Origin of the sequence: Roseofilum halophilum BLCC-M91, assembly GCF_030068445.1 — a bacterium.
Classification (GTDB): domain Bacteria; phylum Cyanobacteriota; class Cyanobacteriia; order Cyanobacteriales; family Desertifilaceae; genus Roseofilum; species Roseofilum halophilum.
This window is the reverse complement of sequence record NZ_JAQPOK010000014.1, coordinates 1-40,688: the sequence shown is the minus strand read 5'-3', so window position 1 is coordinate 40,688 and position 40,688 is coordinate 1. Positions and strand designations below refer to the sequence as shown.

The following is a 40,688-nucleotide window of genomic DNA, read 5'->3' as shown; positions in this document are numbered from 1 at the left end:
GTCAGCACCCCGCTCTAAAGAGACGGCGGCTCACTGCCTCGTTAATTTAGGTAGCTGACCCGCCTAAGCCCCTAAAGGGCTACGTTGCATTTAAGAGCCAAAGTTCTCACCTTGGAATGCCTCGCCAGTTCCGAGCTTCTGAAACCAAATAGTTAAAAGTTTACGAGGGGTAAAGCGGTGCTATTTGGAAGTGCCGAGATGCAACATTGGCAAGGCGAACATTACCCTAGAAATAGGAGTTTTTCAATGAATAACAATTCAGTCTTTGTACTGGATACTAATAGAAAACCCTGCAATTCAGTGCATCCGGCTGTTGCTAGAAAGGTATTAAAGCAAGGGAAAGCAGCAGTATTTCGCAGGTATCCGTTTACGATTATTTTGAAGGAGGAATTAACTTCGGAACCCAAGGAATTAAAAATAAAGATTGACCCTGGTGCTAAGACTACTGGTTTAGCAATAGTTTCTGAAACTAATATCGTTTGGTGCGCTGAGTTAGAGCATCGCGGGCTTCAGATTCGGGAGAAATTAAATGACCGTCGGACGTTAAGAAGGTCAAGACGTAACCGCAAGACCCGTTACCGTAAGCCACGCTTCCTCAATCGCCGCCGCTCCAAAGGATGGTTGCCTCCATCGTTAATGTCCAGAGTTTATAACATCGAATCTTGGGTTAAAAAGCTATGTCGATTAGCTCCAATTTCTGCTATCAGTATGGAATTAGTTAGGTTTGATAGTCAGAAAATGGTCAACCCAGAAATTAATGGAACTGAATACCAGAAAGGTGAACTATTTGGCTACGAGGTCAGGGAATATTTGCTTGAGAAATTTAACAGAACTTGCGTTTATTGCCATACTAAAGAAGGGCATTTTAATCTCGACCACTTTCATCCAAAATCGAAAGGGGGGAGCGATAGAGTTTCCAATTTAGTCTTAAGTTGTGTAAAGTGTAATCAGAAAAAAGACAATCAATTACCTGCTGATTTTCTATCAGATAGACCTAATTTATTAGCAATAATTGAGAAACAACGAAAACAACCTTTGGCTGACGCTGCCGCTGTTAATGCGACTCGTTGGAAACTCAAGGAAATTCTCGAAGCTACCGGACTACCAGTTGAGATTGGTTCTGGAGGATTAACTAAATTTAATCGCAAGCGTTTGGGAATCAGCAAATCTCATTGGACTGATGCAGCCTGCGTGGGCCTGTCAACTCCTAACAGCTTAAATGTTAAAGGTTATCAACCCTTGCTAATCAAAGCTATGGGTAGAGGTACTCGTCAGATGGTTAATTCTGATAAGTACGGTTTTCCTGGATGCGCACCTAAATTAAGACAGAAATCCTTCTTTGGTTTTCAGACTGGAGACATGGTTAAAGCTGTTGTAACTAAAGGAAAGAAAATCGGCACTTATCTCGGTCGAGTTGCTGTTAGAAAAACTGGCAGTTTTAATATCAAAACTAAAACTGAACTTGTCCAGGGTATTAGTCATAAATATTGCGAACATACTCATAAATCTGATGGTTTTAATTATGGATTTGGAGAATGGGTTAAGCAAAAAGTCAAGGTTGTTAAACCCACAATTAATAAACCAATAACTCCAACTCAACTTAACCTCTTTAATACTACTGAGTTTTCCACTCAAACAATCAAAACTAAAATCAAACGTACTCGTAAATCTAAAGGAACAGAAGGAGAGCAACTAAGTTTATTCTAAGATTCACGGCGGTTAAAACCGCCTGAGTCGAACTTCCTCCGCGTACTAAAGTAACCCGGCTTCCGTTCTCCCACTCTTTTTTTTCGTGAAAAAAACCGTAAAAGGGTTAAGATCGAATGAGAGATCTATGGATCAATGGCCAACAGAAAAGGGTTGAAACTAACTCCAATTCTTTAATCCATTGGGGAGGATTTCTAATCCACAAAGCCTAGTTACAGGGTACAATACGGTTCTACCAAAAGAAATCCGAAAATTCCGCAAACTTTTTTCCCAGGCAAGCCATTTCCTCAAAAGCGCCTCTCTTTTTTATCTTTTTTTAATCTTTTCGCAAACAATCCACCTAGGCTAGGCCATGACCCAGGTACAAGAATCCCCAGAATTCCCGCCCACCACTTCTGTCCAGATTATTGGTACAGTGAAAGGCCCAGGTGAAACGGGAAATCAATATGTGTTTATTACAACGAATAATCGCCAAGTCAAAATTGGAGAATTTGTTTATTATTCGTTGATTTCGGGGGATGAAACTCAGAAAATTCTCGGCAAAATCTCAAACATAAGTCTAATCGATCACTTTCCCGATCGCATCTTTGCCGACCCAGAAACCAGTCCAGAGGCGATCGCCGCCTTAGTGGGATTTACAGATAAAAATCCCGAACTCTACGAGGTCACCGTAGACGTGATTGGGTATTTTCACCCGAACTTAGGATTTCTTAACCCTCGCCAGTCCCCCGATCCGGGCGCAAAAGTGATGTTGGCGAGCGATCGCCTCTTACAGTCCGCGATCAACCGCAAACAGCAAGCAGAAATCGGTAGCGCCCACATGGGGTCAATTCTCCTGCGTCCCGGTGGCGATGTGCCCGTGGTTTTAGATGTGAAAGAATTAGTCAGTACCCACCTAGCCATTCTTGCGGGCACGGGTTCAGGAAAATCCTACACGGCTGGGGTACTGATCGAAGAATTTCTCGCCCCCCACAACCGCGCCCCGGTCTTAATTTTCGACCCCCACGGAGAGTATGGAACCTTAGCCGACTTACAAGGGCATTCCGCTTTTCGGGGTGAAGATGGTTATTATCCCCAAGTGAAAATTCTGCTGCCCGAAGACGTGCATATTCGCTTGTCGTCCTTGGACTACTACGATATTTTGATGCTGTTACCGACAATGAGCGATCGCCAACAGTCCATCCTCAGCAAAGCCTTTAACATCCTCAAAAGACACAAAAACTCCGAATATCGCTGGGATGTGCAAGATCTCATTGCCGCCGTCTATGAAGCCGATCGCCAAACTGACGACGAAGGCAACGAAAAAGTCGGCAGTTCAGCCCCTGCTCTAGAATGGAAACTCGAACGCTTAGAGCGATCGCCCCATTTCCACGCCTACAAACACCTCACCCCCCAAAACCTCTTTGAACCCGGCCAAGTCACCGTTCTACAAATGAACGAAATACCCCAAGAAGAACAACAAGTCATCTGTGCCGCCCTTTTGCGCCAAAGCTATCAAGCGCGGATGAACACCCAAAAACAAAAACTTCTCCCCGGCGATGACAACTATCTTCCCTTTCCCGTCTTCATTCTCCTCGAAGAAGCCCATCGCTTCGCCCCCGCTCACGAACCCTCCCGGTGTAAAGCCATGCTGCGAACCATCCTCAGCGAAGGGCGTAAATTTGGCCTCGGAGTCGGTCTGATCACCCAGCGCCCCGGAAAACTCGACTCCGATGTACTCTCCCAATGCATGAGCCAATTTCTACTCCGCATCATCAACCCCGTAGACCAAGATAGCCTCAAACACGGCGTAGAAGCAGCCGGACGAGACCTGCTCAACGAACTCCCCGCCCTCACCAAAGGTCAAGCCATCATTGCTGGAGCTTGTGTCAATACTCCTGTCCTCTGTCGCATCCGTCAACGGCTCACCCGTCACGGAGGCGACACCCTCAACGCCCCCGAACTCTGGCAACATTACTTTCAAAAAGATCAACAGCAACAACGGCAAGCCAGCGCCGCCCCGCCAGCAAAACGAGAAGCCCCCCAAGTCTTCAATGGTCGCAGTATTGATTAAGGTATCGCGATCGGTTTTTAGGTAAGATTTCAAGACTCTGTTCAATGCCCTCCAGGGTCTAGAGTCCTGAGAGCGTTAATATGAGAGGAAACAAGCAAACCAATGCGATCGCGCTACCATGACCCTAGCCATTAAACCCATTACCGATGCAGCATTAATGCAACTCAGTTCCCAAAATCCCGAACTGAGATTTGAACGCAATGCCGATGGAACTTTAATCACAATGCCACCAACTGGAAAAATTTCGGGTAATCGAGAACTAAAAGCAGGTGCCTATTTATTCGCCTTTGCAGACTCTAATGAGTTGGGAGAAGTTTTTAGTTCGAGTACAGGTTTTATACTTCCTAACGGTGCGTTATACTCTCCTGATGCTGCTTTTATTGCCCAAGAACGTCTACCAGAGGGGTGGGATACTGGAGAAGACGAATTTTGCGATATAGTTCCTGATTTTGTCATTGAAATTCGTTCTAAGACGGATAGTTTAACTAAGTTAAAAGGAAAGATGGCAGAATATATCGACAATGGGGTGAAATTAGGATGGTTAATCGATCGCATCAATCGTCGTGCTTTTGTTTATCGTGCTGATGGTTCGATTACCCAATATCCAGAGAATGCAATGTTAGAAGGAGAAGATGTGATTCCCGGTTTTACCGTCGCTTTGCAAAAATTGTTGTAGTTGTAGTAGGGCTGCGTTGACACTCCCCTGGCTGAATGAATGGGTTCTAATGACAATATCCTGAACTTTTACACCAGATGGATCGTCTATAGGAGTATAGAGACAACAACCCGCACCCGGTCTTCCTGAAGTCTGTGAGGATGGGATGAATAGTCAATTAGGTCATGCTGAATGTACCTGAGTTTCTATAGAACTCCCCGATCGATGGGGTGAAGGAGAAGGTTATCATGTGGAATCATCGTAAAATTGCACCGATCGCGATCGTATTCTGTTTAGGGGTTAGTTCTCTGTATGGCGATCGCCTCTCATCTGAACAACCCTTAGATTCATTTTGGACTTCAGATCCAAGTCACCCAAATCTAATACAACCCTTAGTCACTCCAGAAGCCAGAGATCAACGAGGCGGCCGGGGAGATTGTACCTGGTTAGGATGCTAGTATCAATTAACAATTTTCATGTCGGCGACAGCCGAAACAATGGGTCTTGACTGGGGGCCCAATGTTCCCATTCCCCATTCCCTATTCCCTATTCCCCATTCCCTAGCGCGTAGCGCTACACGAACTTATGACCATAGATTTAGGGCAATTTTACCAAGCCTGTAATCCATCCACACCCTTAGACCTAGGCGATCCTGACAATCGTCGTTATTATATTGATTTTTCTTCTGTGCGGGGGGGCAAAATCGTCAAAGCCTTGGGTCGTACCATCATCACCCTATCCCCCGATCGCCCCACCTGCCAACTGTTCACCGGCCATATTGGCTGCGGAAAATCCACCGAACTCTTGCGCTTAAAAGCCTTGCTAGAGCAAGAAAACTTTGAGGTCGTCTACTTTGAGTCCTCAGAAGACCTAGATATGGGCGATATTGACATTACCGATATTTTATTGGCGATCGCCCGTCAAGTCAGCGAACAGTTACAGCAGCACTCCATCCAACTGCAACCGCGCACCTTCAAAACCCTACTCAAAGATGCCGTAGACTTTCTACAAACCCCCATCGATTTTAATGCCGAAGCCTCCATTCCCGGAGTCGGAGACCTCAGCGCCAACAGTAGCGGCGAAATGGAATTCTCCCTTCCCCTCGGTATCGCCAAAATTACCGCCAAAACCAAAGAAAGCCAAAAACTGCGCCATCGTCTTCGCAACTATCTCGAACCCCGCACCGCCAGTATTTTAGAAGCCATTAACCGAGAACTCCTGCAAGTAGCCACTGAACAACTCAAGCAGCAAGGGAAAAAAGGATTAGTCGTCATTATCGATAACCTCGACCGAGTACACAATCAAGCCGGGCCCACCGGACGACTCTTACCCGAATACCTCTTTATTGACCGGGGAGCGCAACTGCGTCAACTCAACTGCCATCTCGTCTATACCATTCCCCTCTCCCTGATTTTTTCCAGTGAATGCGAAACCCTCAAAAATAGACTTGGAGGAGGCATTACCCCCAAAGTCTTACCCATGGTTCCAGTAAAAACCCGCAGCAGCCAACCCTTTCCCCAGGGAATGGAACTCCTGCACCATATGGTCTTAACCCGTGCCTTTCCAGAGCAAACCTTAGAAGAGCAAAAATCCCACATTTTAGACCTCTTTGACCACCCCCATACCTTAGACCGCCTCTGTGAAGTCAGTGGGGGTCACATGCGAAACCTACTCGGAATGCTCTTTAGTTGTTTGCAACAAGAAGACCCACCCTTTTCCCGCGATATACTAGAGGCAGTGATTCGAGACCGTCGAGATTATTTAACCACCTCCATTAAAGATGAAGAATGGGAACTCTTGTATCGCGTGGTCAATAACCAAAGCGTACAGGGAGACCTAGAATACTTGACCCTGTTACGCAGTATGTTTGTCTTTGAATATCGAGATGCAGATGGCTCTTGGTTTGCGCTCAATCCCGCCCTATGCGAGCATCAAAAGTTCAAGCAATGGTTAACACAGAACAACACTGGCAAGATTGCGACTTCATAGACAATGAACCGGCCCTGCAACAGTTGGCGCGAGCCATTACCCTGTCTCAAGGGCAATTTTCCTTAATTTTGGTACGCTGTAACTATGGACACCTGCGAGAGTATCTGTTGAAGCGGTTATCTGAAGTCTTAAAGGAGCGATCGCCCGATTTTCCAGCCTTTCGACAGTTGCAGTTATCCCCCCATGTTACCCATCTCTATCACAGCGTTAAAGCCGATTTAGCCCTAACTGAAACCCAACCCTCTGCACTCTTGGTTGTAGGTCTAGAATCCGTCATTAACTTAGAAGATATCTTAACCTCCACCAACGTTATCCGGGATGAATTTCGCAAACAGCTTAATTGTCCCTTAGTTTTGTGGGTTAACGATCGCCTCTTATATCAATTTTTGCAGCTTGCCCCCGATTTTGCCAATTTCGCCGCCAATCCCATCTCCTTCGATCTCACCACCCAAGCCCTCTCAACCCTGATTATCCAGAAAGCACAAACCTTACTCGACAATCTCTTAAGTCGCGAGCATAAAAAACTGCTAGGGTTTCCCCTGTCGTTTATTTCTCCCCAACGGGGAGGATGCGGTCAACATCGCCAGGAGTTAGAATTAGCCCTTTCCACCCTAGAACGCCGAGAAGCCGTTTTTGATCCAGGTTTAGAAGCCAGGGTAGCGATTCTGTTAGGTCATGACCGACTGATGCAAGGTCAGATTGAAGCTGCGATCGGCTATTATCAAACTGCCTTAAATTATGAACAACACTTATCCTCTAGCCCCAATTTAGAGCATCAAGGTTTACTGCTGTTTTACCTGGGACTCTGTTACTTCTATCCCGCCCAAGAAACCCCCGAACAGAAACACTTATGGGAACAATCTTGGTATTATTTCCATCAGGCTATACAGTGCTTTCAAGACGCTGGACGGCAAGATTTAATGGCACAAATTACCGGACAAGTTAGTGATGTCTTGCAACATTTAAAAGCCTGGGAAACCCTTTTAGAGTTTACCCAAACCGCCCTCGATTTACATCAGCAGTATGGCTTACCCGTGCAGTTAGCCCTTGATTATGGATTTTTAGGAAAATTCGCTTTAGAACAGGAAGAATGGGAAACAGCTCGCGAGCGATTAGAGCAGTGTTTAGAAATCCTATACTCTGTAGCAGACCCCACTGTGGACAAGAGCTTGCAGCCTTTACCCCAGGGATTATATCCTCTGCTCTGGTCTCAGTTATTTCAATTACAATTCGTCCAATGCTTGCGCCATCTGAACCAGTATGAACAGGCGAATCAGAGATTAAATGAAGCAAAGCAGAAGCTAGAACGTGCTATTACCCAAAGCAATTCTCGCCATGACCCCCACCGGTATTTACGCTTATTAGAAGGAGTGCGATCGCTCTATTTCCACGAACACTGTTATCGAGAAGCCTTTTTACTCAAACAAGAACAGCGTGCCGTCCAATCCCAGTATGGATTACGTCCCTTTGTCGGTGCAGCCCAATTAAGACCCACTCAACAAGCCTTAAATCCCCTCCTTGCCAATCCGATAGAAACCGATACACAGGTGGGGGGAGTCGCCGAAGCTATCTCCACCTCGAACCGTCAAAATGATGTCCAAAACCTGCTGTATCGCATTAGCCGTTCCGATTATAAAATCACTGTAATTCATGGCCCCTCTGGAGTCGGAAAAAGTTCCATTGTGAACGCCGGATTAGTCCCTACCCTCCATCGAAAAACCCTCGGCGATCAAATTCCAATTCCGGTAGTGATGCGGGTGTATTCAGATTGGGGAGTGAACTTGGGCAAAGCCTTAAAAGAATCCTTGAAACACTTTCAATTTAGCCATACTCACCTCTCAGATTACACCCCAGACCTCTATCTGCAAACCTTCGATCAAATTGCCGATCAAAATGGGTTAACGGTACTCATCTTTGACCAATTTGAAGAGTTTTTCTTTGTTTGTAACGATCCTGAAAAACGACAAGAGTTTTATGGCTTTTTAGAAGAGTGTCTCCATCAATCAGGACTAAAAATCATTATTTCGATTAGAGAAGATTACTTACATCATCTGCTAGAAATTGAACGCCATCTTTCCCTGGAGGCGATCGCCTGTAATTTACTCGATAAAAGCAATCGCTATGCCTTGGGCAATTTCTCCAAAGCCCATACCTTTGAAGTGATTAAAAATTTGACCCGTCACACTCAATTTGAACTCGATGATGATTTAATTGAAGCCTTAGTCAATGATTTATCGGCGGGTACAAACGAAGTCCGACCGATTGAATTACAAATTGTCGGTTCTCAACTGCAAGACCTAAATATTACCACATTAGAACAATATCGTCAAGTCGAATCCAAACACAAATTAGTCCAGAACTTCTTAGACTCTGTAATTAAGGATTGTGGTCAAAAGAATGAGTATCACGCTCGCAAAATCGTTTACACTTTCATCGATGAAGACAGCAATCGTCCCCTAAAAACCCGGTCAGAAATTTTAGGGGAAATGGGTTCCGATCTCACTTTAGAAACCCTGACGCTAATTTTAGAAATTTTCTGCGGTTCGGGCTTAATTTACCTGATTCCCGAACAACCCGAACCCCGCTATCAGTTAATCCATGATTATCTGGTTGAGTTTATCCAAACCCAGAAAAAACAGTCCATTAATCAGGAGCGATCGCACCTTCAGAAACAAAATGCCCAAAACCAGAAACAAATCGACCAGTTACTTCATCAAAACTCAGAAATTTCTCAATTGGCTCAAGAGCGCTATGAACTGGTAGAAAATGACTTAGCTGATTATATTTCCAATCCTCAAAATCATGCTATTTCTGACTCTGAAGCCCTAGATCAAGAAAAACAACGGCTTTCAGAAGGACAATTTGTCCTCGATAAATTACGCAAAGAGAACAAGTTATTGAGATTATTAAAGCAAGCCAGAGAAAAAGAGAAAAAGAGCGAAAAACAGCGCAAGCTTATTTTGAATTCTCTATTAGTCGGTGCGGGTTGTTTTATTGTTGGGTTAACGGGATTTGCTTGGAATGGGGTGATTAATCAGATTAGAACCTTGGGCACGTCTTCCGAGGCCTTAGTGGGACTCAATAAGGAAATTGAAGGGTTAACCACGGGACTGAAAGCGGGACAACAAATCAAAATTACACCCTTTGTACCTCAATCGGTGTCCGAGACCATTGAGAAAACCTTATCCTATGCGGTTTATAAAATTAGCGAAGAAAATCGCTTACAGGGTCATAAAGATGGAGTTTATGCGGCCACATTTAGCCCCGATGGAAAAGTGATTGCTACCGCAGGGGAAGACAGCACAATTCGCGTTTGGGATGAAGAAGGAAAGCCTTGTTTTACGATTCCCGGTCATGAGGATGTAATTACCAGTTTGGCATTTCTGGAGAATGGAAAATGGTTAGCCTCTGGCAGTTGGGATCGTAGCGTTAAATTGTGGAATTTAGGCAAGTTTTCCGATTTAGGCAATGTAGCGAACTTAGAGCGGATTGAATATATAGAATTACAGGGCCATACTGACCAAATTATTGACCTAGCAGCAAATCTAGATGCACAGAATCCGTTAATTGCTTCAGCGAGTCGGGATAAAACGGTGAAACTCTGGCGTAAAGATGGCTCCGAGCTGGTGACTCTACCTCATGATTCTTCAGTTTTAAGTGTGGTCTTTTCTCCTGATGGTCAGTTGGTAGCAACGGCGAGTTTAGACCGTAAAATTCGCTTTTGGCGCTTGGATGGAACGCTTGTGAAAACCTTTGTGAGTGAGCAAGAAGTGTATAGTATGAGTTGGTCGTCAGAGGGACTTTTAGCGGTGGCTGGCCAGGTAATTGAAGGACAAACGGGCCAGAGAAAAGGAATGGTGAGTTTTTGGACTGAGGAGGGGTTAATTACTGAAATTGAAGCTCATGAGGATACAGTTTTAGATGTGCAATTTAGGGCCGATGGTCAACAGTTTGTGACGGCTAGTAAGGATAAGACGATTAAGATTTGGAGTGGGTTGGATGGGAGTTTGCAAAAAACTTTGATTGGTCATAGCCATTGGGTTCCCAAGGTGGGATTTAGTCCAGATGGGAGTCGTATTGTTTCGGCCAGTTTGGATAAGTCGGTGAAGGTGTGGCGCTTGAATAAGGCCCTGATGGAGGTCTGGGACGGGGGTGGGCCGCTCAATGGGGTGAATGTGAGTCCGAATGGGAGGCACATTTCCACTATCGGTGATAATGGCATGATTACGGTATGGCAGCCGGATGGGAAGGTGCGAAAGTCCTGGAAGGGTCATCAGGGACAGGTTTGGGGGGTGGCGTTTACCCCAGATAGCCAGCAGTTGGTGACCGCAGGGGACGATCGCCAAGTCAAAGTTTGGAACCTGAAAGGGGAGCTGCTGCAAACCCTGGAGGGTCATCGGGATGTGGTTCTCAGTGTGAGTGTGAGTCCTGATGGTAAAACGATTGCTTCTGGGAGTAAGGATTATACGGTGAAGTTATGGCGCAGAGATGGCACATTATTGAAAACGTTGGTTACGGATAGTTCTGCCATTAATTGGGTGAGTTTTAGCCCTGATGGTCAGCTCGTGGCTGCTGCCAGCGATGAGGGACGGGTGAAGCTCTGGCGCACGGATGGTACTCAGGTGGGCACTCTGCGCCATCGAGCGGGAGTTTGGGGGGTAACGTTTGCTCCTGATGGTCAGGCGATCGCCACTGCTAGTTATGATAGCCGAGTCAAACTCTGGAACCGCCAAGGGCAACTCTTGGTTGAACCCCTAGAACATCAGGGAAACACGGTTACCAGTGTTGTTTTTAGCCCAGATGGAGAACGATTAGCGTCCGCCAGCCATAACACCATTCGCCTCTGGCGCAAAGATGGAACCTTACTGCATCTGCTGACCGCAAGTTCCCACCGTTCGATTAATGGACTCAGTTTCACCTCTGATGGCAAAACCCTGATTTCTGTGGGGGGAGATGGACGGGTTACCCTATGGCATTTGGATCGGTTGGAACTTGACCAGTTGTTAGAAACCGGGTGTGAATGGTTACAAGGATATTTACAGAATAATCCCACGGGTCAACAAGAGAGAGTATCTCTGTGCGATTAAAATTATCGAAAAGCGCTGTAACTTGCGCTCCCCATTACCCATTACCCTTCTGCCGCGCGAAGCGCTGTAATTGGGACAGAGCGATCGCACTCAAGAACAATGCCAGTTGTACGATCACAATACTGGGGCCGGACGGGAGGTTAAATAGAGCCGAGAGAACAATGCCACCCAGAGCGCCGATCGCACCAACGACAGCAGAACCGATCGCATAAGTGGTGAAGTTGTGAGTCAGTAAGCGAGCGCAACATGCGGGAATGACGATAAAAGCGCTCACTAATAGGACTCCGATCGCCTTGATCGCAACGCCGACGACTAAGGAAAGGAGGACAATAAAGGCGGTGCGATGGGCCTGGACGGAGACACCACGGGCGATCGCCATCGGTTCATGAAGCGTAACCATCATCTGAGTTCGCACAGTTAAGCTAATAAATCCGACACAGATCGATAACAGAAGGGCACTAAGGATCAGATCGAAGTTTTGCAGGGCTAAAATATCACCAAACAGTAAGTTATTGATGCCCCCTTTGTATTGCCCAATCAGGCTGAGGGTAATAATTGCAAGGGCTAAGGATGAGGAATAAACAATATTGAGTAAAGCATCCGTCCACAGTTGGGTACGTTCTAGAAAAGTATTAACCACCAGGGCAAAAATAACGGCAAAAGGCAAAATCACAAATGATGGATTAAGTCCTAATAATAGCCCTAAACTTAATCCCAATAGGGCCGAGTGCCCTAGAGCATCACTAAAAAATGAGAGTTGCCGCAAAATGGTAAAGCTGCCCAAGAGTCCTCCCATAACTCCCATTAATACTCCTCCCATGAGCGCCCGTTGCATAAAGGCAAATTGGAAGAGTTCGATCGCCCGTGATAATTCCGTTTCTAATACCATAATCAATAATTTTTTACTCTGTACTCTTTGGGCAAGAGTGATGATGGTGATAGCGAGCAAAGGCAGAACCGTAAGCAGCAATGAGGTTTTCCGTGCTGAGGGTAGTTTCTGGTGTGCCTTGACAGAGCAAAGTCCGATTGAGACACAGGACGCGATCGCACTGTTTTCTCACCATCTCTAAATCATGGGAAATTTGTAAAATTGCCCAATGATATTCTTGTTTTAGGTCTTCGAGCAGTTGATAAAATTCCGCTTCTCCACTAATATCTAACCCCGCAGGGGCTTCATCTAGAATGAGTAGTTTTCGCGGCCGGGCGAGACAATAAGCTAACAAGACTCGTTTGGTTTCGCCGCCAGAAAGTTGGCTGATGGGTTTATTTTTTAAATGCCAGGCATCGACTCGCGAAAGGCTCTCTCGGACGGCTTGGCGGCGCTCTCGATAACCTGACCAGGGCCATTGAATACCCAATTTATCCCAACCTAAGCCTACCAGTTCGGCGACGGTTAGGGGAAGACGGCGATCGAAGAGAAAGTTTTGGGGTAAATAGGCAATTTGTTGGCGAATGTGTGCGGGTAGTTTGCCTTGAGAAGTTAGAGGTTTTCCTAATATGGAAATTTTGCCGGATTTCCGGGGTAAAATGCCTAAAATGGCTTGAATGAGGGTACTTTTTCCGGCTCCATTGGGGCCGATTAGGGCGGTATCTGTACCAGGGGACAAGGTAAAGGATACGTCTCGCACGACTCCGGGGGTGCGATCGCGATCGACAATTAAGCCTTCAACTTCCAATACGGGTTCGCTCAAGCTCAATCTCCTGTGTTCTGAGGCACTCTAGGTTTGGGGTTGGTTAGGGGATATGGGGCCAACCCAAGAGTGTTTCGGTAGAATGATTATCATTTTAGAGCAAAAGAGGAGAAAACACAAGCTAATTTCCACTAATATGAACCACCAGTTCTCGATGATGATTGCGACTGCGATGTTCCCATAGATAAATGCCTTGCCAAGTGCCTAAAAGTAAGCGCCCTTGATGAATGGGAATTTGTTCTGAGGTTTTGGTTAATACACTGCGGATATGGGCTGGCATATCATCCGGCCCTTCGGCATCATGAATATAGCTGATCCCATCTTCAGGAACTAATTTAGCAAAAAAATTAGCTAAATCGCGCAAAACATCGGGATCGGCATTTTCTTGAATGACTAAACTGGCGGAAGTGTGCCTCAAAAACAGGGTACATAATCCGGTTTGAATGCCGGATTCTTTGACCACTTGTTTAACTTGAGAGGTGATGGGGGAAAAGTTTTTGCCTGTGGTTTTGATCTGGAGTTGGGTTTGATAGTAAGTCATGGGCAAATGGGGAAAATCCTCAATTATTCATTATCCCTAAAATAGTTGATAATGGCTTGGGCGATCGCCTCACTGCCGTTTTTATCCAACCTTGAATCCGTTCTGGGAGGAGTGGGAGCTTGGTGCAAAAAGCCCCAATCTCCGCTAAAAAAGGCTTCTGGGCTAATAATCTGATGGTGGCCATAATCTTGTAATCCTGCCATTAAAACCGGGGTTTCGGCAAATCCATCTCGCGTTAAGGAAGCAACAGGAGTCCCTAAGCGCAAAGCTTCAGCAAAGGTACTATATCCGGGTTTGGAGATCAGGCGATCGCAAATCGGCATAAAATCGACGGGTCGATATTCATTTCCCCTCACTTGCATCAAATTGGGCAGATCCGGAGCCTGGGCATCGAAAGTGATAAATTGCCAATCGGGGAAGTCTTTCAGGGTATCATAGGGAATCGCTTGCAGACTCAGCCCCCCAAACGTTAATAAAATCGTCCGTTCTTGGGGAGACGAAATCTGTAACTGTTGGCGCAACTGCTCCGGAGTCCATCGGGGAATGCCTCCGGTTAACCCCACATCAACAATTTTTGGGAAGGCACTCATGGGTTCATGGATCGGCAGTCGAAACAGGCGATCGCACTGACGATAAGCACTGCTAATCCAATCCGCTATTTCCATAAATTCCCCTCCCCAAGGGCGATAAATAAAATCCCAGCCAAAATTTCCCATCATCCAACAGGGAAGACCAGCATTATGGGCAATGTCTACGGCTAAATGGGGTAAATCGGCCAACACCAAACCGACTCGATTTTGGCGAATAAAATTCACTTCTCCGGCAATAATTGAGCGTTCATTTTGGCGAATCTCTTTCAGTTTTTCTAAGGTGGGTTGTTTATCCATTTTCAGGCTATCGGATTGGATAACCCCCACATCAAACCCCCTGGGACGGTGGATAAAGTCACCGGGAATATAGGACTCCAGCAACCATCGGGGCACGGTGCTGACCAGAATCAGGAGGATTTCAGGTTGCCGTTGGGCGATCGCGGCGGCGACTGAAGCCATCCTCACCGCATGACCAAAGCCATGATTAGTAATCGCCATATACAAAGCCGGTCTAGACATGGAATTAATTAAAAATTAAAGGTGTGTGGGTAGAGAAAGGGAACGGGGGGTTCACGTTGGCTCGGATAGCAAGGGTTTTTCTTGGACGATGAACACAGAACAGGAAGCTCGATGAACCACATAGTTACTGACACTTCCTAAGAGTACCTCGGTGACTCCATGTCGTCCGCGACGACCCACCACAATTAAGTCCGCTCCCCAGGTTTTGGCCAGATCGCAGATCCAGCGTCCAGTATCGCCCATTTTCCATTCCCACTCACAAGAAACACCAGCCTGCGTAGCCCGATCGCAATAAGATGTGAGCCATTGACGAGTCTGTTCCGTTTCTTCTGCCATCTGTTCCTGTACGGCTTGGGAAAAGTTGGTTAAAGTGTGGCCATAGGGGCCAACATAGGTGAAGAGACCGCTCTCTTCTAAGGCGAGACGGTGAAAGAGCATCATTTGGGCAGAAAACTGTTGAGCTAGAGCGAACCCTTTCTCAAAAACGATTTCTGCTTGAATGGAGCGATCGAGGGCCACTAAAATCTTTTGATAAACCATGTTTCAATCAGCATTTAAAAAGCTTCATTTAAATGATGACACTCTTTCAGGTACAATACCAAGTATAAGCTACAAGAATTAACCGCTTACTTCTAGAAGCAGTGGAAAGGAAGCACGCAAAGAATTGAAGGAAGAACCAATGGCTAACCCGCAACTCCGTCTGATGATCCTGGCCTTTCCCCTTACAAGTTATGTTTTGATAGGACGGATCTTATTAGCGCTCATCGATTTGAGCGGTCACTTGAGTGTTAGGTTGTGGAATTGGGCGATCGGCGATCGGCAGCAGTATCCCTACTCGCTTAAGGATGACCGAGGGTTGATCTTAGGCTTTCCCCTCACGTTTCCCTTGCTCTTTCTGTTGGCTTTGAGTTCTTTGCTCTGGTGTACGGTTTTGGTACTGTTGAAGGTGTTCAAGCGTGAAAGTCTCTTGGAGCAGGTGCAAAAGGTGCTGCAAGATGAAGTGCTGTTAATGATTGCACTGCCGGCCGAATGTTGCCAATGGTTCCAAGGACTGCTAACGGACATTTTTGAGGGGATCGACCGGTTTATGGCTCCGGGAAAATCAGCCAAGTTATCTGAAGCCGTTCCTGCCACTGCTCCTGTGGCATCGGTTGAAGCACAAACTCCGCAAGCCCAAGCTTCTGTGGAGTCTTCTGCTACTCCAGTTTATCCGACGAACCCGGATGTGCCGTTACGTTCTGAAAGTGGTATTGATTATACTCGGTTGCGGGATTTGCTGGCGGATCGTAAGTGGCAAGAGAGTAATGAAGAAACCCTGGTTCTGATTTTGCGAGCCACTCGACGTGAAAGTGATGGTTGGTTAGATGCACTGAATTTGGATGAGCTTCCTTGTACGGAATTAGAAACGATTAATCAGCTTTGGGTGGCCTATAGTGGTGGACAGTTTGGTTTGAGCGTGCAATGTCAGGTGTATGAACAGGTGGGGGGAGATTATGGCCAGTTTTGCGATCGCATTGGCTGGCGAAAAGAGAGTCAATGGGCAAAACCAACAGATTTAAATTACACCGATAGTGCGCCGGAAGGTCACTTACCTTATCTGGGATCGGCGATCGGCTATTCCCTACTGATCCATAAACTCAAAACCTGCCAGATTGAATAGAAGCCGATTCTGAGGGTAGAAAACAGTTTTGAATTCCCAAAACCCTGTACAACAAGACTTTTGCCTTTTGCCGAGCGCGAAGCGCTGTATAATGCGGAAATATTACGTCGCCAGATGCATAGCTCAACTCAAAACAACCTATGGATGTTACCAACCTTGCTGCCTAGCTTAATTCTGGAGTCATATGATTAGCTTCCATGGTATTAATCCACTAACCAAGCAAACAATTGACCTACGGTTAACTGGAATGGGGAAGCAAATGAAGGAACTGAAATAACTTGTCCGGGTTGATCATAGCATTGGGGTTGCTGATGGGGTGCATAAGTAAATAGGGTTTCTTCCTGGGGATCGATTAACCAACCCATTTGTGTTCCATAGTCTAAACAGCGCAGAATTTTTTTGACGATCGCCGTTTGTCCTTGATCTGGAGAAACAATTTCGATCGCCCAATCTGGAGCAATTTCAAAGCTATTGGCAATCTTTCCATCTCTATCGCGAGGAATACGCTCCCAAACCACCACCGATATATCCGGCACAATGGATTTACCACCAAAGGTACAGCGCAATTCTGACCACGCTCGCCCAATTTTAGGGGGTTTCAGAGCCATATTAATGGCTGTAGCTAACTCAGTTTGAATCGTACTGTGTTTTCCTTGAGGCATGGGTTTTTCCAGAATCACCCCATCCATATATTCGCGAATCGGCCGAGTTTCCGGTTGTTGCAGAAACTGCTCTAGAGTTAAGGTTTCAGCACAGATCTGTACCATAACGAGAAATCGACTAACAATAATGTTCTCATGGTAGCGCTAAAGGTAGCAAACTTCAGGTCTAAACTCAATCAACCTATGGTGGGAGACGCGATCGCTATATAATGCGGAAATGTTACGTCGCCAGATGCATAGCTCAACTCAAAACAACCTATGGATGTTACCAACCTTGCTGCCCAGCTTAATGCTGGAGTCATAATACCAGAGGGAATCGTTATTCTAACCTTACTGGTCGTGCTGATTACAGACCTAATCGGTGGACGCAACGCCTCAAAATGGACTCCGTATATCGCGATCGCCGGATTACTCACCGCCGTTGTAGCTCTATTCCTGCAATGGGATAACCCCAACCCCGTCGCCTTCTTTGGCGGATTTAACAGTGATGCCCTCAGTATGGTTTTCCGGGGGGTAATTGCCCTCTCTGCGGCGCTCACCATCCTCATGTCCATCACCTACGTCCGAGAAACCGGAACCGCTTTAGGCGAATTTCTAATGATTCTGCTTACCGCTACCATTGGGGGGATGTTCCTCTCCGGAGCAGATGAATTAGTGATGATCTTCGTCTCCCTAGAAACCCTCAGTATTGCTTCCTACTTGCTGACGGGATACATGAAACGCGACCCCCGCTCCAATGAAGCCGCCCTAAAATATCTGTTAATTGGAGCCTCAAGTTCAGCCGTATTTCTCTATGGCAGTTCCTTGCTCTATGGCTTATCCGGTGGAGAAACCCAACTGGGGGAAATAGCCCAAAGCTTTAGCCAAAATCCCCAGAGTCCGGCGATCGGTCTCGTCATTTCCCTCGTCTTCATTATCGCCGGGATTGCCTTCAAAATCTCCGCCGTCCCCTTCCACCAATGGACACCCGACGTTTATGAAGGCTCCCCCACCCCCGTCGTTGCCTTTCTCTCCGTCGGCTCCAAAGCCGCAGGATTTGCCCTCGCCATTCGCCTACTCGTCACCGCTTTCCCCTCCGTCTCCGAGCAATGGCACTTTGTCTTTACCGCTCTTGCCATCTTCAGCCTCGTTCTAGGCAACGTCGTTGCCCTCGCCCAAACCAGCATGAAACGGCTCCTAGCCTACTCCTCCATCGCTCAAGCAGGTTTCGTCATGATTGGGTTCATCGCCGGAACCGAAGCCGGATATGCCAGCATGATCTTCTATCTCCTGGTTTACCTGTTCATGAACCTCGGCGGCTTCACCTGCGTGATCCTCTTCTCCCTGCGAACCGGAACCGACCAAATTAGCGAATATGCCGGTTTATACCAAAAAGACCCCTTACTCACCCTCGGATTAAGTCTGTGCCTCTTATCCCTCGGTGGCATTCCTCCCCTCGTCGGTTTCTTCGGCAAAATCTATCTCTTCTGGGCTGGTTGGCAAGCGGGCTTATATACCCTGGTCTTACTAGGATTAATTACCAGCGTCGTTTCCATCTACTACTATATCCGCGTCGTTAAAATGATGGTAGTTAAAGAACCCCATGAAATGTCGGAATCCGTGGAAAACTATCCCCCCATTCAATGGAATATTCCTGGCTTGCGTCCCTTGCAAGTGGGTTTAATTATCTCCCTGTTAGTCACTTCTCTGGGCGGCATTTTCTCCAATCCCTTGTTTACCCTAGCCAATGACGCGGTAATCAATACTCCCTTGTTGCAAGCTTCTACCCCTGCGGTTGAATCCATTGCCCAGTTAGACATAGCCGATTAGGAATTCACCCTACGATGATTGGCTTGAACCGCCTAGCCTCAGAGTTAGGCGGTTTTTCAATGCCTGGTTAAACTTGCTAAACTGGAAGGAGAATCCAGGATAGGAGGAACTTGCTGATGATTACCCTAATTTCTTTAGATTGCCCTTCAGTCGTTGCTATGACTATTGAGGGCAAAATTGAGCGCCAGGATATCGACCAAATTGGTCAAGAAATTGAACAGAAACTGCAACAACATCCTCGCCTACAAGCCTATGTAGAGGTTAAGCAATTCGGATGGATTACCCCAGATGCTCTGCTCGAAGACTTGAAAATTGGCTTTAATCATTTTCAGGATTTTGATAAAAAAGCTGTTGTCTGTGATGCCCGTTGGATTAAATCCTTGCTTCCCGTGGCGCGTCAACTATTTCCATCTTTAGAAGTCGCTTGTTTTTCTTGGGCAGAGCAGGAACAAGCCCGTTTGTGGATTGCCGGGAATCAGGGTAATGGGTAATGGGTAATGGGTAATGGGTAATGGGTAATCAGTCAACGGTTCAAAGGGACATGATTTTGCCCTGCTTCAACCGGTCTGAAAAATATTTTTCACCATTCCTTTTTTCAATCCCGCAGCCGCTCGATCTAAGGCATCCACTTCCCCAGAGTTTAACGACCAACCTAACGCGCCGATATTCTCCTGAGCTTGTCTCACTGTTTTAGCTCCAGGAATGGGAATTGTACCTTTGGCCATACACCAATTGAGAGCCACTTGAGAGGGCGTTTTTTGGCGAGTTTTAGCCACTGCTTGCAGACATGCTAAAACCGGTTTGACTTGGGGTAATAAGTCCCGAAATAATCCCTTACGCAGTCCTTGGGGTAATTGTCCAGATTCTGTATATTTTCCGGTTAATAGGCCTAATGCTAAGGGACTATAGGCAATCAGTTGGATGCCTAAATCATCACAGATGGCTTTAAGATTGAGTTGGGTGACGGGAGCGGTAGATAAGAGAGAATATTGGACTTGTAGGGTGAGAATGGGAACGCCTCTTTTTTGTAAGTGGTTGACCACTTTTTGTAATCGTTTGGGCCCGTAATTGGATAAGCCTACAGCTTTGACTTTTCCCTGTTGGTATAAGTCGGCTAATCCGTCTAAGAGGGCCCATTCTTGCCAAGGGGCATAATTCCCGGTAGACCAATGCATCTGTACTAAATCAATGGGCCGTTGGAAGCGTTGAGCCGAGGCTTCTGCGGCTTTGACCATAGAATTTCGGGTTAAACGCCAAGGATAGGGGGCCAGTTTTGTGGCCAGACAAAGACTATCGATATTGGCAGCGATACAACCTTGGGCAAATTGTCCGAGGAGTTTTTCACTTTGGCCATTGAGTTTACCGGTTCCATAGGAATCTCCGGTATCAAATAAGGTGATACCATTGCCGATGCAGAGATTAAAGACTTTTTGCAATTCTCGATCCATGGTGGGGTCGTATTGCCAGAGTAATCGATTGCCCCATGCCCAGGTTCCGCATCCCATTTTGGGTAAAGATAAGGTGGAAGTGGTTGCCATTTTTAAGGATAAACTATTACTGTTCTGAGGGGTGGGGATCGCAGCGAATTTCGACTAAAAAACCGTCGGGATCGTAGAAGTAAATCCCTCGTCCGGTGGGGCGACTGACGGGGCCATGATCGATCGCCACTTGATGATGCTGGAGGACAGCCACGGCGCGATCGAATTCTTCTGGGGCGATGTCAAAGGCGAGATGGTTGGCACGGGTAAATTGGGTTTTGGGATTGGGGTCTGGGGGGGATAGTTGGGGTTCCCAGAATAGGTCGATAATGATGCCGTCGGGGGTGCGAAAGTTGGCGACTTTTCCGGCAGCGACGAGGTTGATGAGGGTTTCGGGGACTCGATCGCCGGTGAGTTCTTCGAGTCCCAGAATGTTACCGTAGAAGTGCCGGGAAGTGTCCATATTTTTGACGTTGAGGGCGATATGATGGACGGTTTTGAGATGACCTTGGAGGAGGGCAGGGGAGTTCATAGTTAGTATATTAAAAGGATCAATGATGGTTAGGGTGTTATGTTAGAGCAGTTTAAGATTACTCGCGATCGCCTCTCGTTAGAGGAAGTGTATCATTTGGCTGAAGATCCGGGCAATGGGGCGATCGCCTTGATGAGCGGTATGGTTCGCAATCAAACCGAAGGTAAACCCGTCGTTGCCCTAGATTATCAAGCCTATGAACCCATGGCCTTAGAGATCTTTAAGCAAATTGCCAACCGCATCTATCAAGCCTATCCTACCGTAAATCGAGTGGTGATTCATCATCGGTTGGGATATTTAGAAATTGGTGAAGTGAGTGTGATTATTGCGGTGGGCAGTCCCCACCGTGCGGAAGCCTTTGCTGCTTGTCAGTATGCCATTGATGCGCTCAAAGCGGATGCACCCATCTGGAAGAGGGAAGGTTGGGCAGATGGGACACAAAGTTGGGTGAAACCTTCGGTAAGGCTCACATAGAGAGTTTATTTCTCTTCTTTAACCCGGTTTTTTGAATTTGCAAGAAATACTGGGAGGAATGCCTAATTTCATATCAATAACCAAATCTTGGAGGATGGAAATATACACCCCTTCGAGTTTCTCATGAACACTTTTAGCCATCAAGACCGCTTTTAGGGCTGCGACCAAAATTTTATTGTTCTCATTTTCGCTAATAATGCGATCGACGGTCTCATTGTTAATCCGATCGACAGAACCGATCAGAGTCGCGTTCAGTTCGGGTAAAATTCCGGCTTCAATATGAAAGGTCTCCAGACTTAAACCTAGCTCTTCGGCGATGGGAAGAAATTGGTTAAATTGATCGATAACTTCTTCAAGTTTTTCTTGAGCTGCGTCAGCCACTCCTGCCGCCTTGTCTTGGGCTTGATTTTTAATGCGGTCAAACATAACCTATTTCCTTGAAAATAAGATGATGTTTTTTGAATATCATGATCATCAAGCTCAGTCAAGAAAGAAATGTTTAAATTTCCAGATATAGTCTATCGATCGGGTATTTGAAGGATTACGCCAAGGTTCTCTACGAGTAGTCGATTAAGATCGCGTTAATTGATAAACTCACGGTTCTTCTTCATGGTTCTAAACTTGAACGGATTCAGTTGAATCAATCCATGCAACACCCAAACGATCCAAAACGAACCCGTTAGACCATAGGTCAAAATACAAACTGTTCCCAATGTGCCACTCAAGAGCAAGATAACCGGCACAAGTTTTAACGGTAGTTTAGACCCTAAGCAAACCGTAACCAATTTATATAACAGATAAATGATTAAACTCACTAAAGCCAATAACCACCATTCCTGAGTTGAAACCCAGTCCGTTGGATGGGGAACCAATAACACGCGGAAGATCAATTCTTCTACTGCCACCGGAACGAATAAAATCCCCAATCCTTGCCAGAAACCGGGTGGAGATTCACCCCAAACCAGCGAAGATAATCCCACTTGATTCCAGGATTCCTGGAAAGATGCTCCATTGACCCATTGCCAAAAACTATAACTCCAGGCTAAAGCTAGAGCAATAACCCCATACCCGCCTAACATTAAAATTAAAATGCCCCAATCTCGCCATTCGGGCCAAGCTAAGGAGAATAAAACCCGACCCGCAAGGGTGGAGACGATCGGAAATTGACCTAAAATGCCCGTCGGGGCAACCGGTTCTATGGTGGGATCGAGTCCACCGACTTGATTGGTGCGTAAAAACCACTGTTGCGCTCCTTGCTCAATAAACACTTTAGCCATGCGGTCATAAGCAGGGCGGGGGAGTAAGGTTTGCCAACTTAACAGAGCATTCAATAAATCTTGATCGGTCACAAATCCATTGCGAGCATTTATCCCCGATAAAAACTGGGCATTTTGTTTCCAATCTTCCCGAACAATGCCTTGAGGTGCAAGGGTTTTGGCGATGTTTTCTCCTAATTTCACTAATTCTGATAAGCGTTGAGTTTGGGGAGCGTTGGGATGAGCGCGTAACCAGGTAACAATTTTGGGGTTATTGAGGATTTGTTGTTGAATTTGTTCAATGGTGATGTAGAGCGCTTGATTGGAATCTTGCACGCAGGAAGTTGCGGGAGTAACTTGGGCAATTCCGGTTCCGTCCCCGGTGCGATACCGGGCCATCATTACTTGGAGTTGTATCCAAAATTCGCGGATGGGCGAGATGATTTCACCGTCAAAATTATAGTCTTGGGTTAAGGCATCGAGTTTAATGACTACATCGGAAACGGGTCGAGTGCCTAACCATCCCCGTTGCAGATTTCCCATGTAGTTTGTCCAAGTTTGGGTTCCGGAAATAATGCCATTGGGATTATGGGCGTAAACTTGTTGATAGAAGATCTCGAATTGTAGCTCTTGGGTGAAGGGGTTGCGGACAACTTGGGCAATTCCATAAGCAAAATGACCGGTGACGGTTCCAGCGCTAATGGGTTCTCCGTTTTCGCCACCCATTCCGCCAAAGAGATGCATAACGATCGCATAATCTCCTTCGTTCCAGTATTGCACGGCTTCTTCTGGACGGGTAGCGGTGGGAGAGATGAGGATACTTTGGGTGGTTCCTTTGCGTGCTTCGGTGTCTTTCCAGTTGTAGTGCCGGATATAGTCGAGGCCGGTTTGGGTTTCTAGCAGGATACGATCGGGATAGAGTTCAAAGAGCGATCGCGGCTTAATTCCTTGGGCAATGAATTGTCCTTGTTGGTCTCTCGCTCCATAGATATACCAACCTTGGTCGCCCGCAGGGGAGTTTTCGATCCCTTCGGGAGTGGATAACCAGCGACCATTTCTATCCCTGGGTTGTTGAGGAATGCGGACGGTTCCTTCCGGGCCGTTAAACTCACCGGTTTCCGGGTTATAGTGTTGGACTCTATACCATTCTGTGGGACAAGGTTGGGTGTCTTCACAGGTTGAGGGAAGCGGTTCTAGAATATTGACCAATCCGTAAAAGCGTCCCGTGACTTGAATGGGTTCGAGGGCAGTTTGTAAGACGGCTGCATCGGGACTCTTAGCCATAAATTCGACTTCATTGAGGCGAACGATCAGATCGTCTTCGGGTCGCGCTCCGGCCAGGGACTGGAGGGGGCCAACTTGGGTGCGACCATTGAGACGGGTGGGAATGACATTGCCGTTATGATGGCTTTTGAGGGCGCGATCGCTCAAGTTGACATCTGTCGTCACTAAATTAACATACTCAGCAATCCTGGGATCGTCCTGCCATTCTAAGCGCACCGTTTTCCCTTGCCAAGCTTTAGCCTCTGGTGGCGTATGATACAGCTCAATCCAAGCCCAATCGGAAATTGACGATGTGGGAGTAACCGTTTCCCAGTCTTCACGAGAGGGTAAAATCAACCTCCCTAACCATTCGCCTGTGCTGCGATAGTAGGGAGAATCGACTGATTGCACCGGGGGATAAAACTCGATTTGATTAAAAGGCGCTTCCAAACTCAGGGCATAACTGGAGCGTTGCGCCTCGTGAGAAGAAGCACTTAGGGTGACGAGAGCCACCGCGATCGTACCCAAGAGTACCCGACTAATCCATCGTTTTATGGTTGTTGTTCTGCGCTGACCCATTGCCTCGCCTATGTTTGCACATCGTTGTCCCTTATCATAGGCAATATAGCGCTTCGCACGGTAATAGGTTAAGAGGTAATGGGTAATTATTCATTCAAGACAATCGCTTGTTCTATATTCTTGTTGAGCGTATTAATCACTTCGGCTTTACTAATTCGTACCAGTTGATACACGCCTTGTTGGTCTAAAACTTGATACTGTTGGGGTTCAAATTCCAGGTTGATAAAGGTTTTCGGTTCTCCTAAAATCAGTAAGGTTTCGCCCATTTCTGGGTCTTGGATCAGGTTGCCTAGGATAGCGAGGGAGCTTTGAGAATGATGGCCATAGATGACGGTGTTTTGGGTATAGAAGTTGAGGCTGGGTTTCCAAAACCCGATCATCATCAGGGGTTCGCTCGGTTGCCGGGTTTCGGTGACGGTTTGGGCGAGTTCCCGGAGGGGAAGTTGGCGCTGTTGATCCATGATCTCGGTCATGGGGGTGACAATAAAGATCATAAGGGCGGCAAAGGCGATCGCATTCACTGTCCATAAACCCCGCCACCATTTGCCCAGTAGAGCCACCAAGAGGACGATCGCCAGAATGAGATGATGTCCTGTAATTTGCCAGAGTAAGCCAGACTCTTGTAGGGTTGTGCCAAAATTGGGCATGGCCGGATCAGTACCTAACCAGGGAGGGGTGAAGGGGGCGATCGCGGCGATCGCTAAACAGAGGATGATATTCGCCACACCGCTCCAGAATAGCCCAGGGTTCCAGGTTTTCGACTTTCCCGCTTCCGGTTCACTCCACACCAGAGCTACCAGAATAGCGCAAGCAGGCATCAGGGGCAGGACATAGCTGGGCAGTTTGGTGACAGCAATGGTAAAAAAGCCGAAAATACAAATAAACCAGAAAAACGCAAACATGGGTAAATGATGGCTGCGAGGTTGGCTTAACCAGGCGCGACGCTGCCAAAATCGGGCTTTAAACAGAGCCACAGGAAGATAAACCGACCAAGGTAGAAAGCCGACAAAAATCGTGGGAATGTAGAAATAAAAGGGAGCAGAGTGGTGATTGACAACGCTGGTAAAGCGCTCGATATTGTGATAGCCAAAGAACGAGTTGATATAGTCCCAACCATTGGCCCAAGTCACCAGGATATACCAGGGGAGAGTCAGGGAAAAAAACAGCAGTAAACCCACCTTTAGGTTCATTTCCCCTAAAACCAGTTTCAGGTTGCCCATGTAGGCTAAAAAGCAGACAATAATTAAGCCGGGCAAGATGATCCCCACAGGGCCTTTAGTGAGGACAGCCAGAGTGCAGAAGATATAAAAGGCCTGATACCAGAGTTGTTTACCGTGCCGTTCTGGAGTCGCGTAGGCAAAGAAGAAGGCAAACAGGGCAGCACCCATACAAGCACTCAGGAGCATGTCCGAGACTCCCATCCGTGCCCAGGCAATGGTTTGCACATTGAGCATGATCGCGGTTCCGCCGATGCAACCGGCGATCGCAAAGGGTTGGGTTCTACCTGTGGAGCGTCCGAAGCGGCGCAGGGTGTAACATCCAAACAAGCCTAACGCGATCGCTGCCAGAGCCGAAGGCAGACGTACCGCCCAAGGGTTCACCCCGAGAGCCTGATAACAGAGCGCCATGAACCAATAGATCAGGGGCGGCTTATCAAACCGAGTTTCGCCATTAAAATAGGGCGTGATCCAATCTCCCGTCACCGTCATTTGCCGTGCTGCTTCGGCAAACAGGGGTTCAGTTTCATCGACTAAACCGATCGCCCCCAAGTGCCAGATAAAGGCGATAATGCCGATAGCGATCAGCCAAACCAGGCAGATCGTTGAGGCGATCGCCGGTTGGGGGGGTTTTGGTTTCTTGGTTGGTAACGACTCACCCATAAATAACGGCTGCTCCCAAGTCCGTAGGTTTTGCGATTCTCAATTTACCAAATCTGAAACCGATCCGGTTTCCGAACCGGTGGATACCCATGCTATTTCTGCGGTTGGGACAGACACCAGAGAAGGCGAGGACAGCGATCGATCAGATGATCGAATTGTTTACTCGATAGGGTTAGAAAAGAACAATCGGTTTGAGTAATCACTTTATACCAAGGGTTTTCCAGGGCAGCAATTTCACCAAAATATTCTCCAGGGTTAAGAGTTCGGGTCTGGGCTTCTAATGTGTCGGGATGGTTATATAAGGTGACTTGACCATCGGCAATAAGATAGAGTTTAGCTTGGTGGGGGTCGCAGGCGTAAAGGGTGGAGTTGGCGGGTACATCTTCTGGATAAAAGAGGCGGTTGAGTTCTTCTAATTCATCTAGGGAAAGGATTTTCAAGAGGGAAGTTTGTTTGAGGAAAAAAAGTTGGCTTAAAAACCAGTCTTGTTGGGGAATTTCTTCTTGTTGACCGGTGGCTAGGGATTGGGCAATTCTGCGAACGAGGAGATTGGGGTCTTCTTCTAAGTGGGGAGGGATGAGATGGGGGGTAGGTGAGAGGATGAATAATGCACCGAGGCGTAACCAGCGATCGTTCTGTTGACTGAGTTGGTTGATGAATTCGGATTCGGATAAAACAGCATGAGAGACTGATGCTGGGGAATTGTCCAATAGGGGAAGAATGGGACGGATCAATCGTTGATGTTTAAGGGACATCAAGGTTTCTAGGGCATTGGCTCGCAGACGAGCATCGGTCGTCCTCAGTAAAGGTTGAATCTGTTGAATCGTTTTTTGGTCATCAAGTACGGATAAAACATAAAAGACACGCCGAAGCACCCGTTGTTGATAGTCATCAAGAATAATGTTCAAGAACCTGGAATAGGGTGCATGGGCGGAAATACTCTGAATCCAGGAGGGGGTTTGGGCAACTGCTTTATAATCGGGTTTGAGGAAGTCATAGAGCATATTCAGGGCGCGGCGACTTCCCACTTTAGCTAGGGTGGCGATCGCCATTTCCACTACCTCATAACGAGGGGAATAGAGATAGATACGAGCTACTTTTAAGCTGGCTTCTCCATAATTGGCTAAGGCTGTAGCTGCCCATAACCGGACGGCTAAACTCGAATGTTGCAGTCCCATGGCCACATCGAGCAGTAAATTGGGATTTTGGACAACGCCCATGACCTTAAACGCTACTGCCCTAGATAAAGGATCGATATTAGCCAGTTGGGTCGCGGCTAACTCTCCTAGATCCCTTTCTCCAGGGCGAGCTAGTAGGGCTAAAACATCTAATCCTTGACGAGTCACCTGTAGGGAAGCCCCCTTTAAGAGCATTTGTAGATAGGGAATAAATTGGCGATTTTTGGTGCTGCGAATGGCTCGAATCAAGGTGAGTTTGGTGGTTTCATCGAGGGAGGTATTCCAAAAGATTTGGCAGGTCTGCTGAATTTGAGGATGTTGACTTTGGGCTTCAACAGAAGCGACACACAGAAGGGCTTGTTGTTGCAGATTGGGGTTTTGACAGAGGGTTTCTAATTGTTCATTATTGAGTTTGTATTTACTGGCAATTATGGCTTCTAGGGCTAACAGGCGTAGATTTTGATCCTCACTTTTGAGAAAAGGATCTAAAAAATCGAGCATCTGGGGACTGGGACAACTTTGGAAAAATTGAACCAGATGGCGATTAATCTCTGGGTTAGGATTGATGAATAGAGGTTGAATGTAGATTAAAAATTGTTCCGGTTTTTTCAGGCGAGAGGCGAGAGAAAGGGCGAGAATAATGTTTTGAAGATCGCCACTGATGAGCATCTCGATCACTTCAGTTTCGCAGCGTTTGGGTAATTGGGTTAATCCTCTTCTTACGTCATCAAAGTGAGTGGAACCCGATCGCAATAAACTCAGCAGGGATTGTAGATAGCTTTTGCCCATACCATAGCGGACGATCAGGAAGAGTAAGCTCAATCCCATACCCAGTTGAGCGATTTGGGACAGACTCAATCGATCCAATCCCCAGAGCAGAAGGCCTGCGGTAGCGAGACCAAGAGAGTAGAATAAGCCGTTACTGATGGTGCGAATGCGGCCGACTAAATTATAGGGAACGGCGTTATAGTTGAGGCTTTGAATGGGTTGATTAATGCTATCTTCGATGCCATTGGTATTACAATTGCAAATTATGGCAGCGACTAAGTTGCCTTGAGTGCCTAATCCGAGAAAGCTGAGAAAGGTGGTTATGGGGTAAACCAAGTTCATTCCCATGACCCCAATCCGATTGAGCAGGGGTTGGGTACAGGTGTAGAGAATTACAAAGGGAATGATGCTGTTGATCATTCGCATGATGCCTAAAAAACGGGTCAGTTGGCGATCGCCCTGAAAGGTTTGGGCATAGATACTAAAGTAGAGAAATTCGCCAATGGTATACAGGAGAATGGTTAAAAAGGTACTGGTGGCTAAGAAGCCAATGATCGGATAGTCTTTTAGGGTTCCGAAGCGGGAACTTGTCGTGGAAGGATTGACGGAATCGGGGGAAGATGATGCTTCTATCGGGCTTTGGGTATGGTCGAGATAGAGCAGTTGAATAAAGACGATCGCATAAAAGAAGGGCAGAGTTAAGATCAGATTTTCGGGTGTCACCTTGGGCGAGAGGATGGTGATTAACCCTCCACCTAACAATCCCCCTAATGCGGTTGCCATTCTTAGGGAGGGTGCATAGCGTTTCCAGTCTAAGGTGGTGAAGTAATCGGTGACTAGGCTGGGAAAGAGGACTTCGGTGACTAAAGTCCATTGGATATAAAAGCTGATGTAAAGGACGAAGTAAACCCAGGGGCGATCGAAGAGGACGATTAGACGTAAGGCGATCGCCAATCCGAGGGCAAGGATGAGAAAATATTGTAATAGTCGGGGGCGATGGGTGCGATCGACGATTTGCGATAATCCCAGATATACCGGGATCGAAACCCCTCCCATGATCATATAGGAAAGGGGCAGAGAGGATGGGCCCGCATGTTGCAAAAATAGGGCACTTCCTAGGGTTAACCCGATCGCACTAAAGTTCATCATGGAGATGGCCAGGAGGAACAGTTGTGTTAAACGGTTAATGGGTAATAGGTCATGGGTAATAGGTAATAGGTTGCCTTCAGGTCTACTCATTTCCCTATCTCCATGTCTGGGGGTCTGGTTGTCCTTCTATCTCCGTGTCCCCCATCTCCCTAGCCATAATAGGAGGGTTCATTTCCTGGTTTCCATTTAATGTTACAACCAAGACTGGGCTTTTGTTCTGGATTTACGGGTTTTCCCGATAATGTGGTGTCGATCGCCTGACGCAGATCTGCACCGGTTACCGGCATCTCTGTACTGGGGCGAGAGTCATCGAGTTGACCTCGATACACGAGGCGGCGATCGCTATCAAAGAGGAAAAAATCTGGCGTGCAAGCAGCCGTATAGGTTTTAGCAACCTCTTGGGTTTCGTCGTAGCAAAGGGGAAAGGTGAAGCCCAATTCTACAGCCATCTGTTTGAGTTGTTCCGGGGAATCATCGGGATATTTCACCGCATCATTGGCGCTAATGGCTACGATCCCTAAGTCCGTATTTTGGTAATCTTTCCCTAGACTTGACAATTGGATCTGAATATGCTTTACAAACGGGCAATGCTTACAAATAAACATCACCAAAAGCGCTTTTTTCTGGGCAAAAGTCTCTAAAGAAATAATTTTTCCAGAGACTACATCTGGGAGTTGAAAGTCAGGCGCTAGAGTGCCTAACGCCAACATGGTTGATTCGGTTCTAGCCATAGGGATTGAATTGCACAACGTGGGTTTAACTCACGTTCATTGTACAAGTCAATATACTGTTTACCTTTTGCCTAGCCCATTAACTGCGGTCAACTTGGGCCAGAATTTCTGCTAGGATTTCCCCTGCACCGCGTCCGCGCAGTTCTGCGGCTAAACTCGTACCGAGTTGTTCTGCCTCTTGGCAACTGCCGGTAATTTGGTCGCGGAGTAAGCGCTGACCGTCTAAACTGGCTACCATACCGACTAAGGTGAGGCGATCGCCCTCAATGGAGGTATTCACCCCAATGGGAACTTGACATCCCCCTTCCAAAGTCCGCAGAAACGCCCGTTCCGCCAAACAGCGATAGAGCGTCGGTTCGTGTTGGATGACCTGAATAATATCCAGAATTTCCCTATCTCCCTCCCGGCACTCGATCCCCAATGCCCCTTGTCCGACGGCATGGAGAGAAATATCAGAGGGAATCTCTTGTTGAATGCGATCGCCCATTTCCAAGCGCGTTAAACCGGCTGCCGCTAGAATCAGAGCATCATATTCCCCATCATCCAACTTTTTCAGACGAGTATTCAAATTCCCGCGCACATCCTTAAACGCCAGCTTCGGGAAATGATGGCGCAGTTGGGCCAAACGTCGCAGGGAAGACGTACCCACCACCGCACCATCGGGGAGCGTTTCCAATTTCTTATCCCCATATTTGGCATTCACCACCAGCGCATCGGCCGGGTTTTCCCGTTCTGTCACACAACCGAGAACCAAGCCTTCGGGTAAATTAGTAGGTAAATCTTTCAGCGAATGCACGGCTAAATCTGTTTGTTTAGCCAGCATCCCCACTTCCAGTTCCTTTGTAAACAACCCCTTATCACCAATTTTCGCCAGGGGCACATCTAGGATTTTATCTCCTTGGGTACTCATGGTTTCAATTTCAAATTGGGTATTGGGGTGATGGGCCTGGAGTTGAGCTTGCACCCATTCGCTTTGTACTAAAGCGAGTTGGCTTTTACGGGAACCCAGGCGTACAGTTCGAGCAGCGGTAGCAGAGGAGGTCATTAATGATAATTCTTTTTGCACATAGACTGACTTAATCTAGAGTACCAGGAATCTAATTGATCAGCCCATTGTCTCAAACATTTCAAGGTTTGCTTGATATGATGGCTCCAGTTAAGGTCAGAGGGTAAGGGTAGGAGAATGGTTGAAAAACTGATGGCGACGGAGCTATCCACCAAAGAACTCACCTTTCAACCGGGTTATGGAGTGGCTCAGTTTGAGGTTAAGGTTCTTAACCAGGGCGATCGCTTCGCCAGTTTTCAGCTAGAGATTATGGCTGCTGGTGTTCCTGCCAAGGATGAGCGCACCTGGTACACCCTCTCCCCAGAGATTAGCACCAAGAAACCCCCCGGAGACTTGACCCGGTTTATTGTGGAAATTCACCGCACCCCGATTTTAGGGTTTGTGGGCCTCGTCAATCTCACGATCCATATTTTTTCCCTGGAACTGGGAACGGAAGAACGGCATATTCTCCGCTTGCGGGTGGAAAAGGGGATCGGTGAACTGCTGCTCCAGGCTGAACTGACTGACTCTACGCTCAAAGCCTATCCTAACCGGGATCTAGAGCTTCCTCTAAGACTGCTGAATCCGAGTCAGAAGGAAATTACAGCCCTCATTGCTCTCTCTAGTGCCTATTCCTGGTTAAACCGCTCTGCTGTTCCCTTGAGCTTGCCTCCGGGACAATGGATGGATTACAGCTTAATTTGTTCTGTGCCGGATATTGAAGAGGCGATCGCCGACATCGATTATTTAGCCCATATCAAAATTACACATCCCGATGGCCCCCCGACCCAACTGCAAGCGGTGATTGACATCCTTCCCCAAGGTGAAATCCGCTTTGAAATCGAGCAACTAGAGCAAACTATCCCTCAAAAACGGCGTTGGCTTCCTTCCTGGAAATCTAATCCAGTCATGTATTCCTTGGAACTGGATAACCAGAGTAATCAACGCTATCAAACTACCATCGATTTACCCCTAGAAGATAAAAACAGCGCCCGAAACCGCTTGCAACTGGAATTATTGCCTCCAGAATATACCCTTAACCCAACGGAGACCCAAATCTTCGATCTTAAGGTGGAAACAAAACGCCCCTGGTTGGGATGGGTACAGGAGCGTTTGATAGAGGTAGGGGCGGGTTTGAAACCCGCCCCTACAGAACCTGCTGTTCCCATCATCGATCGCCAACAAATCTTAATCCTAAGAGTCTTTCCCATTATTCCCCGATGGTTGCAGGGACTCTTGATAGTCGTCTTGGCTTGGGTATTCTGGTGGTTGGTTCATGGACAGTATCATTATATTCATCACCAAGGAGCAGTCACCACCGTACAACTGAATGGACTCGGCGATCGCGTTCTCAGTGGTGGAGTCGATCAACAGGTCAGAGACTGGGGTGTTGAAGGGCAAAAACTCGAATTTATCCACATTCGTGCCCAAGCCGACAAAGCTGTTCGCACCGTCAAATATCGCCCCATTGATAACAATCAAATGGCCATGGGTTTAGAAAATGGAGAAATCCAGCTTTGGGATTTATTATCCTATGAAGATGTTCCGGTGCGATCGCTCGTTTATCAAAAAGACGACCGGGTAATGGATCTCGAATTTACCCCCGACTCCCGCTATTTATTCAGTGGCCATGGTAGCGGACTCCTAGCCAAATGGTATATCGGCCAAGACTTTGAGCAAATCGAAAATGTTAATGAACCCGAACTAACCCAAACCTTTGAATTCGCCATTTCCGATCTCGCCTTTGTCGGTCAAAGAGCAGAAACCTTAGCCGTTGCTGGTCGGTTTAATCAACTCATCCTCTGGAATACGCAAAGCAACTCCACCCAAACCATCGATATTTCCGATCCAGAGACCTCAACGGGTCAAGACAACTATATTACCAGTTTAGCCACCGCCGAAAAACGCCCCTTTCTCTTAGCCGTTGCCGATAATCAAGGCAGTATGAGTATTTGGAATTTACGTCCTTGTTTAGAACCCGGTTTAGGAGCAGGAGCCAATCCGAGTTGCGAACTGCTCGATCGCTGGCAAGATAGTCATAATGGTGAAGCCGTGCGCTCGATTGCCTTCAGTCCTGATGGCTCTTATCTTGCCAGTGTGGGAGATGACGGTAAACTGATCCTCTGGCCCCTGAGAGACACAGGAGAGCGCTTAAGTAAATATCTTAAAGGAAAGGCGATCGCAAACCATTCTCAATCCCTCAATACCGTAGACTTATCCCTAATTCCCTCTCGCAGAGATAGAAGTGGCTCCCAACTGCAAATCGTTACCGGAGGCGATGATGGCAAAGTGAGACTCTACCAGGTGCAGTCGATTCGGGATTAGAGTGTGCCCTTCGACTTCGCTCAGGGCACACTCGAAGGGCACAGGAATGGGGGAGTGGGGGGACACGGGGACGCACAGACACGGAGACACGGGGATGGCTAGTATCAAATTTTTTAATTTTTAATTTTTAATTTTTAATTGATATGACTAATTACCAATTACCCAGTACCAATGACCAAAGATCTAATGGAAGTCAATCCCTGAGCGTGATTACCAACCCATCAGGAGATAGTGTCATTTCGGCTGGGGAAACCTTTGAATTGCGGGTAACGATTGGTAATCAAGGATTTCAAGGGGCAATTATCGATCTGTTTATTGATGATTCTTCAGGAGTGCTTAAAACTTGGTGTCCCAACCCCTATGAACGGTTTGCCCTCAGTGGGGGAAGCAGCAGCGAGGTGGTCTTTTCCTTTCCCATTCCCGTAGAAGCAATTCCTGGTCAGTATACCTACTTGCTGGTGATTGATGCACCCAAGCATTATCCCGAAGAAACCCCCATCCGTCACCAAGCGACGCTCCAAGTCCTGCCCCCCATTCAAGAAGCGGTTCAGTCCAATGACCCCACATTTGCCCTGACTCCCGTTACCTCCCCCGAAAAACCAGCCCCTCTAGAACTGGGACAATCCCTGATCGTGACGGTTTTGGTGCATAATCGCTCTAACCGGGTCGATCGCTTTCGCCTCAGTTGTACCGATTTACCGGAGTCTTGGTGGGAAGTCCATTATCCAGAAGGGATTAATGAGTTGGGTTTGGTGGTTATTCCTGATAATTTGGCCCTCAACCCAGGAGCTAAGGGAGAAGTTACCCTAGAGTTTCGCTTTCCCCCGGATACGAAAGCGGGCCGTTATTTACCGACTCTGCGCTTAATGGGGGAAAATAACCCGGATTTGCTGTTATTGGATCTGGTCTATATCGAGGTTTTGCCTCGGTATGATTTGCGGTATGATTTGCGGACATTGGTGGGTAAGGTGAGTCGGGAGGCGGCCCTATTTCAGTTGCGCTTAAATAATGAGGGGAATACCCTGCGACAATTGCGCCTTACGATTCGGGAAGACCAGGAACGGCCGGTTTGTGTGTATGAATTAAATCCCGATCGCCTGAAATTGGATCGGGGGACGCAATGGCAGGTCGATATCGATGCAAAACCTGGCCCCTGGTGGCGCAGACCCTTGTTGGGTGAGGGACGCACCCTTAATTTTTATCTGGAACTGACGGATGATTATCAACTTCCCTTACCGACGGATCGAATTGAGGGGACGTTTCTGTGGCAAGCTCGGCCTTGGTGGCAATTGCTGTTAGCGATTTTAGCTGGGTTGGGGGTGTTGGGGTTATTGATTTTTGCCTTGTGGTGGCTGTTTTTTAAGCCACCTGCACCGCCTAGAATTGAGGACTTTAATTCGGTTGCTCCGTCCTATGCGGCGGCTAATGATGATTTTATTTATCTGAATTGGGAAATTGGCAATGCTCGGCAAATTCAGAGTTTGCAGATTTTGGGGCGATCGCCTAATGGTAATGTAACGAGTATTCCGGTTTCCTACGATCTGAGCCGAGGATTACCGGAAAGTTTGCAGGAGTTTTGTACGCGCTCTTGGCGGACTTTAGTCTGTCGCAATATTCGCACGGATGCCCGCGAACCAGGGGATTATATTTTTGAGTTAAAGGTGACTGCCAAGCGATCGCAGGTTGCTCCCATTATCGCCAAAACTAATACGATCGCGATCGCCCCCATTCCCCTACCGGAAATCCTCGAATTTAAGGCTACATTGGCACAACCCGATGCGGTACAACCAGGTTCTGTAAGGGCGGGTTCACCAGCCGTATCGTCTTCTAACCAAGATCTCGGTGAACCCGCCCCTACCACGGGAAATTCTACCGGAAATGACACAACCCACACCATTGAATTAAGCTGGAAAATCAGCAATCCCAGTGCGATCGCCGAATTGGGTTGGATCGGGCGTAACCCGGATGGAGTCGTCAATAGTGAGGAACAGCGTACCGATCTGCAATCTGGACTCCCCGATGAGTGGCGCAAGTATTGTAGTTTTGACAATCAGACCTTAAGCTGTGACGGCGTTCCCGTAACCGTAGACGAATTTGGCCGTTATATCTTTGAACTCACCGTTATTCCCGATTCGCGCATTGAAGGAGAAGCCCGAACTGCCCTTGCGGATGTGATTGAAATTAAACCGCCAGAACCGCCCAAAATTATCGAATTTCAGCCTACCCAGCCGAGTTATGAAATCGCCAGAGGAGAACAAATACAGCTTGATTGGGCGATCGCCAATCCCGATCAAATCCAAGAGATCGTCTTAAAGGGGCGATCGGCTCAAGGCTTTGTTGCCATGCCAGAAATGCGCTTTTCCTTCGACTCCGCTCAGGACAAGCCCTTCGACTCCGAGCAAGCTATCCCCGAACCGCTCAACCCTATTTGTGAGATATTCGAGCAAGTCAATCAACTGCGCTGTCGGAATGTAACCCTCCCCCTCTCCCAAAGCGGTGACTATCAATTTGAACTCGGTGTCATTCCCAAAGGGGGAAGCGGAGAAATCACCCAAACCGAAACCACCGCCACTATTGCCCTACTGCCGCCTCCTCCCCCACCCTCGCCGCAAATCTTGCAACTGCGATCGGGGCAACCCACCTACAGGGAAGACCAAGGGGAAGAAATTTTACTCTCTTGGGAAATTGAAAACGCCCAGCAACTGCAAGAACTCCGCATCATCGGTCGGGATACCAGTGGAATTGCCAGGGTTCCAGCCCGCCGTTATCGGTTTGATAGCGGCATCCCTAATGCCCTACAACCCTATTGCATTCTAGCTGGACGTTTGATTTGTCAAAATGTCCCCACATCCGCCCGTCAAGGGGGAGAATACATCTTTGAAGTCAGCACCATCAGTCAACAAAACCCCTCAGAGGTCAACGATCGCCAACAAACAGAAGTGATTGAAATTGTACCGCGCACCTATCCCCTAGCCCTTACCAACTTTACCGTAAATGGAGAATCTGCCCCCCTGCGGGTGGTGGTGACGCTGCAACCGGACGAGAGACCCAACCCCCTTAATTTAGCCTGGAGTGTCATGGGCGGCCCCGATACCCGTGTCGAATTACTCCCGTCACCGGGCACAGTCCCCTTAACCGGCACGCTTGCTTATCCCATTAGTCCCCAACCGGGACAAGAAACCCTGACCTTAACCGTTACGGGGGGAACCGGGCAAAAATTACAACGCACCTTAGTGATTGAAACCGTCCTGCCTCCTCCGTCTGAAACCCCGTCCTCTGCTCCAAGGGAGCAACCCTTACCCGCAGAACCCGATGGCTTATCTCCTGCGGATTTACCTCCACAGTTTGATTAATCCTCTGTGTATCTCTGGGACTCTGGTTGTGAAGGGACTAGAGATTATTCCAGAACGCGAACTTCTATCACACTGCCATTAAAGTTATAAGTAAATCCTTCTAGCTCCACGGGAGTACCAATTTTAAGCTTACTATTTCCCAACACTACGCCATTATCAGTAATTTGGGCATTTCCGGTCAGGGTCATTAACATATCGAGGGAAAATTCACTTTCTGGCCTCGGATCGCTCAATCCTTTGACTGTACCATCCGGTTGAGGAACAATTACCCGACGTTCTAAGGGTTCTACGGATTTAACCGTTACGCTTCCATAGGGTTGATTCCGGATGACAATATTAGTTGTCTGAGTGTCTCGGAATTCTTGAACTAAATCTTCTGGACTCCGCACGCTTAATCCCCGGACTATGACATCCACTTCTACGGGTTGGGTGGTCACTCCCACTTGGGCAACCGATCCAGAGGTTCCTGGATAGAAGAAAATACCGAATAAGACTAGGCCAATAACGACGAGAGCGCCGAGATCGAGAATGGAGAGCTTGCCAAATAACCGACCTTTTGAATCTAACAGTGCCATAGGGGGATGGAAACCGAAACAGATAATCTTGGCTCAGGATACCATGAATGAGGGTACGAGGGGCACAAGAACCTTTAGAGGCTCGATTCTGTTTTATCCTGGGTTAAACATAAAGCGATCGAGTTTGGCGATCGCCTCTTCTTTTTCTGACTCGGATAGAAATGAACTCAGAAAGGAGTTTTTCGCCAGTTGATATAAGTCCCGTTGACTCAAGTCTAGGGCTTCATAGATGGCCATAAAGTTTTCTTGTACATAACCCCCAAAGTAGGCGGGATCGTCGGAGTTGACGCTCACGTTTAAGCCTGCGTCTAATAACTGTTTAATGGGATGTTGCTTCAGGGTTTCAAAGACTCCTAGCTCAATATTGGAGAGGGGACAAACGGTGAGGGGGATTTGGTGTTCTTTGAGCCACTCCATCAGTTTTGGGTCTTCTGGCGATCGCACCCCATGGTCAATGCGGGCGACTTTCAGTAACTCAATTGCTTCCCAAATATACTCAGGTGGCCCTTCTTCCCCAGCATGGGCAACCGTCAAAAATCCCTGCCCTCTAGCTCGGTCAAAAACGGCGGTAAACTTAGAGGGAGGATGACCCTGTTCGGAAGAATCTAAACCCACCCCAACGATCCAATCTTGATAAGGAAGGGCCTCTTCCAGGGTTTTCATCGCGTCTTCGGCACTCAGATGACGTAAAAAACACAAAATGAGATGGGAAGATATGTCCAGTTGGCTTTTCCCCTCCACCAAGGCTTGATGTATGCCTGTAATCACGGTTTCAAATGCAATCCCTCGCTGGGTATGGGTTTGGGGATCAAAGAAAATTTCCGTATGGTGTACGCCTTGCTGTCGGGCCCGTTGCAGATAGTTCCAAGTAAGGTCATAAAAGTCTTGCTCTGTACGGAGGACATTGGCTCCCGCGTAGTAGAGATCTAGAAATGATTGTAAATCTTGAAACTGATAGGCTTGATGGGCTGCTTCTATGGAATCATAGGGAAGGGTCATCTGGTGGCGATCGGCTAAAGCAAACATTAATTCCGGTTCCAAAGATCCTTCAATATGAATGTGCAATTCCGCTTTGGGTAAGTCTCGAATCCAGTCGCGAATCATGACCAATACTCCTGGTTATTTTTTGAATATATAGTCAATTCAAATAACAGCGAGTTTGAAACCCGCCCCTACAGATACGGGTATTCTAACAAAGTATACTCTCCTAAAGCACCCTCCTAACATAGCGATCGCCCCCACACCCCTCTCCCCATTCTAGTCAGTGTCACAGTTTAGGCGATCGCAAATTCCGTAAACTTGCGACTTTCTGGCTCGTGAAACGCTAACACAATTTCCTCTTTTGAGATACCTTCCCTTAATAGTTCATTGGCAATACCTTCCTCTGTCCAATCTTCTTCAAGATAAATTTTCTCATTTTTAATCCGAATATGAGCGTGAATATTTCTGATTTTTTTCTTTTCTTCCCATGCCATAAATATCCAAAGATAATGGTCATGATCTTCATCAAATACTAAGCAACTTTCTCGGTCTAGATGAGATGAACCAGAGACCCATTCATGATACTCAGTCAAAATTTTCTTAATTGAGCAACGATAATGTTCTAGTCTTTCCATGCTACGATTTCCTCTTTATCCATATCAACCACAATCAAACAGAGTTGGTTTAGTTTGGTTACTTCCTGAATAGATTCTCGGCTAAAGAAGTTTTTGTGAATAGTATCTTTAATTGCCAGATAAATTTCATAGTCTGGTAGGGTTTAGGCGATCGCAAACTCCGTAAACTTCCGAGTTTCGGGGGAATGAAACGCCAGCACAATATCTTCTTTCGGTACACCTTCCCTCAGTAACTCAGTTGCAATTCCTTCCTCTGTCCAATCTTCTTCTATGTATATTTTCTCATTTTTGACTCTTACATAAACAGAAACCGCTTTAATTCTTCTACCATCTTTCCAACCAATATTAAACCAGAGATATTGATTTCTTTCATCATCAAACATTAAAATCTCATCAATATCTGGATCGGGGACTTGTGCAGAAATGCGATCGTACTCGGTTAAAATATTTTTGATCAGGGTTTGATAGCCGATTAGTTTGTCCATTGGATAATTTCCTCTTGATTCAGATCGACAACTAACAATGAGATGTGATAGGTTTGAAGAATGAGTTGAATCGCTACTTGCTCAAAAAACCTTTGATAAATATCTTTGCCAATAGCTAGGTAAATTTGATAGTTAGGTTGATTAATGGAAAGGAAAGTTTTGTAAATCAAGTATTGACCTAATGCTGTCTCAAATTCCCGCATCGGAGAACGACTGAAAAAACTTTTGATTTCAATTACGATTTGGCGTTCTTGTCTAGTGGCAGCAATGGTTTTTTCACTAGCAAGATCGGCAACTAATTTAACTTCTTCGTATTTAATAGGATAAGGATCGGCAGTGATTGTCCAACCATCCTTGATTAAAGCATTTTTGACAGCATCATGGTAAGTGTCTTTGGCTGGCATTTTCCTCCTATATGTGAGTTGAGGATACTGGTATTATAGCAAAGGCGATCGCCCCCACACCCCTCTCCCCATTCTCCCTATCCCATTGAGTGTCAAGGGTTAGGCGATCGCGAACTCCGTAAACTTCCGAGTTTCTGGAGCATGGAACGCCAGTACAATATCTTCTTTCGGTACACCTTCCCTCAATAGCTCAGTCGCAATACCTTCCTCTGTCCAATCTTCTTCAATATAAATTTTCTCATTTTTAATCTGAATATGAACGGAAATTCCCTTAACTCTTTCCTCTGGTGTCCAACCCACTTGAAACCACAGATATTGATCTCTATCTTTGTCGAATGCTAATAGCATTTCTACCTCATTAGGGCAAGCTTGGGAAAAAAGGCGATCGTATTCAGTTAAAATTGACTGAACTAATGAACGATAGTGTTCTAATTTATCCATTTTGTAATAACCTCTTTGTCGGTATCCACAATGATTAGCTTGATGTTATTTTCCAGAAGTGTTGAACGGCATCCGTAGCATGTCTAAAATTAGACACACTACACCGGCGATCGGGCGATTTCGTCAAAAAAAGATCAACTTGGGTAGCCAATGGACATAACTTATTTGACTACACATACATGCCTGTAAATAT

General features: G+C 46.9%; 33 protein-coding genes. 12 read left to right on the top strand and 21 right to left on the bottom strand.

The genetic code is table 11. The features are described from left to right. Window positions 1-246 precede the first annotated feature (246 nt). The 6 genes from iscB (at window position 247) to PJF56_RS02095 (ending at window position 11,491) form a co-directional block, all read left to right on the top strand. Window positions 247-1,707, top strand: a complete 1,461-nt coding sequence (gene iscB / locus PJF56_RS02120; RefSeq protein WP_283760985.1) for an RNA-guided endonuclease IscB — start codon at window positions 247-249, stop codon at window positions 1,705-1,707. A gap of 352 nt (window positions 1,708-2,059) precedes the next feature. After that, window positions 2,060-3,760 (top strand): ATP-binding protein, encoded by a 1,701-nt coding sequence (locus PJF56_RS02115; RefSeq protein ID WP_283760984.1) that lies wholly within the window; start codon window positions 2,060-2,062, stop codon window positions 3,758-3,760. Between the two features lie 118 nt (window positions 3,761-3,878). Further along, window positions 3,879-4,436, top strand: coding sequence for a Uma2 family endonuclease (locus tag PJF56_RS02110; protein ID WP_283760983.1), 558 nt, complete (start codon window positions 3,879-3,881; stop codon window positions 4,434-4,436). Window positions 4,437-4,663: 227 nt separating this feature from the next. Next, window positions 4,664-4,873 carry a hypothetical protein gene (locus PJF56_RS02105; RefSeq protein ID WP_283760982.1) on the top strand — a complete coding sequence of 70 codons (210 nt, stop codon included), beginning with the start codon at window positions 4,664-4,666 and terminating at the stop codon, window positions 4,871-4,873. Window positions 4,874-5,000: 127 nt separating this feature from the next. Further along, window positions 5,001-6,404, top strand: coding sequence for a P-loop NTPase fold protein (locus PJF56_RS02100; RefSeq protein WP_283760981.1), 1,404 nt, complete (start codon window positions 5,001-5,003; stop codon window positions 6,402-6,404). Then, window positions 6,362-11,491: an nSTAND1 domain-containing NTPase gene (locus PJF56_RS02095; protein WP_283760980.1), complete on the top strand. Its 5,130-nt coding sequence runs from the start codon at window positions 6,362-6,364 to the stop codon at window positions 11,489-11,491. Before PJF56_RS02100 ends, PJF56_RS02095 begins: the two co-directional genes overlap by 43 nt. A gap of 34 nt (window positions 11,492-11,525) precedes the next feature. On the opposite strand, the gene PJF56_RS02090 is transcribed toward PJF56_RS02095, so the two are convergent. The 5 genes from PJF56_RS02090 to PJF56_RS02070 all read right to left on the bottom strand — a co-directional run bounded on the left by PJF56_RS02090 (window position 11,526) and on the right by PJF56_RS02070 (window position 15,372). Continuing rightward, on the bottom strand, window positions 11,526-12,380 hold the full coding sequence (locus tag PJF56_RS02090; RefSeq protein WP_283760979.1) for a metal ABC transporter permease: 855 nt from the start codon (window positions 12,378-12,380) through the stop codon (window positions 11,526-11,528). 13 nt (window positions 12,381-12,393) lie between these two features. After that, window positions 12,394-13,182, bottom strand: coding sequence for a metal ABC transporter ATP-binding protein (locus PJF56_RS02085; RefSeq protein ID WP_283760978.1), 789 nt, complete (start codon window positions 13,180-13,182; stop codon window positions 12,394-12,396). Window positions 13,183-13,303: 121 nt separating this feature from the next. Further along, the gene (locus tag PJF56_RS02080; protein ID WP_283760977.1) at window positions 13,304-13,723 is read right to left on the bottom strand and encodes a secondary thiamine-phosphate synthase enzyme YjbQ; all 420 of its coding nucleotides are present in this window, start codon (window positions 13,721-13,723) and stop codon (window positions 13,304-13,306) included. A 23-nt stretch (window positions 13,724-13,746) separates the two neighbouring features. Next, window positions 13,747-14,832, bottom strand: coding sequence for a hypothetical protein (locus PJF56_RS02075; protein WP_283760976.1), 1,086 nt, complete (start codon window positions 14,830-14,832; stop codon window positions 13,747-13,749). Between the two features lie 51 nt (window positions 14,833-14,883). Next, window positions 14,884-15,372 (bottom strand): universal stress protein, encoded by a 489-nt coding sequence (locus tag PJF56_RS02070; protein WP_283760975.1) that lies wholly within the window; start codon window positions 15,370-15,372, stop codon window positions 14,884-14,886. 139 nt (window positions 15,373-15,511) lie between these two features. Here PJF56_RS02070 and PJF56_RS02065 point away from each other — a divergent pair, with 139 nt between their 5' ends. After that, on the top strand, window positions 15,512-16,492 hold the full coding sequence (locus PJF56_RS02065; protein ID WP_283760974.1) for a GUN4 domain-containing protein: 981 nt from the start codon (window positions 15,512-15,514) through the stop codon (window positions 16,490-16,492). 203 nt (window positions 16,493-16,695) lie between these two features. Here PJF56_RS02065 and PJF56_RS02060 read toward each other — a convergent pair whose 3' ends face one another. Continuing rightward, the gene (locus tag PJF56_RS02060) at window positions 16,696-17,259 is read right to left on the bottom strand and encodes a Uma2 family endonuclease (RefSeq protein ID WP_283760973.1); all 564 of its coding nucleotides are present in this window, start codon (window positions 17,257-17,259) and stop codon (window positions 16,696-16,698) included. A 153-nt stretch (window positions 17,260-17,412) separates the two neighbouring features. On the opposite strand from PJF56_RS02060, the gene PJF56_RS02055 reads away from it, so the two are divergent. Further along, window positions 17,413-18,963 (top strand): NAD(P)H-quinone oxidoreductase subunit N, encoded by a 1,551-nt coding sequence (locus PJF56_RS02055; RefSeq protein ID WP_283760972.1) that lies wholly within the window; start codon window positions 17,413-17,415, stop codon window positions 18,961-18,963. A gap of 116 nt (window positions 18,964-19,079) precedes the next feature. After that, window positions 19,080-19,454 carry a SpoIIAA family protein gene (locus tag PJF56_RS02050; RefSeq protein ID WP_283760971.1) on the top strand — a complete coding sequence of 125 codons (375 nt, stop codon included), beginning with the start codon at window positions 19,080-19,082 and terminating at the stop codon, window positions 19,452-19,454. 66 nt (window positions 19,455-19,520) lie between these two features. On the opposite strand, the gene PJF56_RS02045 is transcribed toward PJF56_RS02050, so the two are convergent. Both PJF56_RS02045 and PJF56_RS02040 read right to left on the bottom strand, forming a co-directional pair. Beyond that, window positions 19,521-20,501, bottom strand: coding sequence for an aldo/keto reductase (locus PJF56_RS02045; protein WP_283760970.1), 981 nt, complete (start codon window positions 20,499-20,501; stop codon window positions 19,521-19,523). Window positions 20,502-20,517: 16 nt separating this feature from the next. Next, window positions 20,518-20,973 carry a VOC family protein gene (locus tag PJF56_RS02040; RefSeq protein ID WP_283760969.1) on the bottom strand — a complete coding sequence of 152 codons (456 nt, stop codon included), beginning with the start codon at window positions 20,971-20,973 and terminating at the stop codon, window positions 20,518-20,520. Between the two features lie 39 nt (window positions 20,974-21,012). Between PJF56_RS02040 and PJF56_RS02035 the strand changes: the two genes are divergently transcribed. After that, window positions 21,013-21,447 (top strand): molybdenum cofactor biosynthesis protein MoaE, encoded by a 435-nt coding sequence (locus PJF56_RS02035; RefSeq protein WP_283760968.1) that lies wholly within the window; start codon window positions 21,013-21,015, stop codon window positions 21,445-21,447. Between the two features lie 18 nt (window positions 21,448-21,465). On the opposite strand, the gene PJF56_RS02030 is transcribed toward PJF56_RS02035, so the two are convergent. The 6 genes from PJF56_RS02030 to hemC form a co-directional block, all read right to left on the bottom strand. Then, window positions 21,466-21,873, bottom strand: a complete 408-nt coding sequence (locus tag PJF56_RS02030) for a hypothetical protein (RefSeq protein WP_283760967.1) — start codon at window positions 21,871-21,873, stop codon at window positions 21,466-21,468. A gap of 155 nt (window positions 21,874-22,028) precedes the next feature. Next, entirely contained in the window at window positions 22,029-24,545 is a 2,517-nt protein-coding gene (locus PJF56_RS02025; RefSeq protein ID WP_283760966.1) for a CPBP family glutamic-type intramembrane protease, read from the bottom strand. An 86-nt stretch (window positions 24,546-24,631) separates the two neighbouring features. After that, complete coding sequence (locus PJF56_RS02020; protein WP_283760965.1) at window positions 24,632-26,425, bottom strand: ArnT family glycosyltransferase; 1,794 nt, start codon at window positions 26,423-26,425, stop codon at window positions 24,632-24,634. Between the two features lie 92 nt (window positions 26,426-26,517). Beyond that, window positions 26,518-29,610 (bottom strand): cyclic nucleotide-binding domain-containing protein, encoded by a 3,093-nt coding sequence (locus PJF56_RS02015; protein ID WP_283760964.1) that lies wholly within the window; start codon window positions 29,608-29,610, stop codon window positions 26,518-26,520. 59 nt (window positions 29,611-29,669) lie between these two features. Next, window positions 29,670-30,251, bottom strand: a complete 582-nt coding sequence (locus PJF56_RS02010; protein ID WP_283760963.1) for a thioredoxin family protein — start codon at window positions 30,249-30,251, stop codon at window positions 29,670-29,672. Between the two features lie 79 nt (window positions 30,252-30,330). Beyond that, window positions 30,331-31,296, bottom strand: coding sequence for a hydroxymethylbilane synthase (gene hemC / locus PJF56_RS02005; protein ID WP_283760962.1), 966 nt, complete (start codon window positions 31,294-31,296; stop codon window positions 30,331-30,333). A 138-nt stretch (window positions 31,297-31,434) separates the two neighbouring features. Between hemC and PJF56_RS02000 the strand changes: the two genes are divergently transcribed. Together PJF56_RS02000 and PJF56_RS01995 are read left to right on the top strand one after the other, a co-directional pair. Then, entirely contained in the window at window positions 31,435-33,621 is a 2,187-nt protein-coding gene (locus tag PJF56_RS02000; protein WP_283760961.1) for a WD40 repeat domain-containing protein, read from the top strand. Between the two features lie 143 nt (window positions 33,622-33,764). Further along, the gene (locus PJF56_RS01995; RefSeq protein ID WP_283760960.1) at window positions 33,765-36,974 is read left to right on the top strand and encodes a COG1470 family protein; all 3,210 of its coding nucleotides are present in this window, start codon (window positions 33,765-33,767) and stop codon (window positions 36,972-36,974) included. Between the two features lie 44 nt (window positions 36,975-37,018). Here PJF56_RS01995 and PJF56_RS01990 read toward each other — a convergent pair whose 3' ends face one another. The 7 genes from PJF56_RS01990 to PJF56_RS01965 form a co-directional block, all read right to left on the bottom strand. Beyond that, complete coding sequence (locus PJF56_RS01990; protein ID WP_283760959.1) at window positions 37,019-37,549, bottom strand: DUF4330 domain-containing protein; 531 nt, start codon at window positions 37,547-37,549, stop codon at window positions 37,019-37,021. A 93-nt stretch (window positions 37,550-37,642) separates the two neighbouring features. Next, entirely contained in the window at window positions 37,643-38,650 is a 1,008-nt protein-coding gene (locus PJF56_RS01985) for an adenosine deaminase (RefSeq protein WP_347179416.1), read from the bottom strand. 173 nt (window positions 38,651-38,823) lie between these two features. Then, window positions 38,824-39,165, bottom strand: coding sequence for a XisI protein (locus tag PJF56_RS01980; protein ID WP_283760957.1), 342 nt, complete (start codon window positions 39,163-39,165; stop codon window positions 38,824-38,826). Beyond that, complete coding sequence (locus PJF56_RS21995) at window positions 39,153-39,290, bottom strand: element excision factor XisH family protein (protein WP_347179415.1); 138 nt, start codon at window positions 39,288-39,290, stop codon at window positions 39,153-39,155. The genes PJF56_RS01980 and PJF56_RS21995 overlap by 13 nt, the downstream gene beginning before the upstream one ends. Before the next feature lie 18 nt (window positions 39,291-39,308). Continuing rightward, on the bottom strand, window positions 39,309-39,650 hold the full coding sequence (locus PJF56_RS01975) for a XisI protein (protein ID WP_283760956.1): 342 nt from the start codon (window positions 39,648-39,650) through the stop codon (window positions 39,309-39,311). Next, window positions 39,638-40,054, bottom strand: coding sequence for a XisH family protein (locus PJF56_RS01970; RefSeq protein ID WP_283760955.1), 417 nt, complete (start codon window positions 40,052-40,054; stop codon window positions 39,638-39,640). Before PJF56_RS01970 ends, PJF56_RS01975 begins: the two co-directional genes overlap by 13 nt. Before the next feature lie 99 nt (window positions 40,055-40,153). Continuing rightward, complete coding sequence (locus tag PJF56_RS01965; protein WP_283760954.1) at window positions 40,154-40,495, bottom strand: XisI protein; 342 nt, start codon at window positions 40,493-40,495, stop codon at window positions 40,154-40,156. Window positions 40,496-40,688: the final 193 nt, after the last annotated feature.

Bases quoted from the DNA above. Each gene is read 5' to 3' on its own strand.
- iscB (WP_283760985.1), top strand. From the start codon at position 247: ATGAATAACAATTCAGTCTTTGTACTGGATACTAATAGAAAACCCTGC.
- PJF56_RS02115 (WP_283760984.1), top strand. From the start codon at position 2,060: ATGACCCAGGTACAAGAATCCCCAGAATTCCCGCCCACCACTTCTGTC.
- PJF56_RS02110 (WP_283760983.1), top strand. From the start codon at position 3,879: ATGACCCTAGCCATTAAACCCATTACCGATGCAGCATTAATGCAACTC.
- PJF56_RS02105 (WP_283760982.1), top strand. From the start codon at position 4,664: ATGTGGAATCATCGTAAAATTGCACCGATCGCGATCGTATTCTGTTTA.
- PJF56_RS02100 (WP_283760981.1), top strand. From the start codon at position 5,001: ATGACCATAGATTTAGGGCAATTTTACCAAGCCTGTAATCCATCCACA.
- PJF56_RS02095 (WP_283760980.1), top strand. From the start codon at position 6,362: ATGGTTAACACAGAACAACACTGGCAAGATTGCGACTTCATAGACAAT.
- PJF56_RS02090 (WP_283760979.1), bottom strand. From the start codon at position 12,380: ATGGTATTAGAAACGGAATTATCACGGGCGATCGAACTCTTCCAATTT.
- PJF56_RS02080 (WP_283760977.1), bottom strand. From the start codon at position 13,723: ATGACTTACTATCAAACCCAACTCCAGATCAAAACCACAGGCAAAAAC.
- PJF56_RS02075 (WP_283760976.1), bottom strand. From the start codon at position 14,832: ATGTCTAGACCGGCTTTGTATATGGCGATTACTAATCATGGCTTTGGT.
- PJF56_RS02070 (WP_283760975.1), bottom strand. From the start codon at position 15,372: ATGGTTTATCAAAAGATTTTAGTGGCCCTCGATCGCTCCATTCAAGCA.
- PJF56_RS02065 (WP_283760974.1), top strand. From the start codon at position 15,512: ATGGCTAACCCGCAACTCCGTCTGATGATCCTGGCCTTTCCCCTTACA.
- PJF56_RS02060 (WP_283760973.1), bottom strand. From the start codon at position 17,259: ATGGTACAGATCTGTGCTGAAACCTTAACTCTAGAGCAGTTTCTGCAA.
- PJF56_RS02055 (WP_283760972.1), top strand. From the start codon at position 17,413: ATGGATGTTACCAACCTTGCTGCCCAGCTTAATGCTGGAGTCATAATA.
- PJF56_RS02050 (WP_283760971.1), top strand. From the start codon at position 19,080: ATGATTACCCTAATTTCTTTAGATTGCCCTTCAGTCGTTGCTATGACT.
- PJF56_RS02045 (WP_283760970.1), bottom strand. From the start codon at position 20,501: ATGGCAACCACTTCCACCTTATCTTTACCCAAAATGGGATGCGGAACC.
- PJF56_RS02040 (WP_283760969.1), bottom strand. From the start codon at position 20,973: ATGAACTCCCCTGCCCTCCTCCAAGGTCATCTCAAAACCGTCCATCAT.
- PJF56_RS02035 (WP_283760968.1), top strand. From the start codon at position 21,013: ATGTTAGAGCAGTTTAAGATTACTCGCGATCGCCTCTCGTTAGAGGAA.
- PJF56_RS02030 (WP_283760967.1), bottom strand. From the start codon at position 21,873: ATGTTTGACCGCATTAAAAATCAAGCCCAAGACAAGGCGGCAGGAGTG.
- PJF56_RS02025 (WP_283760966.1), bottom strand. From the start codon at position 24,545: ATGGGTCAGCGCAGAACAACAACCATAAAACGATGGATTAGTCGGGTA.
- PJF56_RS02020 (WP_283760965.1), bottom strand. From the start codon at position 26,425: ATGGGTGAGTCGTTACCAACCAAGAAACCAAAACCCCCCCAACCGGCG.
- PJF56_RS02015 (WP_283760964.1), bottom strand. From the start codon at position 29,610: ATGAGTAGACCTGAAGGCAACCTATTACCTATTACCCATGACCTATTA.
- PJF56_RS02010 (WP_283760963.1), bottom strand. From the start codon at position 30,251: ATGGCTAGAACCGAATCAACCATGTTGGCGTTAGGCACTCTAGCGCCT.
- hemC (WP_283760962.1), bottom strand. From the start codon at position 31,296: ATGACCTCCTCTGCTACCGCTGCTCGAACTGTACGCCTGGGTTCCCGT.
- PJF56_RS02000 (WP_283760961.1), top strand. From the start codon at position 31,435: ATGGTTGAAAAACTGATGGCGACGGAGCTATCCACCAAAGAACTCACC.
- PJF56_RS01995 (WP_283760960.1), top strand. From the start codon at position 33,765: ATGACTAATTACCAATTACCCAGTACCAATGACCAAAGATCTAATGGA.
- PJF56_RS01990 (WP_283760959.1), bottom strand. From the start codon at position 37,549: ATGGCACTGTTAGATTCAAAAGGTCGGTTATTTGGCAAGCTCTCCATT.
- PJF56_RS01980 (WP_283760957.1), bottom strand. From the start codon at position 39,165: ATGGAAAGACTAGAACATTATCGTTGCTCAATTAAGAAAATTTTGACT.
- PJF56_RS01975 (WP_283760956.1), bottom strand. From the start codon at position 39,650: ATGGACAAACTAATCGGCTATCAAACCCTGATCAAAAATATTTTAACC.
- PJF56_RS01970 (WP_283760955.1), bottom strand. From the start codon at position 40,054: ATGCCAGCCAAAGACACTTACCATGATGCTGTCAAAAATGCTTTAATC.
- PJF56_RS01965 (WP_283760954.1), bottom strand. From the start codon at position 40,495: ATGGATAAATTAGAACACTATCGTTCATTAGTTCAGTCAATTTTAACT.